Origin of the sequence: Nocardia sp. NPDC051833 (assembly GCF_040681225.1) — a bacterium.
Classification (GTDB): domain Bacteria; phylum Actinomycetota; class Actinomycetes; order Mycobacteriales; family Mycobacteriaceae; genus Nocardia.
Map to the genome: position 1 here is coordinate 1,890,306 of NZ_JBFAYK010000001.1, position 55,940 is coordinate 1,946,245.

Consider the following 55,940-nt stretch of genomic DNA (forward strand, 5'->3'; position numbering starts at 1 on the left):
GTAGGCGTTGACGAACGCGCGGGGCACGGTGCCGCCGGTCCAGCGGGCGACCAGATCGGGCGGGCACGCCTCGCCACCGACCATGACCATCCGCAGGTCGTCGAGCTGTTCGGGATCGAGCACCGCCAGACCGGAGGGGGTCATCAGCGCGTGGGTGACCCGCTCCGCGGCCAGCAGCTGCGCCAGTTCGGCGCCGACGTGGCGGCCCATCGGCGCGATCACCAGCGTGGCGGCCGAATTCACCGCGAGCAGCAGCTCCATCACCGAGATGTCGAACGACGGCGACCCGACCTGCAGCACCCGCGCGTCGGCGGTGCCGAACATGCGCGCGGACTCCTCGGCGGCGAACCCGGCGATGCCGGCCTGGGTCACCAGCACGCCCTTGGGCAGGCCGGTGGAACCGGAGGTGTAGATGACATAGGCCAGGTGCGCGGCGCGCAGCGGGCGCACCCGATCGGCGTCGGTGATCGGATCGCTGGAGCGGGCGGCGCACTCGGCCATCAGCTTCAGCTCGTCGAGCACCAGCCAGTCGGTGGGGCCGGGCAGCGCGGACTGCGCCTCGGACACCGTAAGACCGACTCGCGCGCCGGAATCGGTCACCATATGGGTGATCCGATCGAGCGGGTAGCTCGGATCGACGGGCAGCCAGGCCGCGCCTGCCTTGGCGATCGCCCACACGGCGAGCACCGATTCGACGGAGCGCGGAATCCCGACCGCGACGATGTCGTCGGGGCCGACCCCACCGTCCACCAGCACCCTGGCCAGGCGTGAGGACGCCCGGTCGAGTTCCCGGTAGGTGAGGGCACGGTCACCGTCGGTGACCGCGATCCGGTCCTGGTCGGCCGCGACGGCGGCGGCGAGCAGGTCGGGCAGCAGGCCGGTGGCGGTGACGGGCGCGCCGCGCATGCCGGTGAGACGGACGTACTCGGCCCGCGACAGCAGCGGCAGTTCGCCGACGGGAGTGGCGGGCGCGGCGACGGCCGCGGCGAGTAGTCGGGTGAACCGCGCGCCGAGCTCGACGATCTCGGCGTCGTCGAACAGGTCGGTGGCGTAGAGGACGACGGCGTCGATGCCCGCGGGTTCGCCTGCGGCGCCGCGCCTTTCGTCGAGGGTGAACTGCAGGTCGAACTTGGTGATGTCGAGTTCGATCTCCCGCACCGAGACCGGCGAGCCGCCCAGCTCGAAGCTGGTGTCCAGGCCGGCCTGGAAGTTCAGCGCCACCTGGAACAGCGGGTGCCTGGCCTGCGAGCGCGCCGGGTTGACCACGTCGACCAGCCGGTCGAACGGGACGGTGGCGTGCGCGAAGGCCGCCAGGTCGGTCTCGCGGGTGTGCTCGAGCGCGGCGGTGAAACTCGCGGCCGGGTCGATCTCGGTGCGCAACACGAGGGTGTTGACGAACATGCCGATCAGATCGTCGATCGCGCGGTCGCCGCGACCTGCGACGCCGGTGCCGATGGCGATGTCGGTGCCGCCGCCGATCCGGGCCAGCAGCACGGCCAGCGCCGTGTGCAACACCATGAACAGCGACGCGCCCGCCTCGGTGGCCAGCTCGGCCAGCTGCCGGTGCAGGCCGGCGCCGATGGTGAAGCCGGTCCGCGCGCCGCGCAGGCTCGGCGTCACCGGCCGCTGGCGGGCCGACGGCAGTTCCAGCTGATCCGGCAGACCCGCCAGTGTCCGTTCCCAGAAGGCGATTTCGCGCGAGGCCAGCGACTGCGGATCGGTCTCCGCGCCCAGCAGTTCACGCTGCCACAGGGCGTAGTCGGCGTACTGGACGCTCAACGGCGCCCAGCCGGGCTCGAGCCCGACGGTCGCCGCCTGGTACGCGGCCAGGACATCGCGCACCAGGACCTGGAGCGACACACCGTCGGCCGCGATGTGGTGCAGCACGACCGCCAGCGCGCACTCGCCCGCCGGGTCGGCCGCCTCACCCGCGACGACGAAGATGCGGGCCCGGAACGGCGCCTCGTGTTCGAGATCGAAACCAGCGGAGGCGAATCGGGCGAGTTCGGCGTCCAGCTCCGCGGCGGCCACCGTGGTCGGTTCCTCGATGCGGACGATCCCGGCGTCCCGCACGACCTGTTCGGCCACCTCGCCGCCGGGCACGTCCACCGCGGGGAACACGGTGCGCAGCGCCTCGTGCCGGTCGACGACCGCGTTCAGCGCCGCGACCAGCGCGGACAGATTCGCGGTGCCGCGCATCCGCACCACGAACGGCATGTTGTAGCCGGGGGCGGACGGATCGAAACGATTGAGGAACCAGATCCGCTGCTGCGCGGGCGAGAGCGGGATCAGCGCCGGGCGCGGGCCCGCCGCGAGCACCGGCAGCTGAGCGGTGACACCCGCGTCGGCGCGCTCGGCGACCGCGGCGGCCAGCCGGGCCGGGGTGGTCGCGCCGAACAGGTCGCGGACACCGAGCCGGAGACCGAGATCGGCGCCGAGGCGGGCCGCCACCTGGGTGGCGACCAGGCTGTTGCCACCCAGGGCGAAGAAGTCGTCGTCGCGGCCGACCCGGTCCAGGCCGAGCACCTCGCCGAACACCCTGGCCACCGACTGTTCCACCGGTCCAACGGGTTCGGCGTAGGCGACCACGACGCGGGCGGGCGCGGGCAACGCCCTGCGGTCGAGCTTGCCGGAGGCGTTCACCGGCAGGGCGTCGAGCAGCACGAACGCGGCGGGCACCATGTACGCGGGCAGCGCCCGCAGCGCGGCCTCGCGCAGCAGGTCCACCGCGACCGCGCCCGGCTCGGCCTCCACCACATAGGCGACCAGCTGTTCGCCGACACCCGCGTCGTCACGCACGACGACGACGGCGCGTACCGCGCCCTCGACCCCTTCGAGCACGGCCTCGATCTCGCCGAGCTCGATCCGCAGACCGCGCAGCTTCACCTGGAAATCGGTGCGGCCCAGGTATTCCAGTTCACCGTGGGTGGTCCAGCGGACCAGGTCGCCGGTGCGGTACATCCGCTCGCCCGGCGTGCCGAGATCGGCGACGAACCGCCCGGCGGTGAGCTCGGGCCGTCCGACGTAACCCCGGGCGAGCTGTACCCCCGACAGATACAGCTCACCCGGAGCCCCGACCGGTACCGGCCGCAGCCGCGAGTCGAGAACATGGAGCCGGGTGTTGAACACCGGCGCGCCGATCGGCACCGTGGTCCGGTCCGCGTCGTTCACCTCGTGGAAGGTGACGTCGACCGCGGCCTCGGTCGGGCCGTAGAGATTGTGCAGCCGCGCGCCGGTGAGCAGCCGCAGCCGCTGCGCCAGGGCGGCGGGCAGCGCCTCGCCGGAAGCGAAGACCAGCCGCAGCGAGGTGCGCTCGGCGATCTCCTGCTGCGCCAGAAAAGCTTCCAGCATCGAGGGCACGAAATGAGCGACGGTGACGCCGTATTCGGCGATCACACCGCGCAGGTAGCCGGGATCGCGATGGCCGTCCGGCTCGGTGAGCAGCAGCGTCGCGCCGATCTGCAAGGGCCAGAAGAACTCCCACACCGAGACGTCGAAGGTCATCGGGGTCTTCTGCAGCACCACGTCGACACCGTGCAGCCGGTAGGCCTGCTGCATCCACACCAGCCGGTTGACGATCGCGGCGTGCTCGACCGCGACGCCCTTGGGCAGGCCGGTGGAGCCGGAGGTGAAGATGACATACGCGGGATGGCCGGGACGCAGCGGCGCGGTGCGCTCGGCGTCGGTCAGCGGCGCGTCGGCGTAATCGGTGAGGTCGAGCGCGTCCACGGCCAGCACCGGCAGCGCGTCGGCGCCGGGCGCGCCGTCACGCGAGGTGGTGAGGACCACGGCCGGGGCGGCGGTGGCCAGGATGTGCGCGATCCGCTCGGCCGGGTGATCCGGGTCGATCGGAACGTAGGCCGCGCCGGCGGCGAGCACCGCGTACATGGCGACGACCAGCTCCGGCGAACGCCGGATACTCAGTGCCACCAGCGATTCCGGGCCGATCCCGTCGGCGCGCAGCCGCCGGGCGAGCCGGTTCACCCGCTGTGCGAGCTCGCGGTAGGCCAGGGTCGCGGTGTCGTCACCGGCCATCCGCACGGCGACGTCGTCGGGAGTGCGGGCGACCTGGGCCTCGAACAGCGCGGGCAGCGTCGCGGCCGGCACCGCGCGCTCGGCCAGCGCGGCGGCGACGTCGAAGCCGGTCGCGTTCCAGATCTTGGTGCTGACCTGCAGTTCCAGCTCGGTCGCGACCTCGATCGCGCCGATCGCGGTGTCCAGGTCGGCGGCGGCGAGACGTTCGAGGAAACCGAGGAAGCGGGAGTGGTGCCGGGCCAGCGTGTCCGGGTCGTAGAGGTGCGGGTTGGCCTCGAAGTCGACGTGCACGCGATCGCGGTCGCCGTAGTAGACGTTGAGGCTCAGGTCCTCGATCGGACCGGTGGACAGCACCCGGTAGCGGCCCGTGGTGGTGCCGAGGGTGAGGTCGCTGCGGAAGAGCATGAAGTTGGCGAGCGGGCCGAACAGCGCGCGCCGGGCGGGGCGGCCGTCGTCCTCGGCGTCGCGGCGGATGTCCTCGGCGCGGTAGCGCTGATGCCGCAGCGCGCCCGCCACCTCGACGCGGGCCGCGCGCAGCAGCTCACCCCAGGTGGTGGCCGCGCCCGCCGCGCCGGTGGGCAGGCGCAGCGGGACGATATTGGACAGCATGCCCGCCGAGCGGCGCATCACCGCGGTGGTGCGCGCGGTGACGGGCAGGCTGAGCACCGCGTCCGGGCGGTCGGTGAGCCGGCCGAGGTAGGCCGCGAAGGCCGCGAGCAGCACTGCGGAAATGGTCGAATCGTCGCTGGCGGCAATGGTTTCCAGTCGGTCGACGAGCTTCTCCGAGAGCCGTCCACCGGTCACCAGGTTGATCGCGGCGCGGGGCGCGGTACGGCTGTCGAGGCTGGTCGGGCTGTCCAGGCCGGCGATGCGCTCGGCCCAGTGCTCGCGGTCGTTGGCGAAGCGGGTGCTCTCGCGGTAGCGCTGTTCGCCGTCGACGAGCTCGGCCAGGTCGCCGGGAACCGCCGCCTTGGCCTCGGTCCCGAGGATCCGGGCGGTGTAGAGCTCGGCGATGCGCTGGGAGTTGGTGAAAGCGCCGTAGCCGTCGAGCACGATGTGATGTCCGCGCAGGTACCAGAACCAGCGGGCCTCGCCGACGCGCAGCACCGCGCCCGCCACCAGGCGATCGGTCAGCAGGTCGAGCGGCGCGCCGAACTCCGCGCGCATCCACTCGTGCGCGGCGGCGACGGGGTCGTCGTGGTTTCGCAGATCGATCAGCGGCAGTTCGCTCTCGACCGGGATGGCGTGGTCGACGACCTGGTAAGGGACACCGTCGGATTCGCCGATGCGCACCAGCGGGGAACCGTAGGCGTGCGCGGCCTCGGCCGTGACCTGTTGCAGCACAGCCGCATCCAGCTCACCGGTGATGTCGACGTACTGGGCGATGGTGATCGGGACCTCGGGGTCGAGCAGCTGCGCGTACCAGACTCCCAGCTGGGCCGGTGTCAGCGGGAACGGTGCCGACGCCGTGGCGGCGACCTCCGCTTCCTGCGGTCGCGCGCTGAACCCACCCAACTCCGTACCGTGCACCAGAGCCTCCTCGAATCGCGAAAAAAAGCAGAGGCGAACCGTTTTCGGGCAGCACGAAGACACCTTGGTACTCCGTGGAGCGAGAAATTCGCCTATGAGCGCGGTGGGCGCAACCGCCCCACCCGCGCAGGATCCCCGACAGATCATGTGGACGAGATCGACGGTCCTCCTGGACCGCCGGCGCGACGAACCGGTCTGTCCGTCGCGGGGTGCCTAGCTGTTGATCGTTCCTCCAACATCGCGGCCGCGGCCCGAACCTCGCGCCTCGGCTATGTCACTTACATCACATGGCTGCCTGTCCATGCATTGCAGACACTAGGCGGTCAGTTAATAAAAAGGAACTTTTTCCGATAAAAAACTCGGACGAACGTCCAGTCTCTCCAAGGAGGTTGCCACGACCTGGGCATCAGTGTGTGCCACACCACATCTTCGGCAGATGTGTGAGCTACCACACTTTCAGAACGGGAGACTATGAGCCGAAACGTTGCATCTGCGTTGCATCGGTACCGAGGCGCCGATCGAGCACCCGGATCTTGGCCTCGATCTGCGCATACAGGGGCGAATCGCGGTCGACGGTGGACCGGTACGCGGCCCACGCGGCGGCGTCGTCGCGGCCTTCCGGGCCCGCGGTCCACCGGCGCAGCACGCCGGGATCGGCGGAAGCGAGCACCGCGGTGCGCAACCGCACCCGAAGCTCGTCGCGGATGTCGCAGATGCCCGGAGCCGACGATCTCGGGAGCACCGGACCGGCGTACAAGCGCAATGCGGATTCGATATCACCGGAGTCGAGCGCGGCCCGCAGGGCCTCCACATCGGTTGCGACATGGACGCGCAGACGGTAGGGGCGCGATCCGACGACCGAGGCGCCGATCACCGACCGCAGGCGCGACATCGCCGCGCGGATGGTGCCGTTGTCCAGATCGGTGTCGTCGAGCAGCAGCGCCAGATGATCGGCGCCGAGCCCCTCGGGATGTTCGGTGAGCAACAGCAGGATCTCGGCGTGCCGCTGAGACAGCGACACCCGCTCCCCCGCCACCGTCAATTGCGGCTGGCCGAGTCCGAGGACCTCGAGTCCGAGCCGGGCCGGTTCGCTATCGGCGGCCTGCTGGCCGGCGCGGCCGGGCTCGGCCGCGGGCACCCCGCGACCCGCCCGCATCGCCCGCAGCACCAGATCCATCTCGGCCGCCGTCGCCGCGGCCTTGACCAGAGCGAGGATTTCAGGCTTGGCCACCCGCATCCCGCCGGCAATCATCAGCACGCCGATCAACCGGCCGTCCGGCTCGTGCACGGGGGCCGCCGCGCCGGTGATCTGATGCATGCGATGGAGGAAATGTTCGGGTCCGTGAATCCACGTCGCCCGGCCGGTGCGCACGACGAGACCGACCGCGTTCGTCCCGATCCGGCGCTCGCTCAGATCGTCGCCTTCGCGCACGCCGATCTCGGCAGCGGCGGCGACCTGTTCCGGATGACCGTGCACCGACAGCACCCGGCCGAACTGGTCGGCGACCGTCACGATCAGTCCAGCCCGCGCCGCGTCCTGGACCAGCAGTTTGTCGATGAGTGGCATCAGCGCGGCAATGGGATGAGCATCCCGGTAACGCACCAGATCGGCACCACGAAGACCGCGACCGTCGAGTATGTCCGTCGGATCGATTCCACCACGCGTACTGCGCAACCAGGACTCAAGAACGAGCGGACGCAACAGGCCGGCCAGCTGGGTCAGCTGGTCACCACCGGCACTGAGAAAACCATGGGCCTGTGCGGCATAGGCTTCCAGAGCTCCGAGCTGTGCGCCCGACTCTGCCGCCTGCCGTGGGGGCCGCCCACCTGCGAGATTGCTGACCATTTGCCTTTCTTTCCCGCTACAAACTGTACCGGTGAGTTATCGGCAGCCTCGTCAGAAGTGTGGGTTTGTCCCGCAGGTCACATTGTGGTAGCAGATGTCACTTCGTCACACCCGGTGCCGACGGGCTATCACTGTGGCGAGCAGCACTGTCGCGGCCTGTGGGCCACGGCCCAACGGGACGGGCACGATCGACAGATCGGCCACGGTCAGGCCCTCGATGCCGTGCACCCGGCCGTGGTCGTCGACCACGGCGCGCGGGTCGTCGGCGGGGCCCATCCGGCAGGTGCCCGAAAGGTGCTGGGACGTCCCCAGATGCGAGCGTAGCCAGGCGTCGTCGATGGTGCCGAGCGGCCGGTCGAGGATCCGCGCGGCGACCTCGACCCCGGCGCGCAGCCGGTCGCGGTCGGCGGCGGCGCGCAGATAGCCCTGGTCGATCCGGGCGGGAACGGCCGGGTCGGCCGAGACGAGGGTGAGTGTGCCGGTCGACTCCGGATACATCAGCGCGACGCCGAGCCGGCGCAGGCCCGGCGTGAACATCGGGGTGTACGGACGCAGTTCGAGGTCGCCGAGTTCCAGGACGTATTCGAGGGCGACCGCGCTCGTCGTCGGCGCGGGCGCCGGGTACTCGACGCCGATCTCCGGATGATCGGTGCACCACTGCCCCACCGGCGCGGGCCGCACCACCGGCACGCCGAGCGAGCGCAGCAGCGGCTCCGGGCCGATGCCCGAGCGGATCAGCAGCGCGGCCGATTCCACCGCGCCCGCGCACAGGATCACCCGGTCGGCGTAGGCCGTGCCGTGTGCGCGACCGCGCGTCCACTCGACGCCGACCACCCTGGCGCCGCGCACCACCAGGCGGGTCACCATCGTCGTGCCCGCGATCGTGAGGTTCGGGCGGGCGAGTGCGGGATAGAGATGGGTGAACGCGGGGCCAGCTCGGCGACCGTCCGCGATCGCCAGCGGCACTCGTCCGAAGCCCACCGCACCCGGTGGGTGGCCGGGAATCTCGACCCCGGCGGCGCGAGTTTCCCGGCCCGGGGGGCGCACTTCGGGGCGGGCGTTCAGGTCGGCGATCTCCGTGAAACCCATCGCCGCGCACCGCGCAGCGAAGTCCACGCTGACCGGAGCCGGGTCGGCCGTGCGGCGGATCGGGATCGGACCCGTGGCGCCATGACCGGGCGCGGCGCCGAAATCGTGGTCGGTCTCCACGTCGCGGAGAAAGGGCAGCACGGCGTCGAACGACCAGCGCGCGCTCCCGGCCACCGCACTCCACGCCGTGAAATCGGCGGCCGTCGGGCGGACGAAGTAGCTGCCGTTGATCGCCCCCGATCCGCCGATCAGCCTGCCTCGCACGATGTTTCCCGCGTACCGCCACACCACGCCGGATTCCGGGCCGACCGGCAGCTGTCGCGGATCGAGTAGGTCGGCGGGTACCGCGGTGGCCGACGGCCACACCGGCCCGGCCTCGAACACCCGCACCGTGTGCGCCGGGTCGGCGCTGAGTTCGGCCGCGACCACACAGCCCGCCGACCCGGCGCCGACGACGAGAGTGTCCGTCACGTGGGCGAACTCAGCGCGGCGGCACGCTCGGCTTGAGCGCCTCGAAGCTGCGGGCCCTGATCACGCCGAGCCACAGGCCGCTGCCGTAGGCCACATCGTCGAGCCGCTTGTAGGCGACGTACCGCACCGGGTCGAGGCCGCCCGCGTCGCGGTGGGTGAACCAGTCGGCCAGACCGTCGGCCAGCGCCATGGTGATCGCGATCTTGCGGATCCGCCGGGAGGCGAGCACCGCGATCAGGGTCACCGGCCAGTAGTCCCGGCACATCGCCGAAGCCAGCCGCCACATCCCGGCGAAATAGCCGCGCGCCAGATACACCGCCGCGATGCGCGTCGGATTGTCCAGTTCGGTGAACACCCGCCGCATCCGGACGAGGGCGGTGGCCAGCGTGACCAGCCCGCCGAGCAGGCCCCACTTGGACAGCGTCGCGAACAGGATGCTCGCCAGCACCGTCCAGGTCGGCACCGACAGCGGCGTGACCATGCCCGCGTGCCGCTTGCTCAGCGGCGCGGCGCCGGTGCCGTAGAACAGCCTGCGGCCGAACCAGGCGCGGAAGGCCACCCGGTGATCGTGGGCGACGTGCGCGGCGGGCTCGTAGCGCAGCCGCCAGCCCGTCCGTTCCAGCCGCCAGCACAGGTCGACGTCCTCGGCCACCTGCATCGACTCGTCGAAGCCGCCCTCGCCGAGCAGCGCGGCGCGCCGGGTCAGCAGGGCCGCGCTCGGGACGTAGGACACGACACCGCGCGCGTGCACCGCGGACTCGCGCCTGCCCAGATCGAGCGAGGACCGGGTGTGCTCGTAGCGGGCCAGCGCGTTGGACTCCTTGTCCAGCGCGACGATCCGCGGCGCGACCAGCGCCACCTGCGGATCGCTGAAGTGCCCGAGCATGACCTCGAGCCAGCCGCTGCGCGGCACCACGTCGGAGTCCAGGAACGCGACGAAGCCCGTTGTCGCCGCCCGTAATCCGGCATTGCGGGCGGCGGCCGGGCCGAGCGGGGACTCGTGCCGCAGCACGGTCACCTGCCCGCGGCCCTGCCGGGGCGGGATCAGCACCGGCTCGTCGGAACCGTCGTCGACGACGATCACGTTGTGCCCACGCAGGGTGGCCAGCAGCCGCATCAGCCCGTCGGCGTTGTTGTACAGCGGGATGACGACGGTGACGTCGTCGAGCGAGGGCAGCAGTCGCGGCCGCGGGTTCGCCACACCGGAATCGAGCAGCCGGCGGGCGACGATCGCGGACTTGGTGTCGGTCACCTCCAGGTACCCGTCGCCGATCAGCTCGGCGGCCTCCGGGGCCAGGCGCATGATCCGCGCGGGCGATCCACCGATCAGGATCCGACCCCCGGAAAATGCGCGTACCCGTGGATCGATCCGTACCCCGAAGCCGTCGGGCAGACGATCATGGCGCATTCCTCGCATGCTATTCGCACTCGAGCTCGCAGACATCATCACCCCACAAAAAAGGAGGAAAGTCCGCCAGAAATGCCGCCGTGACCGAAAACCGGGCGCGTCAACAAGATCGGCAGCGCACTTTCGGCAACCGGCCTGTCTATCCGAGTGGACTCTCGTTGCACGCCTTGGCAGGAGCGCGCTTGACCGTCAACGGCAGCGAGACCCGACCACGGGTACGAACCGGGCGTGAATGGTCGACCGCGGGTCGCGGAATCGTGCGCCCCGGCATCGACAACGCCGCTTCGCCGTAGCCCTGCACGCATTCCGGGTCGGGACCGTTGGCGGGCAGGCCGGTGAAGAACTTGGCCGCCATGCAGCCGCCACGGCACGCGTCGTAGTGCGAGCACTTGGTGCACGCGCCACCGTCGACCGGCTCGCGCAGCTCGGCGAACAGCTCCGAGGTGGTCCACACCGCGTCGAAACCACCGTCGGCGACGATGTTTCCGGCCTTGAACCGGTCGTGGATGGCGAACGGGCAGGCGTAGACGTCACCGACCGGGTCGACCAGGCACACCACCCGGCCGGCGCCGCACATGTTCAGGCCGGGCAGCGCCGAACCGAACGCGGACAGATGGAAGAACGAGTCGCCGGTGAGCACGCCCTCGCCGTTGGCGACGAGCCAGTCGTAGAGCTCGCGCTGCTGTTCGGGCAGCGGGTGCAGTTCGTCCCAGACATCGGCGCCACGGCCGGACGGACGCAGCCGGGTCAGCCGCAGGGTCGCGCCGTAACGGTCGGCGATGGCCTTGAATTCGTCGAGCTGGGCGATGTTGTGCCGGGTCGCGACGACCGAGAGCTTCGCGTCCTCGAAGCCCGCGTTGTGCAGGTTCTCCAGGGCACGGATCGCGGTGTCGTAGGAGCCGGGGCCGCGCACGGCGTCGTTGACCGCGGCGTCGGCGCCGTCGAGCGAGATCTGCACGTCGACGTAGTCGCTGGCGGCCAGCCGCGCGGCGACCTCCTCGTTGATGCGAACGCCGTTGGTGGAGAACTTGACCCCCACGTGGTGGGCGGTCGCGTAGTCGACCAGTTCCCAGAAGTCGGGCCGCACCGTCGGCTCACCGCCGCCGATGTTGACGTAGAAGATCTGCATGCGCTCGAACTCGTCGATGAGCGCCTTGCACTGCTCGGTGGTCAGCTCGTTCGGATCGCGGCGACCCGACGAGGACAGGCAGTGCACACAGGACAGGTTGCACGCGTAGGTGAGTTCCCAGGTGAGACAGATCGGTGCCGCCAGACCGGATTCGAACCGGTCGATCAGCTTGCCGCCCTGAGTGGTGTCCGTGGAGGCAGGCAGGCTCACCGGCGTGACCGGCGTGACCGGGCCCGGCGCGGGCACGATCATGTCGGTGTCGGCCAGCTGTGCCAGCGCCTTGATGTGCGCGTCGGACACGCCGACGCCCTTGGCTCGCAGCGCGTCCCGCACCGAGGCGTGGGCCGGCAGCGACTGCACCACGTCGACCAGATCGCGGCTCTTGAGGAACGAGAGCTTGCGGGTGCCGAAGTGGTACAGCAGCGCACCGAAGGACTCCGGGCGCAGCGAGACGCGCGGATGCAGCGCCCAGCGGGTGTCGAGATCGAGCACGCCTGCCTCCATGGTCAGTACACGCCGCACATGCCGTCGATGCTGACCTCTTCGATCAGCGTCTCGGTGACCAGGTCGGCGTCGGATTCGACGGTCGCAGGCGTTGCGTTCTCGGGCATGACTACCTCCATTGTGTTGCCGGTCACCGCCGACTTTAACGTCAGTGACTGCCATAAAGGGCGGAATTCGAAAATCTCGATGGCCGCGAGCGCCTCGGCGCACCCCTCTAGACTTCCGGGAGCAGGACGGGAACGGGCCGATGAGCCCGGTGGCAGTAGAGGTGAGGCGGAAGCTTGCGTAACCACGGAGGGGCAGGGAGCGGCGCGCATTCCACACTCTCGGAGTCGGAGATCGTCGAGGCGGCGCTGCGCGTCGTGCGCGAGGACGGCGTGGAGAAATTGTCGATGCGCAGACTCTCCCGCGAGCTCGGCGTCTCGCCGATGGCGCCGTACTACTACGTCGCCGACAAGCGGGAACTGCTCGATCTGGTGGCCAGCGCGGCGCTGCTGGGGGTGCGCAAGCCCACCCGCGAGTCGGGGCCGTGGCAGGAGCGCCTGCGCGACCTCATCGATCAGATAGACGATAAACTGCGCAGGCATCCCGGCCTGGGCGACATCCTGCTCGAGCAGATGCTCGGCAAGCAGCTCGACCTGATCGACGCGGTGATGGAGATCCTGTTCGACGCGGGCTTCAGCGACCGCAACGTGCTGGCCGCGTATGCGACCATCCACACCTACCTGTTCGGGCGCAGCCGGGTGAATCCGCGCGACCGCTCCGCCCCCGCGGACGTGCTGTTGCCCGAGGCGGTGGCGCGGGCCACGAAGTACATGGCGGACCTGCGCGGCAAGTACTCCTACGACTTCGGGATGGAGGTGCTGGTCGCCGGTCTCGAGGCACAGCTTGCCCTGCAGGCGCGTCCCGACCTAGCATGAAACTGAAACACGTTCTAGTTTTGTTCGAGAGGACGACATGACCACAGTCGAGGTTCCGCACGGTTCGCGCTCGGTGGTGCTGCGGGTCGCCGCGGTGATCGCCGAAACGGCCGACACCCACTCCGTGGTCTTCGAGGTGCCCGCCGACCTCCGCGAACGCATGGCCTACACCCCGGGCCAGTTCCTGACCCTGCGTATCCCCAGCGACCAGACCGGCTCGGTCGCGCGCTGCTACTCGCTGGCCAGCTCGCCGTTCACCGACGATCTGCCCAAGGTGACGGTCAAGCGCACCGAGGGCGGCTACGGCTCGAACTGGCTGTGCGACAACATCTCCGCCGGTGACCAACTCGAGGTGCTGCCACCCTCGGGCGTGTTCACCCCCAAGAACCTCGACGAGGACCTGCTGCTGTTCGGCGCGGGCAGCGGCATCACCCCGGTGATGTCGATCCTGAAGTCGGCGTTGTCGCAGGGCAACGGCAAGATCGTGCTCGTCTACGCCAACCGCGACGCCGACTCGGTGATCTTCGCCGACGAACTGCGCGACCTGGTCGGCAAGCACCCCCAGCGACTGTCGGTCATCCACTGGCTGGAACCGCTGCTCGGCCTGCCCACCGCCGACATGCTGGCCACCCTGGTCGCCCCCTACACCGCCTACGAGGCGTTCATGTGCGGCCCGAAGCCGTTCATGGACCTGGTCCACGACGCGCTGGCCACCCTCGAGGTGCCGCGTTCCCGCACCCACGCCGAGGTGTTCAACTCGCTGGCGGGCGATCCGTTCGCCGACCACGCCCCCGTGGAGATCTCCGACGAGGAGGCCGCCGACGCCGCGACCGTCGAGGTGGAGCTCGACGGTCAGGTGCACGAGCTGTCCTGGCCGCGCAAGCAGACCCTCGTCGACATCATGCTCGACAAGGGCCTGGACGTGCCGTACTCCTGCCAGGAGGGCGAGTGCGGCTCCTGCGCCTGCACCGTGCTCGAGGGCAAGGTCGAGATGGGCAACGCCGAGATCCTCGACCCCGAGGACATCGAGAACGGCTACATCCTGGGCTGCCAGGCCCGGCCGGTCACCGACCACCTCAAGATCCAGTTCTGAGCGGGCGGGCCGCCTAGCGCATCGCGCGGTAGGCGGCGCGTTCCTCCGGGGTCAGGTGCTCGACGGCGTAGCTCAGCGCGGTCCGGCCCATCCTCGCCGCGTTGGCGTCGAGGAAGCCGGTGAGGACCGCGGGATCGACGCGTTTGCCGATCTCGCGCAGCATCCAGCCGAGCGCCTTCTGGATGAGGTCGCGGCGGTCGTCGAGCAGCTCGCTCGCCAGTTCCAGCGTGGTGCTCGGATCGCCCGCCTTGATGAAGGCGAAGGTGGACAGCAGCGCCACCCGGCGCTCCCACAGCGAGTCCCGCCGTGCCAGGTCGAAGAGCAGGCCGCGGTCCTTGTCGAGCAGCCATGGGCCGACGATGTTCTCGGCGGAGGCGTCGACCAGATCCCAGTTGTTCACCCGGCCCCGGCGCACGGCGTCCAGGTAGAACTCGACCATCTCCGCGCGCGCCGCGTCGTCGCGGGTGCGCGGTTTCGACGCCGCGGCGAAGCGGGCGTTCAGGACGAACAGCGCGGCCAGGCGTTCCTCGTGCACCGGGCTGTCGAGCAGGTCGCCGATCTGCTTCAGCGGAAGCGTGCCGAATTGTTTGGCGACCTTGCGCGTAGCGGGGACACGGACGCCGAGGAAGACGTCACCCTCCCCGTATTCACCCGCGCCGGTCTTGAAGAACCGTTGCAGGTGGATGGCATCGGCGGGGTCGGCTTGCTCGGCGAGCGCCGCCCGCACCTGCGCGGCAGTGGGGAGCTCGGACACAGGGCACCTCCGGCGTCGGGGAATTCCCTCGCATTCAACACCGGCGGGCCGACAGATCCGCGCCGACATCCGGCAGGCGTCGGCGCCCTCGTGGGGGATGGCTTCAGCCGGGCAGCGCGCCGACCACGCGGCCGGACTCGAAAGTGGCGGCGCTGCTGGGCAATTCCCCCGGCCTACCGCTGGTCCGCACCGTGACGCTGCCGCTGCCGGTGGTCGGGCGGCCCAGTTCGTCCATCTTGCGGATCGTCTGGGCGGCGACGGCCTGGGCGCTGTCGAACAGGCGGACGCCGTCCGGCAGCGCGCCGATGATGGCATCGATGACCAGCGGATAGTGCGTACAGCCGAGGACAACGCCCTCCACGTCGGCGGGTGTGCGGGCGGCGGCGTCGGCGATGGAATCGGCGATGGCGGGCAGGTCGCCGCGGTCGATGGCGTCGGCCAGGCCGTGACAGGCCACCCCGACCACCTTCGCGTCACCGGCGAACCGGGCGATCAGGTCGGCCTGATAGCTGCTGGCGGTGGTCGCCGCGGTGGCCCACACGGCCACCGACCGGCACTGGGCAGCCGCGGGCTTGATCGCGGGCACGGTCCCGATCACCGGCACCGCGTCGCCCACCTCGGCCCGCACGTGCGCCAGCGCCGTCACGCTCGCGGTGTTGCACGGCAGCACGATCACTTCGGCGCCGAGTTCGAGCGCCTGGCGCGCCGCGCCGAGCACCCGCTCGACCACCCAGTCCTCCGGCTTGGGCCCCCAGGGCGCGCCGTCGGGGTCGAGCAGGAGCAGCAGATCCACGTCGGGACGCATTGTGCGCAACCACGCCGCCGTCGGCAGCAGGCCGAGGCCGGAATCGATAAGCGCGACGATCACGGGGTCCACCGTATTACAGGCCCGCGAAACGACCTGTCGCGACCGTATCCGCGCCCGGCTACACCAGTTCGATCTCGTCGAACCCCACCGTCAGGGTGTGCCGCCGTTCCCGCAAGACACCGCCTTCGCGGTGCACGCTCCCCTCCGCGAATTCCAGCCGCACCGTGGCGCGGCGGACATCGACCTCCTTGACCACACCGCAGACACCGCTGAACGGGCCCTCCGGGAAATAGACGACATCACCGGCCGAGTACTCGGTAAACCCCACGGCGCCACAGTAATCCAGGCCGGGGACAAGTTCGGCGGCCTCGGCCGGTTCTGTGCCGCCGTCCCGACGAATCGGCGCGGCGGCTGTGAACCTCTCCGGATCAGCCCGCGGCGGCGAGCAGATCGGCGACCGGGGTGTCGGTGGCCAGCTTGGCGCGCAGCTTCATCACCTGACCGGTCAGGCCGGCGCCGAGAACGGCGGTGAGGATGCCGTCGCGGGAGTAGTAGACGAGGAACTTACGGCCGTCGTCGCTCACCACGGTGACGTCGTCGGCGGGCGACGGGGTGCCCAGCGCCTGGATCTTGACGTCGTACTGGTCGCTCCAGAAGTACGGCACCCGCGCCGCGGTCGGGGCCGCACCGCCGAGCATCGCGGTGACCAGCAGCTTCGCCTGCTCGCCCGCGCTGGTCCAGTGCTCGACGCGCTTGCGGACGCCGGTGTCGTGCTGCCAGGCGGCGACGTCGCCGACCGCCCAGACGGCGTCGGCGGAGGTGCGGCCCACCTCGTCGGCGAGCACGCCGCCGCCGGCGGACGGCTCGGCCAGTTCGATGCCGGAATCGGCCAGCCAGTCGGTCACCGGGACCGAACCGACCCCGATCACCACCAGATCGGCCTCGATCTCGGTGCCGTCGGTGAGCAGCGCGCCGCGCACCCGGCCGGAGTCGTCGGACCGCAGCGTGTCGACACCGACGCCGCAGCGCAGGTCGACGCCCTCGGCGCGGTGCATGCGGGCCACCAGGCCGCCGATCTGCTCGCCGAGCACCGAGGCCAGCGGGGTCGGCTGCGGCTCGACGAGGGTCACCTCGACCCCCGCGGCACGGAAGCTGGCGGCCAGTTCACAGCCGATGAAGCCGGCGCCGATGATCAGCGCCCGGTTCGCGCCGTCCAGTTCGGCGCGCAGGGTCTGCGCGTCCTCGTGCGCGCGCAGCACGTGCACGCCCGCCACCTGGGGCAGCCCGGGCAGCCTGCGCGGCCGCAGACCGGTCGCGATGATCAGCTGGTCGTAGTCCAGCGCGCTGCCGTCGGCGAGGGCGATCGTACGGGCGGCGGTGTCGACGCCGGTGACCGCGGTCCCGAGGCGCAGCTCGATGTCCTTCTCCGCGAAGAACTCCGGCGGACGCAGGGTGGTGTCGTCGGTCTCGCCGCGCACGAACTGCTTCGACAGCGGCGGGCGGTCGTACGGCGGGCGCGACTCGTCGCCGAGCAGCAGCACGCCGCCCTCGTACCCGGCCCGGCGCAGTTCCTCCGCCGTGCGCAGACCTGCCAGACCCGCTCCGACGATCACGATGGGCGCGCTCATACCTGTGTCCTCTCGGCATGTGCGGCGCCCGCCGCGCTCGCGCGAGCCACCGCCGCCGGGAGCTGACCGCCCATGCCATGTCCTTGTGTCGCGGGCCACTACGGCCCCCCGAATGTTTGTACCAGTGCGCCCCGCCGCAGGTGATACCCACGTCGCAACGCAACCGTGCCGGTTCCGATATCGACCGGGCGGTCAATCAGGAGTAGACCGAGGTCAGAAGTATTTTTCGTCTCTCGAGGAGGCAGTTCCCATGTTCACAGACAGCCGCGCACAGGATCTTCTCGCCGTCGTGCTCGGCGCATTCACCGCGCTGTCGCCCCTGTGGGTCGACACCAACGACAACGCCCGCTGGACCCTCATCGTGCTCGGCGTCCTCATCGCCGCGGCCGGACTGGTCCAGATGGCACGGGCGAGCATGACCGGCGCCGACTACGCGATGGGCCTGTTCGGCGTCCTGCTGTTCATCTCGCCGTGGGCGATGGACTTCACCGCGTTCAGCGGCGCATCCTGGACCGCATGGGTGGTCGGGGTAGTGACGGCGGTGGTGGCGGTCGCCGCGCTGCCCGCGATGAACGAGCGCCTGCACAAGATGGCTCCGCATCACTGATGCCGGGCCGACGCGTCGGGCGCCGCAACGCGAAACGCGATGGCGACGCCCGGCAACTCATTCTGGATGCCGCCGAGAACCTGTTCGCCGCACAGGGATTCGACGCCACCCCGACCGCGGCGCTGGCCGCGGCCGCCGATGTGCCCAAGGGCCTGGTCTTCTACTACTTCCCCACCAAGAACGCGATCCTGTCCGCGCTGATGCGCGAACGCGTTCCCACCCAGCCGCTCGACGACCTCGACGCCGTCGTCGCCCCCGGTGATCCCGCCACCAGCCTGGTCAACCTCGACACCGCGATCAATCTGCGCGATCACCACTCCTCGGTCCTGCGCGTGATCATGTGGCGCGAGGCCGACACCCACCCCGACGTCCGGCGCACCCTGCGCAACCTGCGCGACCAGCTCCTCGACGCCACCGCCCGCGTCCTGCAGGCCAGCGTGCCGACACCGGTGCGCCCGAGCACCCTGCACGCGTGCGCGTCGGCCTGGGTCTCGGCCATGTTCGCCATCGCCAGCACCGACCGCCTGCACGCCCTGGACGGCGTCCCCGTGCCGACCCCCGACGATCTGCTCGATGTCGCCCAGGTGGTGGCGGCGGGGATGACCCAGCTGGGCTGAGGATCGCACGGCGGCCACCCCGGCCGAGCCTGACCGGCAAGCTCGCCCGCTACTCCGCGACCGTCACGCCGGCGCGGCCGCGCGCTCGCCGCCGGTGCCATCGTCCGGAACAGGTACGGCGCGCTTGTCGGCACGAAGGACCAGCACGGCCACCACACCCAGCACGACGTGCAGGACCGCCGCGACCGACGCGACCGCGCGCAGTCCCGTGACGAAGGCGCGCCGCGCGGCGTCGAGTGCCACGGCAGGCGTCTCGGGCAGTCCCAACGTCTCGCCGAGTGTCGGTGCGAGATCGGGCCCGGCCAATCGGAACACCAGCGCGGCCAGCGAGCCGAAGACCGCGATCCCGAACGCATTGCCCAGCTCGTTGCCGGTTTCGGCGAGCGCCGCGGCCGACCCGGCCCGCTCCGGCGGTACCGCCGCGACGGCGATATCGGCCACCACGCTGAACGAGATCCCGTAACCGATGCCGGCGACGGCAGTCGAGGCGAGGTACCAGCCGCTGCCGCCCTCGGCGTCGGCGAGCAGCAGCAGCGACAACCCGGCCGCGATGAGGAAATGCGCGCTGATCAGCGCGTTCGACCGGCCGATCCGGTCGACAACAGCCGGTGTCACGACCGCTGCCGCGGTGAGCACGACAGCGCCGGGCACGGCGAGCACCGCGGCACGGGCGACCGTCAGCCCGAGGACGGATTGCAGGTAGGTGCCTGTGAGGTAGGCAGTCGCCGACCACGCCGCCAGCGGCAGGAACCCGGTGACGATCGCGATCGCGAACACCGGGTTGCGGAACAACGCGAAGTCGACGAGCGGGTGCGCGATCCGCGACTGCCTGCGCACGAACCAGCTCAGCGCGAGGACGCCCGCCACCCCGGCCACCGACCCGGTCGCCGACAGCCCGACCGCCGCCGCGTGCTTCACCGCGTACATCGTGAGCAGCAAGCCACCCGCCGACGCGAGCACACTCGCCCCATCGACCCGGCCCGTTCCCGGCGCCCGCACCTCACGCAGCAGCACCGGCGCCAGTAGCAGGAACACCAGCAGCACCGGCAGATTGATCAACAGCACCGAACCCCACCAGAACCTGGTGAGCAGCTGCCCGGCCACGATCGGCCCGATCGCGAAGCCCGCGGCGAAGGTGGCGGCGAAGATCCCGATGGCCTGCGCCCGCGCGCGTGGATCGGCGAACAGGGTGCTCAGAATGGCCAGCGCCGACGGCAACAGCGTCGCCCCGGCCACGCCCATCAGCACGCGCAGGCCGATCAGGATCTCCGCGCTCGGCGCGAAAGCCGCTGCCGCCGAGGCGATGCCGAAGACCGCAGCGCCCACCAGCAACAGCCGCAACCGGCCGTACCGATCACCGATCGCGCCGAAGGCGATCAGCAGCGAGCCGACCGCGAAGCCGTAACTGTCCAGGATCCACAGGGATTGGTCCGCGGACGGGGTGAGCGCGTCGGTGATCGCGGGCATGGCCAGGAACAGCACCGAACCGTCCATGGCGACCAGCAGCACCGGGCCGAGAATCACCAGCAGGCCGAGCCAGGCCCGCAGCGGTGTGGGTGGGGTGTCGAGTCGAGTCATGCCCCGAATCTGCGATGGTCCGCGCCCGGCAACCAGCCCCGGTGATGGGTACACCTCGCGGGGATACCCGGCGGCTCGCTCTCCTGCCTACGATCGGAAGGCATGGAGCTGGAAAGCCTCGGCACGTTTCTCAAGGCCCGCCGCGACCGGGTCACGCCCGAGCACATCGGGCTGCGGACCTACGGCGCGACCCGCCGGGTTCCCGGCCTGCGGCGCGAGGAACTCGCCCAGCTCGCCGGGGTCAGCGCCGGGTACTACACACGGCTGGAGCAGGACCAGGCGGGAACGGCATCGGCGCAGGTCATCGATGCTATCGCGCGGGTGTTGCGGCTGGACGCCGCCGAAACCGCGCACCTGCACAATCTGGCCGGGCTGCCCGCCGCGCCGCGGCTCACCAGGGCCGAGCCCGAGCGCGCGCACGCCAGGGTCCTCGCCCTGCTCGACGCGCTCGGCGAGAGCATGCCCGCTGTCGTCCTCGGCCGCCGTGGCGACGTCCTGGCCTGGAACCGCACCGGGCACGCCCTGTTCGCCGAGCACCTGGATTTCGCCACGCCCGCCGACCCCGCCCTGCGTCCGTCGATCCCGCGCATGTTCTTCCTCGATCCGCTCAGCCGAGACCGGCACCGCAACTGGTCCGAGCTGGCCCGCGTCCACGTCGCGTACCTGCGACTCACGGCGGGCCGCTACCCCACCGACGCGCACCTGGCCGAACTGATCGGTGAACTCGCCATGCGCAGTACCGAATTCGCGACCCTGTGGGCCGAGGGAGAAGTCGCCGACTGCACCGTCGGCGCGATGCGCCTGCACCATCCCACCGTCGGCGATGTCGATGTCGACTACCAGGTGTGGTTGCAGCCGGACAGCCCCGACCACCGGCTCGAGGTCTACACCCCGCGCGACGCGAGCTCCGCCGACGCGCTGGGCCTGCTCGGCCGACACGCGGTCCGAGCCGGTGGCGCCGTGTCCGTGGACACGACGCCACCGGTGTCTTCTCAGCCGCGCGCGATGATCGACTCCGCGACACCGGCCGGAACCGGCGCGTAGGAGTCGAACACCATGGCGTAGGTCGCCCGGCCCCGGGTCTTCGAGCGAAGATCCCCGATGTAGCCGAACATCTCCTGGAGCGGGGTCAGGGCCCGCACGACGCGCGCGCCCGACCGCTCGGTGAGCTCGGTGACCCGGCCGCGCCGGGCGTTCAGATCACCGATCACCTCGCCGAGGTACTCCTCCGGGGTGACGACCTCGACGGCCATCACCGGTTCGAGCAGCACCGGCTTCGCCCGCGCGACCGCGGCACGCACCGCCGCCGCACCGGCCAGCCGGAACGCCAGGTCCGACGAATCCTGCACGTGGGCGGCGCCGTCGAGCAGCGTCACCCGCACATTCACCAGGGGGAACCCGGCGAGCGCGCCGACCCGCAGCGCGTCCTGCGCGCCCGCGTCGACCGCGGGGATGTACTCCCGCGGCACGCGCCCACCGGCCACCCGGCTCTCGAACTCGTAGACCGCGCCGTCCTCGGCCACGTGCGGCGCCACCGCGATCACCACCTTGGCGAACTGCCCGCGCCCGCCCACCTGCTTGCGGTGGGTGTACTCGAACTGCTCGACGGCGGCGGTGATGGTCTCGCGATAGGCCACCCGCGGTGCGCCGATCTCGGCCTCGACCCGGAACTCCCGGCGCATCCGGTCGACCAGGATCTCCAGATGCAGCTCGCCCATGCCACCGATGACCGTCTGCCCGGTCTCGGCGTCGACCTGCACGGTGAACGTCGGATCCTCCTCGGCCAGGCGAGCCAGGGCGGTGCCCAGCTTGTCCTGATCCGCGCGGGTCCGCGGTTCGATCGAGACCGCGAGGACGGGTTCGGGGAAGACCATCGACTCCAGCACGACCGGCTGGTTCCGATCGCACAGGGTGTCGCCGGTGCCCGTCTCCTTCAGGCCGATGACAGCGCAGATCTGCCCGGCCTGCACCCGATCGACGGCGATCTCGGTGCTCGAATGCATCTGGAACAGCTTGCCCAGGCGCTCCTTTCGTCCAGTGGTCGAATTCAGTACGGTCGCACCGGGTTCGGCGCGGCCCGAGTAGACCCGCAGGTACACGAGCTTGCCGAAGAACGGGTGCAGCGCGACCTTGAACGCCAGCGCCGCGAACGGCTCGGCGACATCGGGTGCGCGCTCGATGTACTCGCCCTCCGGCGAGAACCCGTGCACGGCGACGACATCCAGCGGCGACGGCAGGTAGTCGACGACCGCGTCCAACAGCGGCTGCACGCCGACATTGGCCAGCGCCGAACCACACAGGACCGGGTAGGCGCGCGCGTCGATCGTCATCGTGCGGATGGCGGCCTTGAGCACGTCGACCGGGATCGGCGTACCGGCGAGGTAGCGCTCGAACACCGCCTCGTCGGCCTCGGCGACCGCGGCCACCAGCGCCTCGCGGTGCAGTTCGGCCTCGACGCGCAGTTCGTCCGGGATCTCGACGATCTCGAACCGCGCGCCGCGGTCGGTGTCACCGCGCCACACCTTCGCCGTCATCTCGACCAGGTCGACGATGCCGTCGAACGTGCTCTCGGCGCCGATCGGCAGCTGGATCACCAACGGCCGCACGCCGAGCCGCTCCGCGATGGTCCGCACGGTGAACGCGAAGTCCGCGCCGAGCTTGTCCATCTTGTTCACGAAACAGATCCGTGGCACGCCGTAGCGATCGGCCTGCCGCCAGACCTGCTCCGACTGCGGCTCGACACCTTCCTTGGCATCGAACACGGCGACCGCGCCGTCGAGCACCCGCAGCGACCGCTCCACCTCGACGGTGAAGTCGACGTGGCCGGGGGTGTCGAGGATGGTGATCTCGTGCTCGTTCCACCGGCAGGTGGTGGCCGCGGCGGCGATGGTGATGCCGTGCTCGCGCTCCTGGATCATCCGGTCCATGGCGGCGGTGCCGTCGTGGACCTCACCCAGGGTGCGGGTGACGCCGGTGTAGAACAGGATGCGTTCGGTGGTGGTCGTCTTGCCCGCGTCGATGTGGGCGGCGATGCCGATATTGCGCAGGCGGGCGAGGTCGGTCCGTCTCGTGGTCATGGGAATCCCCCAGTACGTCAACTAGTTCGGTCGAAGAAGTCGACGCTCGCCAGTTACGCGTTCCACCGGACGGCACGGGCATCGAATCACGCGCCGCCCCACCGGCGCCCGAGGACCCGATGCGAACTAGCGCCGCGACAGCGGACGTACCGTAACCATGCCCCCAGTTCTACGCGCCCGGAGCGGGCCTGTCGACGGGTTTTCCGGAGGGTGCGGGCATAAATCCACCCGGTACCGCAGTTCGTCTCAACGAGGGGACATCGCCGTTCGCGGTGACCTCGGCCAGCGCGTCAGCCCACCCAGAGGAGACCCACCGATGACAGCGGCATTCGACCCGCACGATCTGCTCGCGGCAGCGAAGCTCGGCGTACTCGCCACCATCAAGGCGGACGGACGGCCCCAGCTGTCCCCCGTCACCCCCTACTACGACCGCGAGGCCGGGGTCATCTACGTCTCGATGACCGAGGGCCGCGCCAAGACCAGCAACCTGCGTCGCGACCCCAGGGCCGCCTTCGAGGTGACCGCGCCCGACGGCTGGTCCTGGGCCACCGCCGAAGGCAGCGTCACCCTGACCGGGCCCGGCACCGATCCCGACGGGCCGGAGGTCGCCGCCCTCGTCGACTACTACCGCGCCGCCGCGGGCGAACACCCGGACTGGACCGAGTACCGCGAGGTGATGGTCGCCGATCGCCGCGTGCTCATGGCGCTCACCGTCGAACACGTCTACGGCGCCAAGATCCGCTGATCGCCGGAACCGCCTCGGCGCCAAGAACTCTCAGGGCACTGCCAGAGCGGCTCGGTACCGTGGGCGAGACCAGCCCGTTCGTCATCATCATCAGGCAGGAGAAATCGTTGAGTCAGGAATCGTTGTTGCACCGGGTCGTGCGGGGGATGAACGCCGGCGTGGTCGCGCTGACCGAAGCCCCCGTCGTCGGGAAGTTCCTCGGTAAGGCGTTCGCGCAGGTCAGCTATGTCGGGCGGCGCTCGGGACAGACCTTCAGCACCCCGGTCAACTATCGCCGCTCCGGGGACGAGTACATCATCGGCGTCGCGCTGCCCGACAAGAAGAAGTGGTGGCGCAACTTCCTCGGCGAGGGTGGCCCGGTCACCCTGCGCATCGACGGCGTCGACAAGCCCGGCCACGCGGTGACCCACCGTGACGACCGCGGCCGGGTCACCGTCCGCGTCCGGCTCGCCCCGGCCTGATCCCGCCGCTCAGCTGCCCGGCGTCGTCAGGAACGCGGTGACGTCGGGCGCGAAGCGCTCGTGCTTGATCGCGCCGAGGTGGTTGGTGTCCGGGTAGACCACGAGCCGGGCGCCCGGAATGCCGTCGGCGGTATGCCGGAAGGTGTCGACGGAGTAGTACTCGTCCCGGTCGCCGCCGACCACCAGGGTCGGGGCGGTGATATCGGCCAGTCGGCCGTCGAGGTCGAAGGTGTCCTCGGCCCGCACGAACGCGAGGGTGTCGGCCGGATTCTTCGGCCGCACCAGCGGATCGGCCAGCCACGCGACCGCCCCGGCCAACCGCGCCTTGACCGGCGACTCGATCCCCTGGGTGGCCAGGTGCTGGAGCGACCGCTTGCCCGCGGCCGCGGCCGTCGCGTACTTCATCTGCGATGCCCTGGCCGCGTCCTCGAGCCGATACCCCGACGAGGCGACCACCAGCTTGCGCACCGCCGCCGGCTGATCCGCGGCGAGCTGCAACGCCAGCGACCCACCCGAGGAGATCCCGAGCACGTCCACCGGCGCACCGAACTCCGCCAGCAGCCCCTCCGCGTGCTCCCGCGCGATATCGGCCATCGTGGTCCCCGCCGCCATCCCCGGCGCCCGATTCACCGCGTACACCCGAAAATTCCTGGCCAGCGGCGCCATCGTCTTGACCTCCGCCCGCCGCACCAACCCCGTCGGATTGGCATGATCCGGCATGAACCACCGCAGGAACACCAGCGTCGGTCCCTCCCCGAACGCCAGATACGGCATCCCCCGCCCGAGCACGCCCTCAGTGACTTCGAACCCTCGCACCACCGCCACGCCACCCTCCGCTCCATCGGAAACACCAGCCCCGCACGCTACCGAGCTCGCCGCTGCCACACGATGACCTCCCGGGTCACGGACGCCCCAACCGCTCAGGCTCTCTGGCCGAGATGCGTCCGAATATCCACTACGACAACGACTTTCAGACATCTCGGGTCGATATTGTCGATCTTGAATGACACCGACGTGTACCAATCGAAGTGGCAGCGATCCGGCTGCCGACGAGGTTCGCCTCGGTGAGCAAACAAGGACGACGATGAAGTACACACGTGCCTGGAGTATCGGCTTCGCCGCCCTCGGATCTGCGATGGCGGCGGCCCTGGTGGGGGTAGCCCCGGCACAGGCCAATCCGATCAGCATGACGGTCTCGAGCAACGACGTCTATGTCGGCCAGGCCTACACCCTGACGATCACCTGCGACTTCCGATCGACCGTAGCGGTCATCGACAATGGCGAAGTCCTCGGAAACACACCTGTCGCGCCCGGCGAGAATCTGATCGCCACCGCACAGTGGACACCTACCTCGGCGGGCAAGCACACCCTCGTCGCCGAGGGCTGCATGAGCGCCTTCCAGACCAACACCCCGATCCAGATCGAGGTGCAGGTCCAGGAAGCGCCCCCGGCCACGCCCGCCTGGCAACTGGGCGCCACCTATCAGGTCGGCGACAAGGTGACCTACGACGGCGCCGAGTACCAGTGCCGCCAGTCCCACACCGCCCACGCCCCGAACTGGACCCCGCCCAACACCCCGGCCCTCTGGCAAAAACTCTGACCGTCCACCGGTGACCTGAAACGCCGAACGGCGCCGCTCCCGGGGGAGCGACGCCGTTGCGGTGTCAGTCAGTCAGAGACTCACTTGATGATCTTCGTGACGCGACCGGCGCCGACGGTGCGGCCACCCTCACGGATCGCGAAACGCAGGCCCTCGTCCATGGCGACCGGCTGGATCAGCTTGACGGACATCTCGGTGTTGTCACCGGGCATGACCATCTCGGTGCCCTCGGGGAGGGTCACAACGCCCGTCACGTCAGTCGTACGGAAGTAGAACTGCGGACGGTAGTTGTTGAAGAACGGGGTGTGGCGGCCGCCCTCGTCCTTCGACAGGATGTACGCCTGGCCCTCGAACTCGGTGTGCGGGGTGGTGGTGCCCGGCTTCACGACGACCTGGCCACGCTCGACATCTTCGCGCTTGATGCCACGAACCAGCAGACCGACGTTGTCGCCCGCCTGGCCCTGGTCGAGCAGCTTGCGGAACATCTCGATACCGGTGACGGTGGTCTTGGTGCTCTTCTCGCGGATGCCGACGATCTCGACTTCCTCGTTCACGTTCACGATGCCGCGCTCGACGCGACCGGTGACGACGGTGCCACGACCGGTGATCGTGAAGACGTCCTCGACCGGCATCAGGAACGGGAGCTCGGTCTCGCGGACCGGGTCCGGGATCGACTCGTCGACGGCGTTCATCAGCTCGAGGACCGCGTCGGCCCACTTCTGGTCACCCTCGAGGGCCTTCAGGCCGGAGACACGCACGACCGGCGCGTCCTCGTCGAACTCCTGCGAGGCCAGCAGCTCGCGGACCTCCATCTCGACGAGCTCGAGGATTTCCTCGTCGTCGACCATGTCCGACTTGTTCAGCGCGACCAGGATGTAGGGCACGCCGACCTGACGGGCGAGCAGCACGTGCTCGCGGGTCTGCGGCATCGGGCCGTCGGTGGCGGCCACGACCAGGATCGCGCCGTCCATCTGGGCGGCACCGGTGATCATGTTCTTGATGTAGTCGGCGTGACCGGGGGCGTCGACGTGCGCGTAGTGGCGCTTCTCGGTCTGGTACTCGACGTGGGAGATGTTGATCGTGATACCACGAGCCTTCTCCTCCGGCGCCTTGTCGATCTGATCGAACGCGAACGCGGCGTTCAGATCCGGGTACTTGTCAGCCAGCACCTTGGTGATCGCCGCAGTCAGCGTGGTCTTGCCGTGGTCGACGTGACCGATGGTGCCGATGTTGACGTGGGGCTTCGTCCGCTCGAACTTCGCCTTCGCCACTGTTGTCCTCCTGGACTAGTTAGTGCGTGCTTTTTTGCAGCAGTGCGGTTATTAAGGGGGGTCGTGCTGACGCCCGGTTGCCGGGGCCAAGCGTACTTGGCCCCGGCAAGCGAATTACTCGCCGGTCGCCTTGGCGATGATCTCCTTGGACACGTTGGCCGGAACCTCCGCGTACTGGGCGAACACCATGGAGTAGTTCGCGCGACCCTGGGTCTTCGACCGCAGGTCACCGATGTAGCCGAACATCTCCGAGAGCGGAACCAGCGCCTTGACGACACGGGCACCACTGCGTTCCTCCATGGCCTGGATCTGGCCACGGCGGGAGTTGAGGTCGCCGATCACGTCGCCCATGTAATCCTCGGGCGTGATGACCTCGACCGCCATGAGCGGCTCGAGGATCACCGGACCGGCCTTACGGGCCGCTTCCTTGAGGGCCTGCGAGCCCGCGATCTTGAACGCCATTTCCGAGGAGTCGACGTCGTGGTACGCGCCGTCGAGCAGGGTGACCTTCAGGTTCACCAGCGGGTAGCCGGCGAGCACGCCGTACTGCATGGCGTCCTGGGCACCCGCGTCGACCGACGGGATGTACTCACGGGGCACGCGACCGCCGGAGACCTTGTTCTCGAACTCGTAGTGCGCGCCGTCCTCGCCGACGAAGGGCTCGACCGCGATGATGACCTTCGCGAACTGGCCGGAGCCACCCGTCTGCTTCTTGTGCGTGAACTCGAGCTTCTCGACCGGCTTGGTGATCGTCTCGCGGTAGGCCACCTGCGGCTTACCGACGTTCGCCTCGACCTTGAACTCGCGCTTCATGCGGTCGACGAGGATGTCGAGGTGGAGCTCGCCCATGCCGCCGATGACGGTCTGGCCGGTCTCGGCGTCCAGCTTGACCGAGAACGTCGGATCCTCGCGCGCCAGCTTCTGGATCGCGGTGCCGAGCTTCTCCTGGTCGGACTTGGTCTTGGGCTCGATCGAGACCTCGATGACCGGGTCCGGGAACGTCATCGACTCGAGGACGACCTGGTTCTGCGGGTCGGAGAGGGTGTCACCGGTGGTGGTGTCCTTCAGACCGATCACGGCGTAGATGTGGCCGGCCGACGCGGTGGTGACCGGGTTCTCCTTGTTGGAGTGCATCTGGAACAGCTTGCCCAGGCGCTCCTTCTTGCCCTTGGTCGAGTTGACGACCTGCGAGCCGGAGTCGACCTTGCCCGAGTACACGCGGACGTAGGTGAGCTCACCGAAGAACGGGTGCACCGCGATCTTGAACGCCAGCGCCGCGAACGGCTCGTCGACGTTCGGCTTGCGGGTGACGAGCTCCTCTTCCTTGCCCGGGATGTGGCCGGTGGTGGCCTCGACATCCAGCGGGGAGGGCAGGTAGTCGATGACCGCGTCGAGCATGGGCTGCACGCCCTTGTTCTTGAACGCGGAACCACACAGCACCGGGTACAGCTCGGAGTTGACCGTCATCTTGCGGATGGCGCCCTTGATCTCCTCGACCGAGAGCTCCTCGCCGCCGAAGAACTTCTCCAGCAGGGACTCGTCGGACTCGGCGACGGTCTCGAGCAGCTCCTGACGGTACTGCTCGGCCCGGTCCTTGAGATCGGCCGGGATCTCGACGACCTCGTACTCTTCGCCGAGCTTGGTCTCGCCCTTCCAGACCTTGGCGTTGTTCTCGACCAGGTCGACGATGCCCTCGAAGTCGTTCTCCGCGCCGATCGGCAGCTGGATGACCAGCGGCTTGGCACCGAGACGGTCCTTGATGGTCTGCACCGTGAAGTAGAAGTCGGCGCCGAGCTTGTCCATCTTGTTCACGAAGCAGATACGCGGCACGTCGTACTTGTCGGCCTGACGCCACACCTGCTCGGACTGCGGCTCGACACCCTCTTTGCCGTCGAACACGGCGACCGCACCATCGAGCACGCGCAGCGACCGCTCCACCTCGACGGTGAAGTCGACGTGCCCGGGGGTGTCGATGATGTTGATCTGGTTGTCTTTCCAGAAGCAGGTGGTAGCGGCGGAGGTGATGGTGATACCACGCTCCTGCTCCTGCTCCATCCAGTCCATCGTGGCCGCGCCGTCGTGGACCTCACCGATCTTGTACGTGATACCGGTGTAGAAGAGGATGCGTTCGGTAGTGGTGGTCTTGCCCGCATCGATGTGGGCCATGATGCCGATGTTGCGGACCTTGTTCAGGTCGGTGAGCACGTCCTGTGCCACGGAAATCTTCCCCGCTCGTTAGCTAGTTGGAATTCTCGGGAACGACCCTGGTTCGGGTCGTCACAATGTCAACGCCGGGGGCGGCACCGAAGTGCCGCGTCCCGACTGAAAGCCTTCCGGCGCCGACACTAGCGACGGGCCGGGCGGCAATCACCAGCGGTAGTGCGCGAAGGCCCGGTTCGACTCGGCCATCTTGTGGGTGTCCTCGCGACGCTTCACCGAAGCGCCGAGGCCGTTGCTGGCGTCGAGGAGCTCGTTGGCGAGACGCTCGACCATGGTCTTCTCGCGACGGGCGCGGGAGTAGCTGACCAGCCAGCGCAGCGCCAGGGTGTTGGCGCGGCCCGGACGGACCTCGACCGGCACCTGGTAGGTGGCGCCACCGACACGGCGGGGCTTCACCTCGAGGGCGGGCTTGACGTTGTCCAGCGCACGCTTGAGGGTGACGACCGGGTCGGTGCCGGTCTTCTCACGCGCCTGCTCGAGAGCACCGTAGACGATGCGCTCGGCGGTGGACTTCTTACCGTCCAGCAGGATCTTGTTGACCAGCTGAGTGACCAGCGGCGACCCGTAGACCGGGTCGTTGATCAGCGGACGCTTGGGTGCGGGGCCCTTGCGTGGCATATCAGCTCTTCTCCTTCTTGGCGCCGTAGCGGCTGCGGGCCTGCTTGCGGTTCTTCACACCCTGGGTGTCCAGCGAGCCACGGATGATCTTGTAGCGGACACCGGGGAGGTCCTTCACACGACCGCCACGGACGAGCACCATCGAGTGCTCCTGCAGGTTGTGGCCCTCGCCGGGGATGTACGCCGTGACCTCGACTGCGCTGGTCAGGCGAACACGCGCGACCTTACGCAGCGCGGAGTTCGGCTTCTTGGGGGTGGTGGTGTACACGCGAGTGCACACACCACGACGCTGCGGGCTCCCCTTCAGGGCCGCAGTCTTGGTCTTGGAGACCTTGTCGCGGCGACCCTTGCGGACCAGCTGGTTGATGGTTGGCATAGACCGGCTTTCCTTATTGGTAATTGCGGCTGTCGGAACACATGTCTTCAGTTCATCGAGCTTTCACTCGCACGTCCGACCGTGTTTCCGTTTACCCGCGGTCGGGCGTGTCGCGCGCAGCTCAGGGCCCTTTTTCTGGGCACGCTGGAACGTTCCGGCCGCTCTCGCTGGCCTACGTTCACGCACGAACTTGCCCGTAGCAATCCGGGCACAGGGATCCACGATACCCGCGTGCCCGAATCCGGGTCAAAGCGGGGTGGCCCGTCAAGGCTTCTACCGGGCCAGATCCAAGGTCAGCTCCACCAATTTCTGGGCGGCGGCGCACGGATCCGGATGGGCCGAACCGGGTTTGTAATTGATCCACCAGCCGACGACCCCGACATCGGCGGCCGGGGCGGTGACGCCGCAGGAGTCGTTGTCGTTCGGCCTGCGCACCTGCAGCGCCCTGCGGCCCTGCACGGTGATGTCGCCGGTGAGGTAGCCCAACTTGTCGTTGGTGGTCTTCTCGTTGTTCAGCGTACCCATCTCGTACCAGTTGAGCGTGGCCATGGCACTGCCGCCGGGGGCGTCCTCGATGTTCCACATGCAGACGGCGCCGCTGAAGGAGGTATTCACGTAATCGGCGTTGCCGACGATCTCGCCGATCTTCTCGGGAGCGACCACCTCGCACTCGCGCAGCAGCTTGTCGAAGTTGGTGTTGATCGGCTCGTCGCCACCACCGCTGCCCAGCGGCTGCGCGGTGCCGGGAACCTTCGCACCACAGCCGGCCAGCGCCGCGGTGAGCACCAGCGCGGACGACAGGGCGGCGACGATCCGGCGCGCGCTCACTGCAGCCGTCCCACGGTCAGTTCGGCCAGTTGCCTGGCCTTGTCGCACGGATTGCCCGCGGCCGCGAACGCGCCGTACGACATCGACCACTCGAAGAAGTCGTCGTCCAGCTGAACGGCGAGATCACAGATCGTGCCGTCGGGGTCGAGGGCCTGGAAGCCGGGACGCCCGCCGACATCGATGGCCTGCGGGTTGCGGCCCACGTTGGACACCCAGGCCTTCTCCCGCTCGATCGGACTGCCGCGATAGGAGGCGAACGTCACACTGGGCGAGGACAATCCGGCCGACTCCCAGTTGCAGCCGGTGGCGTTCTTGTAGACCCGCGAGAGCTGGCCGATACCGGCCATGGTGCGCACCTCGTCGTCGGTGACGTGGCCGCACTCGCCGACGAACGGGCCGAGCGAGGCCACCTTCGGTGGTGGTCGCATCGGGCCGGTCGGCGTATCGGAGTCGCCCCCCGATCCGCACGACGTCAGCACGACAACCAGAGCCATGCCGGTGATGATCGCCGAGGGGATCCGCATGCCATGAACTGTAATGGCAACGCCGCGGCACTCACAGGTTGCCGCGGGCCTCCTGCTCGCGTTCGATGGCCTGGAAAAGGGCCTTGAAATTGCCCTTTCCGAAGCCGAGCGAGCCGTGTCGCTCGATGAGTTCGAAGAAGACCGTGGGGCGGTCGGCGACGGGGCGGGTGAAGATCTGCAGCAGGTAGCCGTCCTCGTCGCGGTCGACCAGGATGCCGCGGCGCTGCAGCTCCCCCACCGGGACCCGCACGTGCCCGATCCGTTCGCGCAGTTCGGGGTCCTCGTAGTAGGCGTCGGGGGTGGGCAGGAATTCGACGCCCTCTGCGCGCAGCGCGTCGACGGTGGCGATGATGTCGCCGGTGGCCAGGGCGATGTGCTGGACGCCGGGGCCGCGATAGAACTCGAGGTACTCGTCGATCTGGGATCGCTTGCGGCCCACGGCGGGTTCGTTGAGCGGGAACTTGACCCGGTGGTTGCCGTTGGCGACGACCTTGCTCATCAGCGCGGAGTACTCGGTGGCGATGTCGTCGCCGACGAACTCGGCCATGTTCGTGAATCCCATGACGCCGCGGTAGAAGTCGACCCAGCGGTCCATCATGCCGAGCTCCACGTTGCCGACCACGTGGTCGATCGCCTGGAACAACCGGGCGGTGCGCCGCTGGTGGGTGGAGGTGCGCGCGACATAGCCGGGCAGGTACGGACCGTAGTACCGCGACCGGTCGACCAGCGTGTGCCTGGTCTCGCCGTAGGTGGCCAGCGCCGCGGAGCGGACGGTGCCGAATTCGTCGGTCGCGTCGTGTGGTTCGACCAGGATCCGCGCGCCGTGGTCGCGGGCCCAGTCGATGCAGCGGTCCACATCGGGCACCTCGAGCGCGATGTCGACGATGCCGTCGCCGTGCCGGTCGTGATGGGCGACGAGCGGACTGTCCGGGTCGACCGCGCCCTGCAAGACGAAGCGCGCTCCCCCGCTGCGCAGCACGAACGCCTTGTGGTCGCGATTGCCGGTCTCGGGACCGGAGTACGCCTCCAGCCGCATCCCGAACGCCGACTGCAGGTAGTGCGCGCTCTGGGTCGCGTTGCCGACGACCCACACCAGCGCGTCCCACCCGATCACCGGAAACGGATCGACACTGTCGTCGTGCTCGATCAGCCCGACGAGCTGCTGCTCAATGGTCATGACCAAGGAAATCCCGCCCCGGCCGAGCTAGGCAACTACACCGCCGAACCCTGAACAGGCTGACACGAGAAGCCACCGATTCCCCGCTGATGGTGGACAATTTGAATAGCACCCGACCGCGGACGGCACGGAGGTCTCCCGCATGCGCACGCCGGCGAAACTGGACGAACTCGATCTCGCGATCCTGACCGCGATGCACACGTATCAGAAGGCCGGAATCCTCGAGCTGTCGCGCCGCACGAAGGTCGCGCGGGCCACCGTGCAGGCGCGGATCAACCGGATGGAGGAGTCGGGGGTGATCGCCTCCTACGATCCGCAGATCGATGTCACCGCGGCCGGATTCGATGTGCAGGCCTTCGTGACGCTCGAGATCGCGCAGGGCGCGCTCGACACCGTCAGCGCCGAGCTCGCGGCCATTCCCGGCGTGCTCGAGGCCTACGCGACCACCGGTTCCGGCGACGTGCTGTGCCGGATCGGCGCCGACTCGCACGCCGGCCTGCAAGCGGTGCTGCTGAGCATCGACCGGACCGGTTCGGTGGTGCGTTCGCACAGCGTGATCGTGCTGTCGACGGTGATCGCGCGGCGCACCATGCCGCTGCTGCGCACGCTGACCCCGGCGGGCACCGCGAAGGCGCCCGCCTACCGCGAGCCGCGCTGAACCGTCACTGCCTGCCCAGGCGGGTCAGCAGGCCGTGCACGTGCGCCTCGGCGGCCGCGCGGGCCGATTCGGCATGCCCGGATTCCAGCGCCTCGACGATGCGCCGGTGTTCGCGCAGGGCGACGCGGCGGTTGCGGGCCGAGCACCACAGGTCACCGCGGTAGAGGTGGGCCTTGGCTTCCAGCCGGGCCAGTTCGTCGACGACGCAGCTGTTGCCGGAGGCGTCCCGGATGAAGGTGTGGAACTCCAGGTCGAGCTGGGCGTCGCGGGCCGCGTCGGTGGCGTCGTCGAGGTTGGCCTCCTGGGCCGCGATGATGCTCGCGAGCTTGTCCAGGTCGGCCTCGGTGAGCCGGGTGGCGGCGGCCGCGGCGGCGAGCCCGTCGAGCGCGGCGCGGACCGCGAGGACATCGCGGATCTGCGCCGCGTCGACGGCGGCCACCTTCGCGCCCGCGTGCGGCGCGCTGACGGCCAGCCCCTCGTAGATCAGCTGCTGCACCGCCTCGCGGACGGGGCTGCGGCTGACCCCGAGCTGGGTCGCCAACGCGGGCACGCTGAGCGATCGGCCAGGGGCCAGCTCGCCGGCGAGGACCATCTGCCTGATCTGCCGGTGCACAGACTGGCCCAGCAGCGCAGAGCTCTCGTCGGTCATCGCCGTGGTCCTTTCCGTTTCGGTGCTCGATTATCCCTGCGGCCGGTAGTTCGCCTGTACCCGCTGTGCCAGGAAGTCGGCGGCGGTGACGGGCGGGTACTTGCCCACGGGGCCCTGGATGACCGCGTCGCGATCGGCCTGGGCGAAGTAGGCGATGCTGTAGCGCTCGCCCTGGTACTCGCCCTCACCCGGGCTGCGGACGCGGTGGAAGTTCGACGGCAGCAGGTCATCGCTCCAGCGGGTCAGCATGTCCCCGATATTGCAGGTGATCAGGCTCGACGACGGGGTGATGGAGGTCCATTCCTGCTCGTCCATCTCCTTGCCGGGGCACACCTGCAGCCCGCCCTGCCCGTCGCGCTGGAACAGCAGGGTCAGGCAGTCGAAGTCGGTGTGCGCGCCCGCCCGCCAGCGGCCGGGGACGCCACGCAGTTCCGCGGGCACCGCGAAGTAGTGCAGCAGGCGCAGCGCGCTCTGGTAGTCCGGCGAGGCGGGATCGTGCGCGGCGGTGAAGTGGTCGCGGGGCAGGCCGAGCCGGTCGGCGAAGCAGGACAGCACCCGCATCGCCACCGCCCAGGCCCGTTCCTCGAAATCGAGGACACGGGCACGGAATCCGGCGAGTTCGGTCTCGCTGGGCCAGAGCTGGTCCATGTGCGGCCGGGTGATCTGGTAGGACTCCTTCTGGTCAGGTACGCCGATCGACGGCCGCACCTGGCTCAGGCTCTCCCACCCCGCGTTGTTCTTCTTGACCAGCGGATACTGCCCTTTGACCGCCTCGGGCAGTGCGAAGAAATCGGCTGTCGCGCCGAACATCTCGTCGATCAGGTCCTGCGGGATGCCGTGGCCGGAGAGCTGGAAGAAGCCGATCTCGGTGGCGGCCGCCCACAGCTCCTCGGTGATCTCGGCGCGGCGGTTCTCGAAGTCGGTGAGGTCGACGACGCGGATCTCGCGGGCGTCGGTCTCCTTCCCGAGGCCGCCCATCTGCTTCTCGCGGGAGACCTCGGACAGGTCGTAACTGGTGGTCATGGGGTGACTCCTTATCCGGTGACGGAGATGGCGGGATCGAGGAATTCCTTGGTGACCAGGTCCTTCGCGGTCAGTCCGGTCGGCACGTTCGCGCCGCCCTTGCGCAGGATGGGGCCGAATTCGTCGATGATGCGCTGGACGCGGGCCTCGTCGAAACTGCCGAGGACACCGTCGGTGTCGTTGCCGATCAGGCCGCCGTCGATGAGGGCCGTCGACCCGAACGCGGCCAGTTCCGCGCTGTAGGGGTTGAGCTTGGGGTTCTTCGACACCACGTCGACGACGACGTCGTCGACCGGTGTGGGATCGGCCTTGAACCGCGCGGTCGCCTGCTGGATCATCGGCACCAGCTTCTGCAAGCAGGGCCGCAGTTCGGCGAGCTTGTCGGCCCGCACGTTCACGGTGCGGGCGTAGCCCTCGTACCCGACGTCCTTGAGCAGCTGATAGGCGACGGGCTTGTTCCAGGCCCGCACCTCGTGCTCGTAGGTGAAGGGTTCGGCATTGGCGAAACCCTGCTGGGCGAAGGACGGATCGGTGACGAACCGCGACGGGGAGTTGTCGTAGGAGGCGTCGATCTGGCTCTGCTGCACCAGCCCGCGAGCGACCAGCCAGTCCGGGTACAGCTGTCCCTTCGACACCACGATCGGCTTGCCCGACTTGCCGATATCGGCGATGCCCTGCCACTCCGGGTGCGTCTTCGGATCCCACATCAGCATCTGCGGACTGTTGCGCAGCAGCGTGGTGACCGCCACGATCGGCTGCTGGCCGGCGGCGGCGATGGCGTGCTCGGAATGGGCCAGCCCCAGCGTGATGCTCTGGTCGACATACATCTGCGACGGCACCGTCTGGAAGCCGATCGCCGGGCCGCCCGCCCGGATCTCCAGCTTCACCCCCGTGTCCTTGCCGTCGGCGACCAGCGGACCGGTGATCTTGTTGTTGTCGGCGTCGACCCGGTAGCCGGGACCGAGCAGGCCGAAGATCGGCCCGGAGTCGGTCTCGGGCGCCCACTGCAACTGGACGACGACGGTGCTCGGGCAGGCCCCGGCGAGCTGCTGCTCGGCGGGCGCCGGTTCCAGTGCGACGGCGGGACCGTCGGCGGTGTCGTCGGAACAGGCGGTCGCGGCGCCGGCCAGCAGCACGGCGAGCGCGGCGATGCCGACGCGCCGCAGGGGAAGTGTCTTCATGGTTGATCCTCTGTGCGGGGGGGACGAGCTAGTGCGCGGAGTTGTGCCAGCGGCCGACGCTGACCTTCTGCACCAGGGTGAAAACGGTGAACACGAGCACGCCGAACAGGGCGGCCAGCAGCAGCGCGCCGATCAGGTCCTCCGATTGCAGGCGGGCGCGGTAGGTGTCGAGCAGGGTGCCGATGCCGGGTTTGCCCTGCGCGAAGAACATGTCGCCGATGATCGCGCCGGTGACCGAGAGCCCGGCGGCGGTGCGCAATCCGGTCAGGGTCGACGGCAGCGCGGCGGGCAGTTGCAGCGACCAGAGCCTGCGCAGCCTGCCCGCGCGGCCGAGGGTGAACAGTTCCTGGAGGTTGGCGTCGACGGATTTGATGCCGAACAGGGTCATCGCGATGATCGGGTGGATGGCGATGAGCACGCAGACCGTCGTGCGGGCGGCGAAACCGTAGCCGAGCCACAGCCCGATCAGTGGCACCACCGCGAGCACCGGAATGGCCTGCAGCACCACGGCATACGGGTAGACGACCTGTTCGATCGGCTTGGCCTGGCTCATCAGCACCGCGATGGCGACACCGAGCACCGCCGAGATCAGCAGACCGGTGAGCGCGACGCGGGCGGTGACCGCCAGCGCCTCGACCATCACCTCGAGCTTGGCCGGGTCGGCGAGGGATTCGCCGAACACGACGTGCGGCGGCGGCAGCAGGAAGCGGCGGCTCTCGCTGAGCACCAGCATCGACACCGCGTACCAGGCGGCCAGCGCCAGCGCGATCGACACCGCCGGGGCGACGAGCGCGCGGGCGAACCTGCGGAGCTGTGGCGCGGGCAAGGCCGGGCGCGAACGGGCGGGAGCGACGGCGCGGGCCGCGATACTGACCATCAGGCAGCCTCTTTCAGCGAGCGCGAGACGCGCGAGACGAGTTCGGTGAAGGCGGGATCGAAGCGCAGCTCGCGGTCCCGCGGGTACGGCAGGTCCACGTCGATCACCTCGTGGACGCGGCCGGGCCGGGCCGACATCACCACCACCCGCGAGGCCAGGAACACCGCCTCGGAGACCGAGTGGGTGATGAACAGCGCGGTGAAGGCGTTGTCGCGGTAGAGCCGCAGCAGTTCCTCCTGCATGTTCAGCCTGGTCATCTCGTCGAGCGCGCCGAACGGCTCGTCGAGCAGCATCAGCCGCGGTTCCAGCGAGAGCGCCCTGGCCAGCGAGACGCGCATCCGCATGCCGCCCGAGAGCTGGTGCGGCAGTTTGTTCGCGAAGTCGGCGAGACCGACCGCCGCGATGGCGCGCTCGACCCGCTCGCGGCGCACCGCCCGGTCGACCCCGGCCAGCTGGGCCGAGAGTTCGACATTGCGGCGGACCTTGCGCCACGGCAGCAGGGTGGCTTCCTGGAAGATGAAGCCGATCGAGTCCGTGCGGACCGCGACGGCGCCCGTGCTCACCGCTTCGAGGCCGGCGGCCAGGCGCAGCAGCGTCGACTTGCCGCAGCCGGACGGGCCGACCACCGCGACGAATTCGCCCTCGCGGAGGTCGAGGTAGATCTCGGTCAGGGCGAGCGTGCCCTCGTCGCCGCCGAATCGCTTGCCGACGCCGGCGAAGGAGACCTCCAGGCCGGACAGCAGCGTCCTCGCGTCGGCGTCGTTCACCGTGTCGTAGAGCGTCACCGTGATCACCTTCTCCTGCGGATTGTCGATGTTGCGTGCAACTTCTGATCAACATCAGTGTGAATGAACTGAATTACATGCAATGTGTTGTTCGTTTCCGGTGTATTAACAATCAGCGCATGCGAAGCAGGCGCGACGCGAGGTCTTGCGCGTCGACCCGGGTGCTGACGCCGTCGCGGAGCACGGCCTCGCCGTCGACCCAGACGGTGTCGATCACCCGGGGTGACGCGGCGGTGAGCAGCGTGGCGCCGGGGTCGAGGACCGGCAGGCAGGCGAAGTCGCGATCGAAGCGGACCAGGGTGAGATCGGCGCGGTCGCCGACGGCGACGCCGGTGCGGCTCGGCCCGCCGAGGACGCGGCCCGCCGCGCCGGTGGCCATGTGCAGCATGTCGGCGAAGCCGAGCAGATCGGCCCGCTTGTTGGCCGCACGCTGCAGGAACGCGCCGAAGCGCAGCGCCAGCAGCATGTCCTGGGTGTCGTTGCTGGCGGCACCGTCGACGCCGAGCGTCACGTCGACGCCCGCGGCCAGCAGCTCCGGCACCGGGGCGACGCCGCTGCCGAGACGCATATTGGAGACCGGGTTGTAGGACACGGCCACACCGCGCTCGGCGAAGACCGCGCGACCGTGCGCGTCGAGGTTGACGCAGTGCACCGCCAAGGTGCGATCCCAGAGGAAACCGCTCGCGTCGAGGTAGTCGACGGCACCGGCGCCTGCATGCAATCGGCACATGTCGTCGTCGGTGGTGGTCTCCAGAACATGTATCGACACCGTCTTGCCGGTCGCCTGGGCGTATTCGCGGGTGGCGGCCATACCCTCCGGGGTGAGGCAGCGGGGGTTGGGCACGGCCAGCGCGGTGGTGATCCGGGTGCCGCGCAGCTGCGCGTCGAGGGCGTCGACGTGGGCCAGCGCCTCGTCCAGTGGTTGCAGCAGGCGCGGATCCAGGCCCCACTTGCGGGTGAGGTCGGCGCGATCGGCGATGCCACGACCGAGCACGACCCGGATACCGAGCTCGTCGAGCGCCCGGATCATCGCCTGGTGGACCGCGTCCGACGGGTTCGGCCACAGGTGCTCGACCACCGTCGTGACCCCGCTGCGTAGCAGTTCCAGGCCACCGGCCAGCGCCGAGAGATAGGTCTGCTCCGGCGTGGCAGCGACCGTGAACTCGCCGACGCAGCGCAACCATTCGAGCAGCGGCAGACCCTCACCGGCACCGCGCAGCACGGCTTGTTGCAGGTGGGTGTGGGTGTTGACGAAGCCGGGCAGCAGATAGCCGGAACCGCCGTCGAAACGGGGCAGACCGGCGTGTTCGGGACCAGCCGCGAGGGCGACGACGACACCGTCGCGGACGACGACCTCGCCGGGCGCCCAGCCCTGTTCGGTGTAGACGGTGACGTCGGTGATGACAACGGACGCGGGGGAACCCATGCGCGCACCTCTTCTGCGGATGCGGCTGGTTCGCCCGCCCGGATCAGCGGAGCACGTCGTCCGTTGCAGCCATGAACGTCGTGGCACCGACCCTAGGAAGGCGGTGTTGCCACGGCGTTAAACGCGTGTCACGGCCGGACGTCCGCGCCGGGCGCCAGGATCTCCACGGCGGGCGTCGATTCCGGTTCGAGGAAGGCGAGCAGCGCCGCGGCCTCCGCTTCGACCTGCGCCGCTTCGGCTTTCGTCCAGGCGCGGACCGGGCTGATCCGCAGGCGCGCGGTGCCGGACTTCACGAAGACCTTGTACATCCCGGCGAGGAAGCCGTCGATGAGCACCGGGGAGACCCAGGAGGCGAAGGCGCGCAGCGGCGGCGCGGAATCGTCGCCGAGCACGCGGCTGCGGTCCTGATGGGACAGCAGCAGGTTGTCGTACCAGCCGAGCAGGCGGACCGGCGCGGGCTGATCGGGGTCGGCGAGGGTGAGGTCGGCGGCGTCGTAGAGGGTGCGGCCACGCTCGTCGGTGTAGGTGCGGACCCGATCGCCCAGCGCGGCGACGGCCTGCTTCATGGCGGGCAGCCGGGACCAGGTCTGCATGTCCATCGTGCTGGCGGGCCCGAACGCGCGCAGGTAGCGCAGGATCAGTTCGGCCACCGGATAGTCCGGGTCGAGCGGGGCGCCCAGCCAGGGTTCGACCCGCGACCACACCGGCCTGCTGTTGTCGCGCCAGCGGCCGCGCGGCGGGGTCTGCAGGACCGGGAGCTGGTAGAGCCAGGTCTGCACGACCGGGCCGGGATCGCGGTCGGGGTAGAGCCTGGCCGCCTCGGTGCGCAGGTCGGCGGCGGCCATCGGCGCGTCACCGAGCACGGATTCGCCGTGCGCGCGCAGCTCCTCGGGGTCGAGACCGACCATCGCCCCGTAGTTGAACCCCTTGCGGAACGGCACCTTCTCCAGTTCCGGCTGGATGTGCGGCGCGATCCGCAGCGCGTCCGGCGGGGTGACCAGGTGAATGGTGCCGCGCATCAGGGTGATCCGCACCAGCGACCGATCCTCCAGCCCGGCCGACACCGTCGCCGGATCGAAATCGGTGATCCGGCTCCACAATCCGACGAACGGCGGCGGCACATCCTGGGCCTGCAGGCCGATGAGGTGATCGCACATCTGCGGGGTACTCAGCGTCGAGCGCTCCAGCAGGTGCTGACGCGCGAGCAACGTCCGGTTCAGCACCCGATTCGACAGCTGCATGCGACTCCTTCGACGGCCCGGTGACGAGGTGGACGATACTGGCCCACCCCGTCCCGCGCTCAGCGCAGCTGGACGACGACCTTGCCGGTGGCGGTCCGGTTGTCCAGCGCCGCAACGGCTTCGGCGGTCTTCTCCAGCGGGTACAGCACCGGCTCCGGCGCGGGGATGGCACCGGAGGCCAGCAGCGGCTCGACCTCGGCCCACTGTTCGGCCAGGTAGGTCGGGTGCGTCATCACCCACTCGCCCCACGCGGCCCCGACCACCTCGACGTTCTTGAGCAGCAGCCGGTTCACCTTCACGGTCGGGATCTCGCCCGCGGTGAAACCGACCACCAGCAGCCTGCCGCCGCCGGCCAGCGAGCGGACGCTGTCGGTGAAGCGGTCGCCGCCCACCGGGTCCAGCACGATGTCGACGCCGCGGCCGTCGGTGAGCTCCTTCACCGCTGCCAGCCAGCCCTCGGTCAGCACCACGTCGGTCGCGCCGTTGGCCTTGGCCACCTGCGCCTTCGACTCGGTGCTCACCACGGCGATCACCCGGCCCGCGCCCAGCGCCCTGGCCATCCGCAGGGTGGAGGTGCCGATGCCGCCCGCCGCGCCGTGCACCAGCACCGTCTCGCCCTGGGCGATCCGGCCGCGCTTGGTCAGGCAGAAGTGCACGGTGAGGTCGTTGAACAGGATGCCGGCGCCGGCGTCGAGCGAGACGTTGTCGGGCAGCTTGAACACGGCGTGCTCGGGCGAGACGGCCACCTCGGCGACGGCGTTGCCGAGCATGGTCAGCGCGGCGACCCGATCACCGGGCCGCAGGGCCGAGCCCTCCGGCGCCTCGCGCACCACGCCCGCCACCTCGCCGCCGACGACGAACGGCAGGCCCGGCTTCATCTGGTACAGGCCGCGCGTCATCAGCACGTCCGGGAAGGCGATGCCCGCGGCGTGCACGTCGATCAGGACCCCGCCGGGATAGGCCACCGGCTCGGGCAGGTCGACGATCTCGATCGCCGACGGACCATCCAGCTTGCCGACCTGGGCTGCGCGCATTTTCCAAAACCTCTCTCGGTGACACCCTCTACCGCGAACATATCCCGGCGGGCCGATCAGCGATGGGCGAATTCCGTCACCGACTCGCTGGCCAGCACGGATCCACCCTTGACGATGGTGAGCCCGGCGGGGCTGAGCTGATACTGCGTGCCGTCGGTCGGGTTGGTGGCGGTGAAACCGCCGCCGCCGGTCGGCACCGGGTCGTCGAGTTCGATGCCGAGACCGTCGCTGGCCCTGGCGCCCTTGTAGTAGTAGCGGTTGTCGCCGGTATGGCAGATGACCACGCGCGAACCGGTGGTGCGCGCGATCGTCATCGCGGCGTCGTTGTCGTTGCAGCGTGGGCTGTTCAGGAAGCCCTGGCCGTCGGCGCCGCTGACACTCGATTGCAGCGGCGGCACCGTCGTCCTGGTCGGGGTCGGCACGACCCGCGTGGTGGTGACGGTCTGGCTGACCGTCTCGATCACCGGCGGCGGGACGACCTCCCCGGTGGTCGTGATCGGCGGATCGGCGATGGTCTTCTGCTTGTCGTCACCGACGCTCAGCATCACCCACACCGCGACGCCGACCACGGCCACCACGATCAGCGCGCCCAGTGCCCCGGCCAGGATCGGCGTCGACGAACCGCGCTGCGGCGGCAGCGGCAGCGGCGCGGACGGATGGGTGTACCCGCCGACCCGGGTGGGCTGCTGCGGGGCGCCGACCTGGTAGCCCGGCGGCGGGGTCCACTGCGGCTGTGGACCGGAGACCTGCGGAACCACCACCTGGGGGCCGGACACGGTCGGCGGCGGTGGTGCACCGGTGTCGTAGGACCGGGGCCCGGTCACCGGGCCGACCACGGTCGCGGCCGCCACCTGCGGACCCGGCGCGGTACGCGGGGCGGCCCGCTCGCCCTGCACCAGCGCCGCGCGGGCGGCGCGGGCCAGGTCACCGGGGGTGGCGTAGCGCTGCCCCGGCCGCTTGGCCATGCCGCGATCGATCACCGGATCGAAGAACTCCAGCGCCGGGTCGACAGCGCTCGGCCGCGGCGGTGGCGCCATCTGATGCGAGCCGATCGCGCCCGCGAGGCTGTTCACCGGGTACGGGACCCGCCCGACCAGCGCCTCGTAGAGCACACAGCTGAGTGCGTAGGTGTCGACGGCGGCGGTCAGCGGCGCGTCCTCGAAGCGTTCCGGCGCCATGTAGGCCATCGAGCCGACGGCACTGCCGGTGCTGGTCAGCTGCGGATCGGAGTCGGTGTGGGCGATGCCGAAGTCGACCAGGTAGGCGAACATGCTGCTGGTGAGCAGGATGTTGGCCGGCTTCACGTCGCGGTGGATCAGGCCGATCTCGTGCGCGGCGTCGAGCGCGGCGGCGATCTGCTCCACCACCTGCACCGCCTCGCCGGGCGTCAGCCTGCCGTGCCGCTGCAGGCGGTCCTTGAGATCGGTGCCCTTGACCAGCCGCATGTCGATGTAGAGGACGCCGTCGACCTCGCCCCAGTCGTGCACCGGGATGACGTGCGGTTCCTGCACACTCGCCATCGCGTGCGACTCCCGCCGGAATCGCTGCACGTAGACGGGGTCCCTGGCCAGCTCGCGGTTGAGTACCTTGACGGCGACAGTGCGACTCTTGGAGGTGTCGTAGGCCTCGTAGACCTCCCCCATACCGCCGACTCCGAGGAGTCTGCGCATTTCATAGCGCCCGAACATCGAGCCCGCCATCGCCCCGCCGGCCATTCCTGCAGGCTACCGGGAGCGGGTCGAATCCGATACCGCTTGCCCCGGCTCCGCGTGAGGGTGTGATCTGCGCCCCGTAAAGTCGTCAGCAGAACTACGCAAGAAGTCGCGGCACACCTGGTGCGCCGTGCAAGGAGCACACGTGTCACTCGAACAGCCACTGGCCCCGCTTCCCCAGGAGGGCATGGGTTTCGCCGCGGCGTGGCCCGTCCGGGCTGGCGACGTGGATCCCTATCACCGGCTGCGCTTCGATGCCGTGGCGCGCTATCTGCAGGACATCTCCTGGGACGAACTCCATCAGACGGCCCTGCACCGCACCGACCCCACCTGGATCGTGCGCCGCACCGTCATCGATGTCCTCCGGCCGGTCACCTGGCCCGATCAGGTGCACCTGACCCGCTGGTGTTCGAGCATGTCCACCCGGTGGACGAACATGCGCACCCGGATCACCAGTGACGGCGGCGGCCTGATCGAGACCGAGGGTTTCTGGATCAACCTCAGCGAGTCCAGCAACCAGCCCGCCCGGATCAGCGACGAGGGCCTGGCCTACCTGGCCCGATCCACCGATGAGCACCGGTTACGCTGGCGGCCCTATCTCACCGATCCGGCGCCGCGCGAATCCGACACCGATCTGCCGTTCCCGGTGCGCGCGACCGATATCGACCAGTACAACCACGTCAATCACACCTGCTACTGGCAGGCCGTCGAGCAGTTCCTGGTCGACTATCCCAAGCTGGTCGCCGGACCGCACCGCGCGGTCATCGAATACGTGGCTCCGGTGCTGGCCCGCGAGCACATCACGGTGCGCGGCCGCTACGAACCGGGTGACCGGACCGGCCGCCCGGTGCTGCGGCTGTGGTTCGTGGTCGGTGGGATCACCACGACCGTCGTCCGGATCATGCCCCTGCCGGACTAGCCCCGGCCCGCCGCGCGGACCGGGGCCTACCGGCTAGCCCTTGGCCGCTTTGAGCAGGTCGGCGCGGGTGGTGAACTTGACCCGCGGCCTGCCCGCCGCCTTGCCCGCGGCCTTCTCGGCCTGGTCGATGGTCTTCCAGCCCTTGCGATCGACCAGCTCCGGCTGCCGCTGCGCGAGCAGGGCCTGCAACGCCGCCCGGTCACCGGTCGGCGCTGTCAGCTTGCCCGCGATGAAGTCGGCGATCAGCGCCTCCACCGTCTCCTCGGCGTCGACCCGGTTGGAGCCGATCACCCCGCGCGGACCGCGCTTGATCCAGCCGGAGACGTACACGCCCGGCACCGGCTCGGTCGCCTCGATGACGCGGCCGTGCTCGCTGGGCACGGTGCCGCGCCGCTCGTCGAACGGCAGGCCCGCGATCGGCACGCCGCGGTACCCGATCGAGCGCAGCACCAGGCCGGTGTCCAGCGACTCGGTGCGGTCGGTGGCGGTGGCCACCAATTGCCCGTTCTCCTCGGTCAATTCGTTGTGCGCGAACTCGATCGAGGTGGCCTTGCCCTCGCCGTGCACGGCGGTCGGCGTGGTCAGGTAGCGGAAGACGATCCGCTTGTGCGCCGGGTCGTGCTCCGCGGTGGCGTACTCCTGGGCGAGGGTGTACTTCAGCCGCAGCGACGGCTCGATGTTCGGGTCGTCCAGCAGGGCCTGGCTGTGCGGATCCAGGACCATATCGGCCGGATCGACGACGACGTCGACACCCTTCAGGTGCGTCAGCGACAGGAACTCCGGGGTGCTGTAGGCGGCCTGCAGCGGGCCGCGCCTGCCGAGGATCACCACCTCGCGGATGTTGCTGTTGCGCAGCGCGTCCAGGGCGTGGTCGGCGATGTCGGTCTTGGCGAGCTCGTCCGGGTCGACGGTGAGCACGCGGGCGACGTCGAGCGCGACGTTGCCGTTGCCGACGATCACCGCGCGCTCGCCGGACAGGTCGAACTCGCGATCGGCGAAGTCGGGGTGACCGTTGTACCAGGCGACGAACTCGGTGGCCGAATGGCTGCCGGGCAGGTCCTCGCCGGGCACGCCGAGCTTGCGATCGCTGGACGCGCCGACCGCGTAGATCACCGCGTGGTGGTGATCGAGCAGTTCCTGGTGGTCGATGTGCTGACCCACCTCGACGTTGAGGTAGTACTGCAGCGTCTCGCGGCGGAAGGCCGAGTCGAACATGTTCGCCACGTTCTTGGTGCCCGCGTGGTCGGGCGCGACGCCCGCCCGCACCAGACCCCACGGGGTCGGCAGCCGGTCGAACATCTCGACCTCGACGTCGCTGCGGCGCAGCAGTTCGTCGGCGGCGTAGCAGGCGGCCGGGCCGGCGCCGACGATCGCGACGCGCAGGGTGCCCAGGTCCTTGGGCGGACGGGTCGGGGTGGCCAGCGGATCGAAGTTCGACTCCAGCGGGTGGCGCTGGAAGTAGGCGGCGTTGATCTCGCGGTACCTGGCCAGCGAGGCGAGCAGGTCGTCCTCGGAGAAGATGGCGTCCACCGGGCACGCGTCGACACAGGCTCCGCAGTCGATGCAGGTGTCGGGGTCGATGTACAGCATCTCCGCCGTGGCGAACTCCGGCTGATCCGGAGTCGGGCGAATGCAGTCGACCGGGCACTCGGTGACGCAGCTGGCGTCGTTGCAACAACGCTGCGTGATGACGTAGGCCATAGTGTGCAGATCCTCGAAATGTGTGGTCGGTGGCTCGAGACGTCGTCCGGAGCGGGCCCGCGGCGGGTGTGCCACGAACACATCTACGGTGACGCAGCTTTCAGTGTGCCTCGAGTGTGACCGCGACCTCACCCGCGGTCGGGATTACGGTGGTTCCCATGGTGGCGACCCTCATCCTGATGCGGCACGGAAAATCGGCGTACCCCGACGGAGTCGGCGATCATGCCCGCCCGCTGGCGCCGCGTGGGCAGCGGGAGGCGGCCCTGGCCGGTGCCTGGCTGCGGGACACCCAGCCGCCGATCGACGCGGTGCGCTGCTCGACGGCCACCCGGACCAGGCAGACGCTCGCCGCGACCGGGATCGACGCGCCGGTGGAGTACACCGACGACATCTACGAGGCGAACCCGCACACCCTGATCGAGCTGATCCAGCTCACCGACGATGCCGTCGGCACCCTGCTCGTCGTCGGCCACGTGCCCGGAATCCCGTGGACCGCTTGGGAACTCGCGGCCAATCGCGACTCCGATCAGGCGACCGAGCTCAGCCGCAAATTCCCCACCTCGGCGCTGGCCGTGCTCGAGTTCGACCGGCCGTGGGCACAGCTGGACCCGGGTTCGGGTGAACTCACCTTCTTCCACGTTCCGCGCTGAGGCGGCCGCGGCTACTTGAGCAGCTTGCCGCCGACGACGATGCCGACCCCGAGCAGGGCGAGCAGCACGAAGGCGACGAAACCGTTCGTCAGCCACCACACCACGCCGAGCACCAGCACCACCGGCGCCACCGCGATCGCGGTGATCACCGGGCTCTCCTTGACCGTCTCCCAGGCCGATCTGGCCCTGACGCGGTCGATGTTCTTACCAGCCATGTGATCCAGACTACGTTTCTGTCGGCCACCGGTGCCATGCTGAACGGCATGGATTGGAAAATCGAGCTCGTTGCCATCCCGGTCACCGACGTCGATCGGGCCAAGGACTTCTACACCAGCATCGGCTTCAACGCCGATCACGACCACACCCCGAGCCCGGACATCCGCTTCGTCCAGCTCACCCCGCCCGGCTCGGGCTGCTCGATCTGCATCGGCCGCGGCCTGACCAGCGCCGCCCCCGGCAGCGTCGAGGGCATGCAGATGGTCGTCCCCAGCGCGCAGCAGGCCTACGAGCAGCTCGTGGCCGCCGGCGTGGAGGCCAGCCCGGTGCAGGACATGGGCTGGGGCCTGTTCACCTTCTTCGCCGACCCCGACGGCAACCGGTGGGCCGTGCAGGAGCTGCCGAAGTACAACTGAATTCGCTCGTCCCGCGAGAACAAGTCTTGCTTGGAGCGCACTCCAGGTGGATAGCGTCGGTGGGGTTCCACGAGAAAGGGACGAGCACGATGGACAAGGACGCGGCCCTGCGCACCACTGCTGGGGACGACGATCGCGAACGCCCGCGCTACTCGATCGGTGAGGTCGCCGAACGCTCCGGGCTCAGTCGCGACACCCTGCGCTGGTACGAGCGGATCGGGCTGATGGGGTATGTCGGCCGCGACCACACCGGCAACCGGCGTTTCAGCGACCGCGACCTGGAATGGCTCGAGCTGATCAGCCGGTTGCGGCTCACCGGCATGCCGGTGGCCGACATGATCCGCTACGCCGAACTGGTCAGGGCCGGTGAGCAGACCTACCCGGAGCGGCTCGAGATGTTCCGGCAGACCAGGTCCGACGTGCTCGACAAGATCGCGGAACTCCAGCAGACCGTGGCCGTCCTCGACTACAAGATCGCCATCTACGAGGGCAGATCCGAGGCCGATCGGCCGGCCACGGGCACCGCGCACACGAGCGAAGGAACCGATACATGAGCACCACCGCGACGCTGCCGACCATCGCCCTCGGCACCGACGGCCCGCTGGTCGGCGTGCAGGGCCTGGGCTGCATGGGCATCAGCGAGTTCTACGGCGAGACCGACGAGGCCGAATCGCGCGCCACCCTCGAGCACGCGCTCGAACTCGGCGTCACCCTGTTCGACACCGCCGACATCTACGGCTCAGGCCACAACGAGGAGTTCCTGTCCGGGTTCGTCCGCGCGCACCGCGACGAGCTGGTGATCGCGACCAAGTTCGGCATCGTCCGCAAGGCCGACGACCCCAGCTACCGCGGCTTCGACAACTCCCCCGGCTACATCCACGCTGCGGTCGACGCGAGCCTGCGCCGCCTCGGCATCGACACCATCGACCTGTACTACATGCACCGTCGCGATCCGGGGGTGCCGATCGAGGAGACCGTCGGCACGCTGGCCGAACTCGTCGCGGCGGGCAAGGTCCGCGCGCTCGGGCTCTCCGAGGTGACCGGCGACGAGCTGCGCGCCGCGCACGCGGTGCACCCGATCGCGGCCGTGCAGTCGGAATGGTCGCTGTTCTCCCGCGACGTGGAGCGCACCGCGGTGCCCGCCGCCGCCGAACTCGGCGTGGCCTTCGTGCCGTACTCACCGCTGGGCCGCGGCTTCCTCACCGGCGCCTTCCGCACCGCGAACGACCTCGGCGACAAGGACTTCCGCAGGTTCCAGCCGCGCTTCACCGGTGACAACGCCGAGCACAACGCCGAGCTGCTCGCCCCGCTGGCGGCGATCGCCGAGGCCAACGGGATCACCAAGGCCCAGGCGGCGCTGGCGTGGGTGCACGCGCGCGCCGAGGCGCACGGCCTGCCGGTCGTGCCGATCCCCGGCACCCGCAAGCGCGCCCGGCTGGCCGAGAACGTCGCGGCGGCCACGGTACGGCTCACCGCCGAGGAGCTCGCGACGCTGGAGCCGATCGCCGCGCAAGTGGCGGGCAACCGGTACGCCGACATGTCCTTCACCTCCGCGGGCCGGGAGTAACCGCAGGCGCGCCGCGGTCCGACGGGCCGCGGCGCGCGGCGCTAGCATCGCCAGGGTGACCGAACGCCACGACCGCGTGTGGATCGACAAGCAGCATCCGGCGATCTTCAAGGCGCTCAGCGCGACCGCCGCCGAGATCCGCGCCGCCGCCGCGGCCGCGGGGATCGAGCGGCGGCTGATCGAATTGATCAATCTGCGGGTCTCCCAGATCAACGGCTGCCCGTACTGCCTCGACGTGCACGAGCACGCGGGCCTGGGCGCCGGCCTGTCGGCGCAGGAGATCGCGGTGCTGCCCGCGTGGCGGCGCGGCGGCACGTATTCGGCCGCCGACCGGGCCGCGCTCGGGCTGGCCGAGGCCGTCACCACGCTGCCCGACGAGGAGCGCACCGATCGGGAATACGAGATCGCCCGCGAGCATTGGTCCGATGAACAGATCTCGGTGATCGTCTGGATCGCCGTCGCGATCGGCGCGTTCAACCGCGTGTCGATCCTGAGCGCGCACCCTGTTCCGGTGCGGAAGGAGCGCAAGAAGATGTCCGAGACCACCCCCGCCGCCCAGCCCGCGTCGACCGAGCCGGAGCGCCGCGTCGTCAACAACCCGGCGAAGAACCGCTACGACGTGTTCTACGACGGCGAACCGGCCGGCTTCGCCGAGTACATCGAGCGCGACAACGACACCGATTTCATCCACACCGAGATCGACGGCGCCTACGCGGGCAAGGGACTGGGCGGCGTGCTCGCCCGCCAGGCCGTCGAGGACGTGATCGCGCGCGGTCGCACCATCACCGCGCACTGCCCGTTCATCCGCGGCTGGCTCGACAAGCACCCCGAGTACGACGCGCACGTCGTCGGCAAGGGCATCGCCAAGTGAGCGATATGGAGCTCGATCCCGCCGAGGCGCTGTGCGAACCGTCGCCGAGTCCGGGACCGATCACCGAGCTGTACCCCGCCAGGGAGGTACCGCTGGGTGGCGTGCGCGGTGTGTACGTGGAACGCACCCTGCCGCAACGTGATCTGCCGACCGTCGGCGCGTGGTGCTTCCTGGACCGGTTCGGTTCGCCGACCGTCACCCGGACCGGCGCGTCGCCCGATATCCTCCCGCACCCGCACATCGGCTTGCAGACGGTGACCTGGCCGTTCGACGGCCGGATCCGGCACCGGGATTCGGTGGGCTCCGACGTCGAGATCGAGCCGGGTCAGCTGAACCTGATGACCTCGGGTCGCGGCATCGCGCATTCGGAATTCGGGGTCCCCGGCGCGCACGCGGGCAACGGCTTGCAGCTGTGGATCGCCCTGCCCGGCACCGCGACCGGCGTCGAACCGCATTTCGAGCAGCATCGCGAGCTGCCCGGGTACGAGGAGCCGGGGCTGCGGGCCACCGTGCTGATCGGCTCGCTGGGCGGTGTCACCTCGCCGGCGCGGGCCTACACCCCGATCGTCGGGGCCGATATCGTGCTCGACCCCGGCGCCGAGGTGCGGCTGCCGCTGGAACGCGCGTTCGAGCACGCGGTGCTGGTCGTCGAGGGCACGGTCGTCGTGGACGGCACCGAGCTCACCGCCGGACCCTTGCTGTACCTGGGCACCGACCGGGCCGAACTGCGCCTGGCATCCACCGAGGGCGCGCACTTCGCGCTGATCGGCGGCGAGCCGTTCGCCGAGGAGCTGGTGATGTGGTGGAACTTCGTCGGCCGCAGCCACGACGAGATCATCGCGGCCCGCGATGCCTGGGAATCGCACGACACCAGCCGTTTCGCCGGGGTGGTCGGCCATCCGCCCGAGGAGCGGATCCCCGCTCCGCCGCTGCCGCCGCTGCGCTTGAAGCCGCGCAAACGGGCCACCGGCTGCGCCCACCGCTGATCCGGCACCGCCTGCCGCGGTGCCGGATCAGCGATCGCTAGCGGCCCTCGGCCAGCAGTACGTCGAGGGCGCGGTAGCTGTCGTTGAGGCCGCCTTCCATCCCGGAGGCGAGCATGCCCGCGCATTCCTCGGCGGTGTGGAAGATACTGTCGGTGACCACCCTGGTGCGGCCGTTGCCCAGGTCGACGAAGGTGGTCGAGTCGATCGAGATGTGCGCGGGCATGCCGTCCCATTCGAAGGACTGCACGATCCGCTCCTTCGGGGTGATCTCGCGGAAGCGGCCCTCGAATCCGTAGGACTCGTCGCCGTCGTGCTCGACGAAGCGCCAGTGCCCGCCCTTGCGGAATTCCCAGCGTTCGACGTCGACCACATGCCCGCGGCCCCACCAGCGCGAGAGCTGCTCGATCCGGCTGTAGGCGTTCCACACCCGGTCCAGCGGTGCGTCGAAATCGCGTTCGATGTGGACTTCGCGGTCCGAGGTCGAGGTGATGACCGCGTCGTTGGTCGTTGTGCTCATTGCTCTGGCTCCGTTCGTTCGAGGAATTCACCGAGACGGTCCATCCGGGCTTCGAGCATCTGCCGATAACCCTGCATCCAGGCCACCTCCCGGTCGAAGACGTGGTCACCGATCCGGCAGTACCGGACCCGCCCGCGCTTCTCGGTGACCACCATGCCCGCGTTCTCCAGCAGACCGATGTGCTTCTTGATGCCGGTCAAGGTCATCTCGAAGCGCTCGGCCAACTCGCTGATACTGGCGGGCCCACGCCCGAGTCGCTCGAGGATGCCCCGCCGGGTGGGGTCCGCGAGCGCCCCGAACGAGGCATCCAGGAAGTCATACTGAACCATCTAGTTCAGTATTGCGCGCCCACCTCCGGCCGTCAAGGGCTGCCCGGAATTTCCGAAAACCATGGACCGCGCCCGGATTCGCCTACTACGCTTTGTCGTAGACAATGGCGTTCGAGGGGGTTCTGATGGACAAGACCACGTGCTGCATCGTCGGCGGCGGACCGGCGGGCACGATGGCGGGCCTGCTGCTGGCCAGGGCGGGCGTCGAGGTGACGGTGCTGGAGAAGCACCCCGACTTCCTGCGGGATTTCCGCGGCGACACCGTGCATCCGTCGACCGTGCGGCTGCTCGACGAACTCGGCCTCGGCCCGGACTTCGCCCGGCTGCCCCAGTCCGCGCTGACCAGGATGTGCATGTACGCGGGCGACCGGATGGTCGTCGCCGCCGATCTCACCCGGATCCCCGGCCGGTACCGGCACATCGCGATGGTCCCGCAGTGGGATTTCCTCGATCTGCTGGTCCGCGCCGCCGCCACCGAACCGACCTTCACGCTGCGCATGCGCTCGACCGTCACTGGGCTGATCCACGAATCCGACACGGTCACCGGCGTGCGCTACCGCGACGTCGACGGCATCGAGCACACCCTGCGCGCCGACCTGGTGCTCGCCTGCGACGGCCGCGATTCGGTGGCGCGCGAGGCCGCCGGCCTGCGTCAGCGGACCGAGGACGTACCGATGGACATGTGGTTCTTCCGCATCCCGAAATCCGCCGACGACACCGAGGGCGGCGCGGTACTGGCCCGCTTCACCAGCGGGAACTCCGCGGTGGCGATCGACCGCGGCGACTACTACCAGACCGGCTACATCATCGAGAAGGGCCACGACGCGACGCTGCGCGCGGCCAACGACGTGGCCTGGCTGCGCGACCGGATCACCGAACTGTTCGGCTGGTCCGCCGAGGCGACCGCGGCGATCGGCTCCTGGGACGACGTCAAGCTGCTCGAGGTGACGGTCGGCATGCTCGACCGCTGGTACGTGCCCGGCCTGCTGTGCATCGGCGACGCCGCGCACACGATGTCGCCGGTCGGCGGTGTCGGCGTGAACCTGGCGATACAGGACGCCGTCGCCGCCGCGCGGCTGCTCGCCCAGCCGTTGCTCGACGGCACGGTGGGCCTCGCCGACCTGGACAAAGTGCAGCGCAGGAGGATGCTGCCCGCGAGTTTCACCCAGCGTTCCCAGCGCGGCGAACACGACCTGCTCATCGCCCCCGCCCTGCGCGGGACCCTGCACACCGCTCCCCTCCCGCTGCGAGTCGTCGACGCGGTGCCGGTCCTGGCCGGGCTCACCGCGTACCTGGGCGGTATCGGCCTGCGCCCGGAACACGCACCGGAGTTCGCCCGTCGTCCACCCACGGCCGATCTGTCGTCCGCGGCCCGCTGACCATCGGCCCCACCCACGCGGGCGACAGTCCGACAACTTTCCGAAAAGCGTGCCAGCGGTTAGGTTTGCCGCGACGGACGGGACGATCGGCTCCCGGATGGGACAGCGGGAGGCTTGGCGGGATGAGGATCGGCACGGGGATCGGCGCGGCGCTGCTGGCTATGGGGGTCACCCTGGCGGGTACGGGAGTGGGCGCCGCCGAGCCAGAGCAGCCCGGCATCCAGCTGCGCGGGGTCGACAAGGACGTGAACTACCAGGTCGGCGTGTCCGAGGATCGACGCGCCGTGGTGACCACGCTCGACGCGGGCCGGTTCCAGCTGGTGCACGACGCGACGGTCGTCACCGTCACCGATGCCGCGGGCACGGTGATCGCCGCGCTGCCGATGGTCGTGCGGCTCGGCGAGCACGAGGTGCCGCTGACGCCCGCCATCGACGCGGCGGGCACCAGCCTCACCCTCACCCCGATCGGCGAATCCGACACCCCGGTGCGCGACATCAGCGCCCAGGAACGCTTCTTCGCCGAGACCCAGCGGCTGCAGCCGGAGATCATCCAGGGCGCGGTGATCGGGGCCGCGATCGGCTTCGTCCTCGGGTTCCCGCTCGGGCTGTTCGTCCTCGATTTCATCACCGTGCCGGTGGCGACCGTGGCGGGTGCCGCGATCGGCGCGCTGGCCGGATACGCGCTGGCGGGCGGGCAGCCCGCCGTCGACACCGCGCTCGCCTACGTCACCGGGGCGCCCTGACGCCTCACGCCGGGCTGAGCCGCTGGGTGCCGATCACCCGCAGCAGCGCCATCTTCTCCGCCGCGTCGGTGCCGGGCCGGGGCAGGTAGACCAGCAGGCGCTGGGCCGCGTTCCGGGTCACCAGCACCTCGCAGACGGTGTCGATCAGCCCCACCTCGGGATGGACGAAGCGTTTGGCGTCGGTGACCCGCACCGCCACTTCGTGTTCGTTCCACAGCGCCTCGAATTCCGGGCTGTTGCGCCGTAACTCGGCGATGTAGTGGGTGACCTCGGGGTCGTCGGCCCGGCGCGCCGCGGTGGCGCGCAGGTCGGCGACGTGGCTGCGGCCGAGCCGGTCCCAATCCTCTTCCGGGAAGACGGTTCTGGCGGCGGGATCGGTGAACCAGCGCCAGGCGTAGTAGCGATCGAGCCCGCTGCGGTCGCCGTGGTCGCCCGCCAGCAGGGTGTGCATACGGTTCTGCACGAGCACCTCACCCAGCTCGGTGACCACCGCGGCCGGCGTGTCGTCGAGCTTGGACAGCATGTGCAGCAGCCCGGGTCCGACGTGCTTGTCCCGCAGCTCGCGGTCCGGCGACGGGTGCCCGCACAGGTGGAACAGGTGGTCGCGTTCGTCGGCGCTCAAGCGCAGGGCCCTGGCCAGCGCGGTGAGCACCTGGGTCGACGGACGCGGACCGCGCGCCTGCTCGAGCCGGGTGTAGTAGTCGGTCGACATGCCGGTGAGCAGGGCGACCTCGTCGCGGCGCAGGCCCGGCGTCCGGCGGCGCACCCCGGGCGGCAGGCCGACGTCGGCGGGCGTGAGCTGTTCACGATGCCTGCGCAGGAAGTCGGCGAGCTCGGTGCGGTCCATGCCTCCATGGTGCGCCGACCGCACGCCGCCCAACCAGGGACCGGCGATCCCCCGATGCGCGCTCTCTGCCGCGCGCCGCCCTGCCCGCGCAGGCTGAGGTCATGACGAACTCCCCGCACTCCCCCTCGACCACCCTCGGTCACGGCGGCCCCCGCGTCAGCCGCATCGGCCTCGGCGCGATGGGTATGTCCGGCATGTACGGCGCCACCGACGACCGCGAATCCACCGCCACCCTGCACGCCGCGATCGACGCGGGCATCACCCTCATCGACACCGGCGACTTCTACGGCGCGGGCCACAACGAACTGCTGATCGGCAAGGCCATCGCCGAACGAGCCCGCGAGGACGTGCTGCTCAGCGTGAAGTTCGGCGCGCTGCGCGGCCCCGACGGCTCGTTCGCCGGCTTCGACGGCAGGCCCGCCGCCGTCCGCAATTCCCTCACCTACAGCCTCACCCGGCTCGGCGTCGACCACATCGACATCTACCGCCCGGCCCGGCTCGACCCCGATGTGCCGATCGAGGACACCGTCGGCGCCATCGCCGACCTGGTCGAGGCGGGCTACGTCCGCCACATCGGCCTGTCCGAAGTCGGCGCCGACACCCTGCGCCGGGCCGCCGCGGTGCATCCGATCGTCGACCTGCAGATCGAGTACTCGCTGATCACGCGCGGCATCGAGGACGAGATCCTGCCGGTGGCACGGGAACTCGGCGTCGGCATCACCGCCTACGGCGTGCTCTCCCGCGGCCTGCTCAGCGACACCTTCCGCGCGGGCGGCGCGCCCGCCGACGCCGCCGACTTCCGCACCCACAGCCCGCGCTTCCAGGGCGAGAACCTCACGCGGAACCTGCGTTTGGTCGACGCGCTCGCCGACATCGCCGCCGCACACGGTGTTTCGGTGGCGCAGCTGGCGATCGCCTGGGCGCTGAGCCGGGGCACCGACATCGTCCCGGTGATCGGCGCCCGCACCCGCGCCCGGCTGACCGAGACGCTCGATGCCCTCGCCGTCTCGCTCACCCCGGCGGAACTGGCCGACCTAGAGGCCGCAGCACCTGCGGCCTCGGTCGCGGGCGATCGCTACGCGCCCGCACAGATGGCGGCGCTCGACAGCGAGCGCTGAGGGCCGTGCGGACTCTCCGCTACCGTTGACGGAAGGAGAGTTCACACGTTGTGAGTGGGTGGTGAGAGACGTGTTCGACCCGCTGGCCGATATCGATCGGGCCCTGGCCGAGCAGGCGGGCTGGACCTGGTTCGACGACTACCTGCTGTACACGTGCGGCGTGGTCGAACTGCTCGCCGCG

At 69.7% G+C, this 55,940-nt stretch carries 54 protein-coding genes and 1 pseudogene (2 of these 55 cut by a window edge); 21 read left to right on the top strand and 34 right to left on the bottom strand.

The genetic code is table 11. From position 1 onward, the window contains the following. The 6 genes from AB0L91_RS08235 to mftA form a co-directional block, all read right to left on the bottom strand. A protein-coding gene (locus AB0L91_RS08235) for a non-ribosomal peptide synthase/polyketide synthase (RefSeq protein ID WP_365008236.1) crosses the window boundary here: on the bottom strand, positions 1–5,565 show its 5' portion. Its footprint begins 12,216 nt before the window's first position; the window shows 5,565 of its 17,781 coding nt (coding positions 1–5,565); it begins with the start codon at positions 5,563–5,565; the stop codon falls past the left edge of the window. Positions 5,566–6,034: 469 nt separating this feature from the next. Continuing rightward, positions 6,035–7,132: a GAF domain-containing protein gene (locus AB0L91_RS08240; RefSeq protein ID WP_357342664.1), complete on the bottom strand. Its 1,098-nt coding sequence runs from the start codon at positions 7,130–7,132 to the stop codon at positions 6,035–6,037. 384 nt (positions 7,133–7,516) lie between these two features. Beyond that, entirely contained in the window at positions 7,517–8,971 is a 1,455-nt protein-coding gene (mftG, locus tag AB0L91_RS08245) for a mycofactocin system GMC family oxidoreductase MftG (protein ID WP_365008239.1), read from the bottom strand. Positions 8,972–8,981: 10 nt separating this feature from the next. Then, positions 8,982–10,379 (bottom strand): mycofactocin biosynthesis glycosyltransferase MftF, encoded by a 1,398-nt coding sequence (gene mftF, locus AB0L91_RS08250; protein ID WP_355273679.1) that lies wholly within the window; start codon positions 10,377–10,379, stop codon positions 8,982–8,984. 139 nt (positions 10,380–10,518) lie between these two features. Further along, positions 10,519–12,012, bottom strand: a complete 1,494-nt coding sequence (gene mftC / locus AB0L91_RS08255; RefSeq protein ID WP_365011220.1) for a mycofactocin radical SAM maturase — start codon at positions 12,010–12,012, stop codon at positions 10,519–10,521. Positions 12,013–12,014: 2 nt separating this feature from the next. Next, a complete protein-coding gene (mftA, locus tag AB0L91_RS08260; protein WP_355273682.1) occupies positions 12,015–12,119 on the bottom strand; it encodes a mycofactocin precursor MftA in 105 nt (34 codons plus the stop codon). Positions 12,120–12,293: 174 nt separating this feature from the next. Between mftA and mftR2 the strand changes: the two genes are divergently transcribed. Further along, the gene (gene mftR2, locus AB0L91_RS08265) at positions 12,294–12,932 is read left to right on the top strand and encodes a mycofactocin system transcriptional regulator MftR2 (RefSeq protein ID WP_218719662.1); all 639 of its coding nucleotides are present in this window, start codon (positions 12,294–12,296) and stop codon (positions 12,930–12,932) included. A gap of 37 nt (positions 12,933–12,969) precedes the next feature. Beyond that, positions 12,970–14,025 carry a ferredoxin--NADP reductase gene (locus AB0L91_RS08270; protein ID WP_365008244.1) on the top strand — a complete coding sequence of 352 codons (1,056 nt, stop codon included), beginning with the start codon at positions 12,970–12,972 and terminating at the stop codon, positions 14,023–14,025. Between the two features lie 13 nt (positions 14,026–14,038). Here the strand turns inward: AB0L91_RS08270 and AB0L91_RS08275 are convergent, their stop codons facing one another. The 4 genes from AB0L91_RS08275 to AB0L91_RS08290 all read right to left on the bottom strand — a co-directional run bounded on the left by AB0L91_RS08275 (position 14,039) and on the right by AB0L91_RS08290 (position 17,215). Beyond that, on the bottom strand, positions 14,039–14,779 hold the full coding sequence (locus AB0L91_RS08275) for a DNA alkylation repair protein (RefSeq protein WP_365008245.1): 741 nt from the start codon (positions 14,777–14,779) through the stop codon (positions 14,039–14,041). Positions 14,780–14,882: 103 nt separating this feature from the next. Then, positions 14,883–15,647: an aspartate/glutamate racemase family protein gene (locus AB0L91_RS08280; protein ID WP_365008247.1), complete on the bottom strand. Its 765-nt coding sequence runs from the start codon at positions 15,645–15,647 to the stop codon at positions 14,883–14,885. 58 nt (positions 15,648–15,705) lie between these two features. After that, positions 15,706–15,915, bottom strand: coding sequence for a hypothetical protein (locus AB0L91_RS08285; RefSeq protein WP_355273697.1), 210 nt, complete (start codon positions 15,913–15,915; stop codon positions 15,706–15,708). 100 nt (positions 15,916–16,015) lie between these two features. Beyond that, entirely contained in the window at positions 16,016–17,215 is a 1,200-nt protein-coding gene (locus AB0L91_RS08290) for an FAD/NAD(P)-binding oxidoreductase (protein ID WP_365008249.1), read from the bottom strand. Positions 17,216–17,465: 250 nt separating this feature from the next. Between AB0L91_RS08290 and AB0L91_RS08295 the strand changes: the two genes are divergently transcribed. Together AB0L91_RS08295 and AB0L91_RS08300 are read left to right on the top strand one after the other, a co-directional pair. Beyond that, entirely contained in the window at positions 17,466–17,822 is a 357-nt protein-coding gene (locus tag AB0L91_RS08295; protein ID WP_355273703.1) for an SPW repeat protein, read from the top strand. Then, positions 17,822–18,439, top strand: coding sequence for a TetR/AcrR family transcriptional regulator (locus tag AB0L91_RS08300; protein WP_365008251.1), 618 nt, complete (start codon positions 17,822–17,824; stop codon positions 18,437–18,439). The genes AB0L91_RS08295 and AB0L91_RS08300 overlap by 1 nt, the downstream gene beginning before the upstream one ends. Before the next feature lie 63 nt (positions 18,440–18,502). On the opposite strand, the gene AB0L91_RS08305 is transcribed toward AB0L91_RS08300, so the two are convergent. Then, a complete protein-coding gene (locus AB0L91_RS08305; protein ID WP_365008252.1) occupies positions 18,503–20,017 on the bottom strand; it encodes an MFS transporter in 1,515 nt (504 codons plus the stop codon). A gap of 102 nt (positions 20,018–20,119) precedes the next feature. On the opposite strand from AB0L91_RS08305, the gene AB0L91_RS08310 reads away from it, so the two are divergent. Beyond that, positions 20,120–21,061 (top strand): helix-turn-helix transcriptional regulator, encoded by a 942-nt coding sequence (locus tag AB0L91_RS08310; RefSeq protein ID WP_365008255.1) that lies wholly within the window; start codon positions 20,120–20,122, stop codon positions 21,059–21,061. Here AB0L91_RS08310 and fusA (AB0L91_RS08315) read toward each other — a convergent pair. Then, on the bottom strand, positions 21,010–23,094 hold the full coding sequence (gene fusA / locus AB0L91_RS08315; protein ID WP_365008258.1) for an elongation factor G: 2,085 nt from the start codon (positions 23,092–23,094) through the stop codon (positions 21,010–21,012). The two genes, AB0L91_RS08310 and fusA (AB0L91_RS08315), sit on opposite strands and share 52 nt — an antisense overlap. 316 nt (positions 23,095–23,410) lie before the next feature. Between fusA (AB0L91_RS08315) and AB0L91_RS08320 the strand changes: the two genes are divergently transcribed. Both AB0L91_RS08320 and AB0L91_RS08325 read left to right on the top strand, forming a co-directional pair. Then, entirely contained in the window at positions 23,411–23,839 is a 429-nt protein-coding gene (locus AB0L91_RS08320) for a PPOX class F420-dependent oxidoreductase (protein WP_365008261.1), read from the top strand. Between the two features lie 146 nt (positions 23,840–23,985). Continuing rightward, the gene (locus AB0L91_RS08325; RefSeq protein WP_355274635.1) at positions 23,986–24,300 is read left to right on the top strand and encodes a nitroreductase/quinone reductase family protein; all 315 of its coding nucleotides are present in this window, start codon (positions 23,986–23,988) and stop codon (positions 24,298–24,300) included. Between the two features lie 9 nt (positions 24,301–24,309). Here the strand turns inward: AB0L91_RS08325 and AB0L91_RS08330 are convergent, their stop codons facing one another. Beyond that, positions 24,310–25,125, bottom strand: a complete 816-nt coding sequence (locus tag AB0L91_RS08330; RefSeq protein ID WP_365008263.1) for an alpha/beta fold hydrolase — start codon at positions 25,123–25,125, stop codon at positions 24,310–24,312. Between the two features lie 259 nt (positions 25,126–25,384). Between AB0L91_RS08330 and AB0L91_RS08335 the strand changes: the two genes are divergently transcribed. Then, entirely contained in the window at positions 25,385–25,900 is a 516-nt protein-coding gene (locus AB0L91_RS08335; protein ID WP_365008266.1) for a carbohydrate-binding protein, read from the top strand. A gap of 80 nt (positions 25,901–25,980) precedes the next feature. Here the strand turns inward: AB0L91_RS08335 and tuf are convergent, their stop codons facing one another. The 7 genes from tuf to hppD form a co-directional block, all read right to left on the bottom strand. After that, on the bottom strand, positions 25,981–27,171 hold the full coding sequence (tuf, locus tag AB0L91_RS08340; RefSeq protein ID WP_355273724.1) for an elongation factor Tu: 1,191 nt from the start codon (positions 27,169–27,171) through the stop codon (positions 25,981–25,983). 114 nt (positions 27,172–27,285) lie between these two features. Further along, positions 27,286–29,388 carry an elongation factor G gene (gene fusA, locus AB0L91_RS08345; RefSeq protein WP_365008269.1) on the bottom strand — a complete coding sequence of 701 codons (2,103 nt, stop codon included), beginning with the start codon at positions 29,386–29,388 and terminating at the stop codon, positions 27,286–27,288. 150 nt (positions 29,389–29,538) lie between these two features. Continuing rightward, positions 29,539–30,009: a 30S ribosomal protein S7 gene (gene rpsG / locus AB0L91_RS08350; protein WP_019049358.1), complete on the bottom strand. Its 471-nt coding sequence runs from the start codon at positions 30,007–30,009 to the stop codon at positions 29,539–29,541. 1 nt (position 30,010) lies between these two features. Next, positions 30,011–30,385, bottom strand: coding sequence for a 30S ribosomal protein S12 (gene rpsL / locus AB0L91_RS08355; RefSeq protein ID WP_019049359.1), 375 nt, complete (start codon positions 30,383–30,385; stop codon positions 30,011–30,013). A gap of 273 nt (positions 30,386–30,658) precedes the next feature. Next, the gene (locus AB0L91_RS08360) at positions 30,659–31,213 is read right to left on the bottom strand and encodes a DUF3558 domain-containing protein (RefSeq protein WP_365008272.1); all 555 of its coding nucleotides are present in this window, start codon (positions 31,211–31,213) and stop codon (positions 30,659–30,661) included. Further along, the gene (locus tag AB0L91_RS08365) at positions 31,210–31,737 is read right to left on the bottom strand and encodes a DUF3558 domain-containing protein (RefSeq protein ID WP_355273733.1); all 528 of its coding nucleotides are present in this window, start codon (positions 31,735–31,737) and stop codon (positions 31,210–31,212) included. Before AB0L91_RS08365 ends, AB0L91_RS08360 begins: the two co-directional genes overlap by 4 nt. 31 nt (positions 31,738–31,768) lie before the next feature. Next, positions 31,769–32,914, bottom strand: a complete 1,146-nt coding sequence (hppD, locus tag AB0L91_RS08370; protein ID WP_365008273.1) for a 4-hydroxyphenylpyruvate dioxygenase — start codon at positions 32,912–32,914, stop codon at positions 31,769–31,771. Between the two features lie 142 nt (positions 32,915–33,056). On the opposite strand from hppD, the gene AB0L91_RS08375 reads away from it, so the two are divergent. Next, positions 33,057–33,572, top strand: a complete 516-nt coding sequence (locus tag AB0L91_RS08375) for an Lrp/AsnC ligand binding domain-containing protein (RefSeq protein WP_355273739.1) — start codon at positions 33,057–33,059, stop codon at positions 33,570–33,572. Between the two features lie 4 nt (positions 33,573–33,576). Here AB0L91_RS08375 and AB0L91_RS08380 read toward each other — a convergent pair whose 3' ends face one another. From AB0L91_RS08380 to AB0L91_RS08420, 9 genes are all read right to left on the bottom strand, one after another. Further along, positions 33,577–34,221 (bottom strand): GntR family transcriptional regulator, encoded by a 645-nt coding sequence (locus AB0L91_RS08380; protein WP_365008277.1) that lies wholly within the window; start codon positions 34,219–34,221, stop codon positions 33,577–33,579. A gap of 30 nt (positions 34,222–34,251) precedes the next feature. Continuing rightward, a complete protein-coding gene (locus AB0L91_RS08385) occupies positions 34,252–35,244 on the bottom strand; it encodes a 2-oxoglutarate and iron-dependent oxygenase domain-containing protein (protein WP_365008279.1) in 993 nt (330 codons plus the stop codon). Between the two features lie 11 nt (positions 35,245–35,255). Then, on the bottom strand, positions 35,256–36,425 hold the full coding sequence (locus AB0L91_RS08390; RefSeq protein WP_365008281.1) for a nitrate ABC transporter substrate-binding protein: 1,170 nt from the start codon (positions 36,423–36,425) through the stop codon (positions 35,256–35,258). A 28-nt stretch (positions 36,426–36,453) separates the two neighbouring features. Further along, entirely contained in the window at positions 36,454–37,302 is an 849-nt protein-coding gene (locus tag AB0L91_RS08395) for an ABC transporter permease subunit (protein ID WP_365008283.1), read from the bottom strand. Next, positions 37,302–38,087, bottom strand: a complete 786-nt coding sequence (locus AB0L91_RS08400; RefSeq protein WP_365008285.1) for an ABC transporter ATP-binding protein — start codon at positions 38,085–38,087, stop codon at positions 37,302–37,304. Before AB0L91_RS08400 ends, AB0L91_RS08395 begins: the two co-directional genes overlap by 1 nt. Positions 38,088–38,199: 112 nt before the next feature. Beyond that, complete coding sequence (locus tag AB0L91_RS08405) at positions 38,200–39,513, bottom strand: amidohydrolase family protein (protein ID WP_365008287.1); 1,314 nt, start codon at positions 39,511–39,513, stop codon at positions 38,200–38,202. A gap of 128 nt (positions 39,514–39,641) precedes the next feature. Beyond that, positions 39,642–40,754, bottom strand: coding sequence for a winged helix DNA-binding domain-containing protein (locus AB0L91_RS08410; RefSeq protein WP_365008289.1), 1,113 nt, complete (start codon positions 40,752–40,754; stop codon positions 39,642–39,644). Positions 40,755–40,813: 59 nt separating this feature from the next. Next, entirely contained in the window at positions 40,814–41,788 is a 975-nt protein-coding gene (locus AB0L91_RS08415; protein ID WP_355273763.1) for an NADPH:quinone oxidoreductase family protein, read from the bottom strand. 56 nt (positions 41,789–41,844) lie between these two features. Then, positions 41,845–43,503 carry a protein kinase gene (locus AB0L91_RS08420; RefSeq protein WP_365008292.1) on the bottom strand — a complete coding sequence of 553 codons (1,659 nt, stop codon included), beginning with the start codon at positions 43,501–43,503 and terminating at the stop codon, positions 41,845–41,847. A gap of 142 nt (positions 43,504–43,645) precedes the next feature. Between AB0L91_RS08420 and AB0L91_RS08425 the strand changes: the two genes are divergently transcribed. Beyond that, the gene (locus tag AB0L91_RS08425; RefSeq protein ID WP_357342630.1) at positions 43,646–44,419 is read left to right on the top strand and encodes an acyl-ACP thioesterase domain-containing protein; all 774 of its coding nucleotides are present in this window, start codon (positions 43,646–43,648) and stop codon (positions 44,417–44,419) included. Between the two features lie 33 nt (positions 44,420–44,452). Here AB0L91_RS08425 and AB0L91_RS08430 read toward each other — a convergent pair whose 3' ends face one another. Continuing rightward, complete coding sequence (locus AB0L91_RS08430) at positions 44,453–46,120, bottom strand: FAD-dependent oxidoreductase (protein WP_357342629.1); 1,668 nt, start codon at positions 46,118–46,120, stop codon at positions 44,453–44,455. A gap of 158 nt (positions 46,121–46,278) precedes the next feature. Here AB0L91_RS08430 and AB0L91_RS08435 point away from each other — a divergent pair, with 158 nt between their 5' ends. Then, positions 46,279–46,770: a histidine phosphatase family protein gene (locus AB0L91_RS08435; RefSeq protein ID WP_355273775.1), complete on the top strand. Its 492-nt coding sequence runs from the start codon at positions 46,279–46,281 to the stop codon at positions 46,768–46,770. Positions 46,771–46,781: 11 nt separating this feature from the next. On the opposite strand, the gene AB0L91_RS08440 is transcribed toward AB0L91_RS08435, so the two are convergent. After that, the gene (locus AB0L91_RS08440; RefSeq protein WP_355273778.1) at positions 46,782–46,985 is read right to left on the bottom strand and encodes a hypothetical protein; all 204 of its coding nucleotides are present in this window, start codon (positions 46,983–46,985) and stop codon (positions 46,782–46,784) included. A 48-nt stretch (positions 46,986–47,033) separates the two neighbouring features. Between AB0L91_RS08440 and AB0L91_RS08445 the strand changes: the two genes are divergently transcribed. The 6 genes and pseudogenes from AB0L91_RS08445 to AB0L91_RS08470 all read left to right on the top strand — a co-directional run bounded on the left by AB0L91_RS08445 (position 47,034) and on the right by AB0L91_RS08470 (position 50,826). After that, a complete protein-coding gene (locus AB0L91_RS08445; RefSeq protein WP_218719632.1) occupies positions 47,034–47,402 on the top strand; it encodes a VOC family protein in 369 nt (122 codons plus the stop codon). Between the two features lie 89 nt (positions 47,403–47,491). Next, positions 47,492–47,956: a MerR family transcriptional regulator gene (locus AB0L91_RS08450; RefSeq protein WP_365008298.1), complete on the top strand. Its 465-nt coding sequence runs from the start codon at positions 47,492–47,494 to the stop codon at positions 47,954–47,956. Next, the gene (locus tag AB0L91_RS08455; protein ID WP_365008301.1) at positions 47,953–48,969 is read left to right on the top strand and encodes an aldo/keto reductase; all 1,017 of its coding nucleotides are present in this window, start codon (positions 47,953–47,955) and stop codon (positions 48,967–48,969) included. The genes AB0L91_RS08450 and AB0L91_RS08455 overlap by 4 nt, the downstream gene beginning before the upstream one ends. A gap of 55 nt (positions 48,970–49,024) precedes the next feature. Further along, a pseudogene (locus tag AB0L91_RS08460) lies at positions 49,025–49,486 on the top strand (carboxymuconolactone decarboxylase family protein); the annotation flags it as partial. 15 nt (positions 49,487–49,501) lie between these two features. Next, positions 49,502–49,840 carry a GNAT family N-acetyltransferase gene (locus tag AB0L91_RS08465; protein WP_365011222.1) on the top strand — a complete coding sequence of 113 codons (339 nt, stop codon included), beginning with the start codon at positions 49,502–49,504 and terminating at the stop codon, positions 49,838–49,840. Next, a complete protein-coding gene (locus AB0L91_RS08470; protein WP_365008303.1) occupies positions 49,837–50,826 on the top strand; it encodes a pirin family protein in 990 nt (329 codons plus the stop codon). The genes AB0L91_RS08465 and AB0L91_RS08470 overlap by 4 nt, the downstream gene beginning before the upstream one ends. 37 nt (positions 50,827–50,863) lie before the next feature. Here AB0L91_RS08470 and AB0L91_RS08475 read toward each other — a convergent pair whose 3' ends face one another. Further along, complete coding sequence (locus tag AB0L91_RS08475) at positions 50,864–51,343, bottom strand: SRPBCC family protein (RefSeq protein WP_355273790.1); 480 nt, start codon at positions 51,341–51,343, stop codon at positions 50,864–50,866. Continuing rightward, positions 51,340–51,672, bottom strand: a complete 333-nt coding sequence (locus AB0L91_RS08480) for a metalloregulator ArsR/SmtB family transcription factor (RefSeq protein ID WP_357342625.1) — start codon at positions 51,670–51,672, stop codon at positions 51,340–51,342. The genes AB0L91_RS08475 and AB0L91_RS08480 overlap by 4 nt, the downstream gene beginning before the upstream one ends. 125 nt (positions 51,673–51,797) lie before the next feature. Between AB0L91_RS08480 and AB0L91_RS08485 the strand changes: the two genes are divergently transcribed. Beyond that, a complete protein-coding gene (locus AB0L91_RS08485; protein WP_365008307.1) occupies positions 51,798–53,051 on the top strand; it encodes an FAD-dependent oxidoreductase in 1,254 nt (417 codons plus the stop codon). A gap of 122 nt (positions 53,052–53,173) precedes the next feature. Next, positions 53,174–53,794 (top strand): hypothetical protein, encoded by a 621-nt coding sequence (locus tag AB0L91_RS08490; RefSeq protein WP_365008310.1) that lies wholly within the window; start codon positions 53,174–53,176, stop codon positions 53,792–53,794. A 4-nt stretch (positions 53,795–53,798) separates the two neighbouring features. On the opposite strand, the gene AB0L91_RS08495 is transcribed toward AB0L91_RS08490, so the two are convergent. Continuing rightward, a complete protein-coding gene (locus AB0L91_RS08495; RefSeq protein ID WP_365008312.1) occupies positions 53,799–54,641 on the bottom strand; it encodes a helix-turn-helix transcriptional regulator in 843 nt (280 codons plus the stop codon). Between the two features lie 101 nt (positions 54,642–54,742). On the opposite strand from AB0L91_RS08495, the gene AB0L91_RS08500 reads away from it, so the two are divergent. Next, positions 54,743–55,759, top strand: coding sequence for an aldo/keto reductase (locus tag AB0L91_RS08500; protein ID WP_365008315.1), 1,017 nt, complete (start codon positions 54,743–54,745; stop codon positions 55,757–55,759). Between the two features lie 61 nt (positions 55,760–55,820). Next, positions 55,821–55,940: the 5' end (the start) of a hypothetical protein gene (locus AB0L91_RS08505; protein ID WP_357342620.1), read on the top strand. Its footprint extends 567 nt past the window's final position; 120 of the gene's 687 nt are visible here — the first part of the coding sequence; its start codon is at positions 55,821–55,823; the stop codon falls past the right edge of the window.

What these genes read in the sequence shown, in the direction of transcription:
- AB0L91_RS08295 (WP_355273703.1), top strand. Translation starts at nt 17,466, where the DNA reads ATGTTCACAGACAGCCGCGCACAGGATCTTCTCGCCGTCGTGCTCGGC.
- AB0L91_RS08405 (WP_365008287.1), bottom strand. Translation starts at nt 39,513, where the DNA reads ATGGGTTCCCCCGCGTCCGTTGTCATCACCGACGTCACCGTCTACACC.
- AB0L91_RS08480 (WP_357342625.1), bottom strand. Translation starts at nt 51,672, where the DNA reads ATGGTTCAGTATGACTTCCTGGATGCCTCGTTCGGGGCGCTCGCGGAC.
- fusA (WP_365008258.1), bottom strand. Translation starts at nt 23,094, where the DNA reads ATGACCACGAGACGGACCGACCTCGCCCGCCTGCGCAATATCGGCATC.
- AB0L91_RS08270 (WP_365008244.1), top strand. Translation starts at nt 12,970, where the DNA reads ATGACCACAGTCGAGGTTCCGCACGGTTCGCGCTCGGTGGTGCTGCGG.
- hppD (WP_365008273.1), bottom strand. Translation starts at nt 32,914, where the DNA reads ATGACCATTGAGCAGCAGCTCGTCGGGCTGATCGAGCACGACGACAGT.
- AB0L91_RS08300 (WP_365008251.1), top strand. Translation starts at nt 17,822, where the DNA reads ATGCCGGGCCGACGCGTCGGGCGCCGCAACGCGAAACGCGATGGCGAC.
- AB0L91_RS08390 (WP_365008281.1), bottom strand. Translation starts at nt 36,425, where the DNA reads ATGAAGACACTTCCCCTGCGGCGCGTCGGCATCGCCGCGCTCGCCGTG.
- AB0L91_RS08410 (WP_365008289.1), bottom strand. Translation starts at nt 40,754, where the DNA reads ATGCAGCTGTCGAATCGGGTGCTGAACCGGACGTTGCTCGCGCGTCAG.
- AB0L91_RS08290 (WP_365008249.1), bottom strand. Translation starts at nt 17,215, where the DNA reads ATGAGCGCGCCCATCGTGATCGTCGGAGCGGGTCTGGCAGGTCTGCGC.
- AB0L91_RS08325 (WP_355274635.1), top strand. Translation starts at nt 23,986, where the DNA reads ATGAACGCCGGCGTGGTCGCGCTGACCGAAGCCCCCGTCGTCGGGAAG.
- AB0L91_RS08455 (WP_365008301.1), top strand. Translation starts at nt 47,953, where the DNA reads ATGAGCACCACCGCGACGCTGCCGACCATCGCCCTCGGCACCGACGGC.
- AB0L91_RS08385 (WP_365008279.1), bottom strand. Translation starts at nt 35,244, where the DNA reads ATGACCACCAGTTACGACCTGTCCGAGGTCTCCCGCGAGAAGCAGATG.
- AB0L91_RS08465 (WP_365011222.1), top strand. Translation starts at nt 49,502, where the DNA reads ATGTCCGAGACCACCCCCGCCGCCCAGCCCGCGTCGACCGAGCCGGAG.
- rpsL (WP_019049359.1), bottom strand. Translation starts at nt 30,385, where the DNA reads ATGCCAACCATCAACCAGCTGGTCCGCAAGGGTCGCCGCGACAAGGTC.
- AB0L91_RS08365 (WP_355273733.1), bottom strand. Translation starts at nt 31,737, where the DNA reads ATGCGGATCCCCTCGGCGATCATCACCGGCATGGCTCTGGTTGTCGTG.
- AB0L91_RS08415 (WP_355273763.1), bottom strand. Translation starts at nt 41,788, where the DNA reads ATGCGCGCAGCCCAGGTCGGCAAGCTGGATGGTCCGTCGGCGATCGAG.
- rpsG (WP_019049358.1), bottom strand. Translation starts at nt 30,009, where the DNA reads ATGCCACGCAAGGGCCCCGCACCCAAGCGTCCGCTGATCAACGACCCG.
- AB0L91_RS08335 (WP_365008266.1), top strand. Translation starts at nt 25,385, where the DNA reads ATGAAGTACACACGTGCCTGGAGTATCGGCTTCGCCGCCCTCGGATCT.
- AB0L91_RS08310 (WP_365008255.1), top strand. Translation starts at nt 20,120, where the DNA reads ATGGAGCTGGAAAGCCTCGGCACGTTTCTCAAGGCCCGCCGCGACCGG.
- AB0L91_RS08375 (WP_355273739.1), top strand. Translation starts at nt 33,057, where the DNA reads ATGCGCACGCCGGCGAAACTGGACGAACTCGATCTCGCGATCCTGACC.
- AB0L91_RS08495 (WP_365008312.1), bottom strand. Translation starts at nt 54,641, where the DNA reads ATGGACCGCACCGAGCTCGCCGACTTCCTGCGCAGGCATCGTGAACAG.
- AB0L91_RS08395 (WP_365008283.1), bottom strand. Translation starts at nt 37,302, where the DNA reads ATGGTCAGTATCGCGGCCCGCGCCGTCGCTCCCGCCCGTTCGCGCCCG.
- AB0L91_RS08490 (WP_365008310.1), top strand. Translation starts at nt 53,174, where the DNA reads ATGAGGATCGGCACGGGGATCGGCGCGGCGCTGCTGGCTATGGGGGTC.
- mftC (WP_365011220.1), bottom strand. Translation starts at nt 12,012, where the DNA reads ATGGAGGCAGGCGTGCTCGATCTCGACACCCGCTGGGCGCTGCATCCG.
- AB0L91_RS08485 (WP_365008307.1), top strand. Translation starts at nt 51,798, where the DNA reads ATGGACAAGACCACGTGCTGCATCGTCGGCGGCGGACCGGCGGGCACG.
- AB0L91_RS08475 (WP_355273790.1), bottom strand. Translation starts at nt 51,343, where the DNA reads ATGAGCACAACGACCAACGACGCGGTCATCACCTCGACCTCGGACCGC.
- AB0L91_RS08500 (WP_365008315.1), top strand. Translation starts at nt 54,743, where the DNA reads ATGACGAACTCCCCGCACTCCCCCTCGACCACCCTCGGTCACGGCGGC.
- mftF (WP_355273679.1), bottom strand. Translation starts at nt 10,379, where the DNA reads ATGCGCCATGATCGTCTGCCCGACGGCTTCGGGGTACGGATCGATCCA.
- AB0L91_RS08430 (WP_357342629.1), bottom strand. Translation starts at nt 46,120, where the DNA reads ATGGCCTACGTCATCACGCAGCGTTGTTGCAACGACGCCAGCTGCGTC.
- AB0L91_RS08440 (WP_355273778.1), bottom strand. Translation starts at nt 46,985, where the DNA reads ATGGCTGGTAAGAACATCGACCGCGTCAGGGCCAGATCGGCCTGGGAG.
- AB0L91_RS08420 (WP_365008292.1), bottom strand. Translation starts at nt 43,503, where the DNA reads ATGGCCGGCGGGGCGATGGCGGGCTCGATGTTCGGGCGCTATGAAATG.
- AB0L91_RS08320 (WP_365008261.1), top strand. Translation starts at nt 23,411, where the DNA reads ATGACAGCGGCATTCGACCCGCACGATCTGCTCGCGGCAGCGAAGCTC.
- AB0L91_RS08450 (WP_365008298.1), top strand. Translation starts at nt 47,492, where the DNA reads ATGGACAAGGACGCGGCCCTGCGCACCACTGCTGGGGACGACGATCGC.
- AB0L91_RS08445 (WP_218719632.1), top strand. Translation starts at nt 47,034, where the DNA reads ATGGATTGGAAAATCGAGCTCGTTGCCATCCCGGTCACCGACGTCGAT.
- AB0L91_RS08380 (WP_365008277.1), bottom strand. Translation starts at nt 34,221, where the DNA reads ATGACCGACGAGAGCTCTGCGCTGCTGGGCCAGTCTGTGCACCGGCAG.
- mftA (WP_355273682.1), bottom strand. Translation starts at nt 12,119, where the DNA reads ATGCCCGAGAACGCAACGCCTGCGACCGTCGAATCCGACGCCGACCTG.
- AB0L91_RS08435 (WP_355273775.1), top strand. Translation starts at nt 46,279, where the DNA reads ATGGTGGCGACCCTCATCCTGATGCGGCACGGAAAATCGGCGTACCCC.
- AB0L91_RS08240 (WP_357342664.1), bottom strand. Translation starts at nt 7,132, where the DNA reads ATGCCACTCATCGACAAACTGCTGGTCCAGGACGCGGCGCGGGCTGGA.
- AB0L91_RS08305 (WP_365008252.1), bottom strand. Translation starts at nt 20,017, where the DNA reads ATGACTCGACTCGACACCCCACCCACACCGCTGCGGGCCTGGCTCGGC.